Annotated in this window: 49 protein-coding genes and 4 tRNA genes (2 of these 53 cut by a window edge); 15 read left to right on the top strand and 38 right to left on the bottom strand. The window is 31.8% G+C overall.

Annotation, left to right across the window (positions count from 1 at the left end):
- From IM532_RS08545 to rfbB, 6 genes are all read right to left on the bottom strand, one after another.
- Positions 1-53: the 5' portion of a PglD-related sugar-binding protein gene (locus IM532_RS08545; RefSeq protein WP_194183038.1), read on the bottom strand. It extends 577 nt beyond the left edge of the window; the window shows 53 of its 630 coding nt (coding positions 1-53); the start codon lies at positions 51-53; its stop codon lies off the left edge, out of view.
- Position 54: 1 nt separating this feature from the next.
- Positions 55-1,137, bottom strand: coding sequence for a DegT/DnrJ/EryC1/StrS family aminotransferase (locus tag IM532_RS08550; protein ID WP_194183039.1), 1,083 nt, complete (start codon positions 1,135-1,137; stop codon positions 55-57).
- Positions 1,138-1,141: 4 nt separating this feature from the next.
- Complete coding sequence (locus tag IM532_RS08555) at positions 1,142-2,326, bottom strand: ABC transporter ATP-binding protein (RefSeq protein ID WP_194183040.1); 1,185 nt, start codon at positions 2,324-2,326, stop codon at positions 1,142-1,144.
- 2 nt (positions 2,327-2,328) lie between these two features.
- Entirely contained in the window at positions 2,329-3,174 is an 846-nt protein-coding gene (locus IM532_RS08560) for an ABC transporter permease (protein WP_194183041.1), read from the bottom strand.
- Between the two features lies 1 nt (position 3,175).
- Positions 3,176-4,036, bottom strand: coding sequence for a glucose-1-phosphate thymidylyltransferase RfbA (gene rfbA, locus IM532_RS08565; protein WP_194183042.1), 861 nt, complete (start codon positions 4,034-4,036; stop codon positions 3,176-3,178).
- A gap of 69 nt (positions 4,037-4,105) precedes the next feature.
- Positions 4,106-5,152 carry a dTDP-glucose 4,6-dehydratase gene (rfbB, locus tag IM532_RS08570; protein WP_194183043.1) on the bottom strand — a complete coding sequence of 349 codons (1,047 nt, stop codon included), beginning with the start codon at positions 5,150-5,152 and terminating at the stop codon, positions 4,106-4,108.
- 407 nt (positions 5,153-5,559) lie between these two features.
- Here rfbB and panB point away from each other — a divergent pair, with 407 nt between their 5' ends.
- From panB to IM532_RS08620, 10 genes are all read left to right on the top strand, one after another.
- Complete coding sequence (panB, locus tag IM532_RS08575) at positions 5,560-6,375, top strand: 3-methyl-2-oxobutanoate hydroxymethyltransferase (protein WP_194183044.1); 816 nt, start codon at positions 5,560-5,562, stop codon at positions 6,373-6,375.
- Positions 6,376-6,492: 117 nt separating this feature from the next.
- Positions 6,493-7,176: an RluA family pseudouridine synthase gene (locus IM532_RS08580; RefSeq protein ID WP_194183045.1), complete on the top strand. Its 684-nt coding sequence runs from the start codon at positions 6,493-6,495 to the stop codon at positions 7,174-7,176.
- Positions 7,177-7,198: 22 nt separating this feature from the next.
- Complete coding sequence (locus IM532_RS08585) at positions 7,199-8,071, top strand: lysophospholipid acyltransferase family protein (protein ID WP_194183046.1); 873 nt, start codon at positions 7,199-7,201, stop codon at positions 8,069-8,071.
- A complete protein-coding gene (locus IM532_RS08590; RefSeq protein WP_194183047.1) occupies positions 8,068-9,060 on the top strand; it encodes a glycosyltransferase family 2 protein in 993 nt (330 codons plus the stop codon). Before IM532_RS08585 ends, IM532_RS08590 begins: the two co-directional genes overlap by 4 nt.
- A 69-nt stretch (positions 9,061-9,129) precedes the next feature.
- The gene (locus IM532_RS08595) at positions 9,130-9,894 is read left to right on the top strand and encodes a GLPGLI family protein (RefSeq protein ID WP_194183048.1); all 765 of its coding nucleotides are present in this window, start codon (positions 9,130-9,132) and stop codon (positions 9,892-9,894) included.
- A gap of 73 nt (positions 9,895-9,967) precedes the next feature.
- On the top strand, positions 9,968-10,756 hold the full coding sequence (locus tag IM532_RS08600) for a GLPGLI family protein (protein ID WP_194183049.1): 789 nt from the start codon (positions 9,968-9,970) through the stop codon (positions 10,754-10,756).
- A gap of 118 nt (positions 10,757-10,874) precedes the next feature.
- Complete coding sequence (gene pncA, locus IM532_RS08605; RefSeq protein WP_194183050.1) at positions 10,875-11,477, top strand: bifunctional nicotinamidase/pyrazinamidase; 603 nt, start codon at positions 10,875-10,877, stop codon at positions 11,475-11,477.
- 44 nt (positions 11,478-11,521) lie between these two features.
- A complete protein-coding gene (locus IM532_RS08610) occupies positions 11,522-12,295 on the top strand; it encodes a GLPGLI family protein (protein WP_194183051.1) in 774 nt (257 codons plus the stop codon).
- Positions 12,296-12,322: 27 nt separating this feature from the next.
- Entirely contained in the window at positions 12,323-15,043 is a 2,721-nt protein-coding gene (locus IM532_RS08615) for an outer membrane beta-barrel protein (protein ID WP_194183052.1), read from the top strand.
- Positions 15,044-15,118: 75 nt separating this feature from the next.
- Positions 15,119-15,526, top strand: a complete 408-nt coding sequence (locus tag IM532_RS08620; protein ID WP_194183053.1) for a hypothetical protein — start codon at positions 15,119-15,121, stop codon at positions 15,524-15,526.
- Positions 15,527-15,579: 53 nt separating this feature from the next.
- On the opposite strand, the gene mltG is transcribed toward IM532_RS08620, so the two are convergent.
- Both mltG and dapF read right to left on the bottom strand, forming a co-directional pair.
- A complete protein-coding gene (gene mltG / locus IM532_RS08625; RefSeq protein ID WP_194183054.1) occupies positions 15,580-16,599 on the bottom strand; it encodes an endolytic transglycosylase MltG in 1,020 nt (339 codons plus the stop codon).
- 2 nt (positions 16,600-16,601) lie between these two features.
- Positions 16,602-17,372: a diaminopimelate epimerase gene (dapF, locus tag IM532_RS08630; RefSeq protein ID WP_317173003.1), complete on the bottom strand. Its 771-nt coding sequence runs from the start codon at positions 17,370-17,372 to the stop codon at positions 16,602-16,604.
- Between the two features lie 177 nt (positions 17,373-17,549).
- Between dapF and IM532_RS08635 the strand changes: the two genes are divergently transcribed.
- Together IM532_RS08635 and IM532_RS08640 are read left to right on the top strand one after the other, a co-directional pair.
- On the top strand, positions 17,550-19,049 hold the full coding sequence (locus IM532_RS08635; protein WP_194183056.1) for a Do family serine endopeptidase: 1,500 nt from the start codon (positions 17,550-17,552) through the stop codon (positions 19,047-19,049).
- A gap of 125 nt (positions 19,050-19,174) precedes the next feature.
- Positions 19,175-19,657 (top strand): hypothetical protein, encoded by a 483-nt coding sequence (locus IM532_RS08640; RefSeq protein ID WP_194183057.1) that lies wholly within the window; start codon positions 19,175-19,177, stop codon positions 19,655-19,657.
- Here IM532_RS08640 and IM532_RS08645 read toward each other — a convergent pair.
- The 22 genes from IM532_RS08645 to pruA form a co-directional block, all read right to left on the bottom strand.
- On the bottom strand, positions 19,641-20,144 hold the full coding sequence (locus tag IM532_RS08645; protein ID WP_194183058.1) for a hypothetical protein: 504 nt from the start codon (positions 20,142-20,144) through the stop codon (positions 19,641-19,643). The two genes, IM532_RS08640 and IM532_RS08645, sit on opposite strands and share 17 nt — an antisense overlap.
- Before the next feature lie 81 nt (positions 20,145-20,225).
- Entirely contained in the window at positions 20,226-21,539 is a 1,314-nt protein-coding gene (locus IM532_RS08650; RefSeq protein WP_194183059.1) for a dihydrolipoamide acetyltransferase family protein, read from the bottom strand.
- Between the two features lie 234 nt (positions 21,540-21,773).
- Positions 21,774-22,064: a DUF3467 domain-containing protein gene (locus IM532_RS08655; protein WP_194183060.1), complete on the bottom strand. Its 291-nt coding sequence runs from the start codon at positions 22,062-22,064 to the stop codon at positions 21,774-21,776.
- Positions 22,064-26,341 (bottom strand): DNA-directed RNA polymerase subunit beta', encoded by a 4,278-nt coding sequence (rpoC, locus tag IM532_RS08660; RefSeq protein ID WP_194183061.1) that lies wholly within the window; start codon positions 26,339-26,341, stop codon positions 22,064-22,066. Before rpoC ends, IM532_RS08655 begins: the two co-directional genes overlap by 1 nt.
- Positions 26,342-26,402: 61 nt before the next feature.
- Positions 26,403-30,245: a DNA-directed RNA polymerase subunit beta gene (gene rpoB, locus IM532_RS08665; RefSeq protein WP_194183062.1), complete on the bottom strand. Its 3,843-nt coding sequence runs from the start codon at positions 30,243-30,245 to the stop codon at positions 26,403-26,405.
- Positions 30,246-30,346: 101 nt separating this feature from the next.
- On the bottom strand, positions 30,347-30,712 hold the full coding sequence (gene rplL / locus IM532_RS08670; protein WP_194183063.1) for a 50S ribosomal protein L7/L12: 366 nt from the start codon (positions 30,710-30,712) through the stop codon (positions 30,347-30,349).
- Positions 30,713-30,759: 47 nt separating this feature from the next.
- Entirely contained in the window at positions 30,760-31,287 is a 528-nt protein-coding gene (rplJ, locus tag IM532_RS08675; protein ID WP_194183192.1) for a 50S ribosomal protein L10, read from the bottom strand.
- Positions 31,288-31,305: 18 nt separating this feature from the next.
- Positions 31,306-32,001, bottom strand: a complete 696-nt coding sequence (rplA, locus tag IM532_RS08680; RefSeq protein WP_194183064.1) for a 50S ribosomal protein L1 — start codon at positions 31,999-32,001, stop codon at positions 31,306-31,308.
- Positions 32,002-32,017: 16 nt separating this feature from the next.
- A complete protein-coding gene (gene rplK, locus IM532_RS08685; protein ID WP_194183065.1) occupies positions 32,018-32,458 on the bottom strand; it encodes a 50S ribosomal protein L11 in 441 nt (146 codons plus the stop codon).
- A 79-nt stretch (positions 32,459-32,537) separates the two neighbouring features.
- Complete coding sequence (gene nusG, locus IM532_RS08690) at positions 32,538-33,083, bottom strand: transcription termination/antitermination protein NusG (protein ID WP_194183066.1); 546 nt, start codon at positions 33,081-33,083, stop codon at positions 32,538-32,540.
- 38 nt (positions 33,084-33,121) lie between these two features.
- Positions 33,122-33,310: a preprotein translocase subunit SecE gene (gene secE / locus IM532_RS08695; RefSeq protein ID WP_194183067.1), complete on the bottom strand. Its 189-nt coding sequence runs from the start codon at positions 33,308-33,310 to the stop codon at positions 33,122-33,124.
- 16 nt (positions 33,311-33,326) lie between these two features.
- Positions 33,327-33,397, bottom strand: a tRNA-Trp gene (locus IM532_RS08700).
- A 65-nt stretch (positions 33,398-33,462) separates the two neighbouring features.
- The gene (gene tuf, locus IM532_RS08705; protein WP_194183068.1) at positions 33,463-34,650 is read right to left on the bottom strand and encodes an elongation factor Tu; all 1,188 of its coding nucleotides are present in this window, start codon (positions 34,648-34,650) and stop codon (positions 33,463-33,465) included.
- A 157-nt stretch (positions 34,651-34,807) separates the two neighbouring features.
- A tRNA-Gly gene (locus IM532_RS08710) sits at positions 34,808-34,880 on the bottom strand.
- Positions 34,881-34,963: 83 nt separating this feature from the next.
- Positions 34,964-35,045, bottom strand: a tRNA-Tyr gene (locus IM532_RS08715).
- Between the two features lie 31 nt (positions 35,046-35,076).
- Positions 35,077-35,150: transfer RNA gene (locus tag IM532_RS08720), tRNA-Thr, on the bottom strand.
- Positions 35,151-35,301: 151 nt separating this feature from the next.
- Complete coding sequence (hpf, locus tag IM532_RS08725) at positions 35,302-35,595, bottom strand: ribosome hibernation-promoting factor, HPF/YfiA family (protein ID WP_194183069.1); 294 nt, start codon at positions 35,593-35,595, stop codon at positions 35,302-35,304.
- Between the two features lie 2 nt (positions 35,596-35,597).
- Complete coding sequence (locus IM532_RS08730; RefSeq protein WP_194183070.1) at positions 35,598-36,497, bottom strand: tyrosine-type recombinase/integrase; 900 nt, start codon at positions 36,495-36,497, stop codon at positions 35,598-35,600.
- Positions 36,498-36,582: 85 nt separating this feature from the next.
- Positions 36,583-36,777 carry a 30S ribosomal protein S21 gene (gene rpsU / locus IM532_RS08735; protein ID WP_194183071.1) on the bottom strand — a complete coding sequence of 65 codons (195 nt, stop codon included), beginning with the start codon at positions 36,775-36,777 and terminating at the stop codon, positions 36,583-36,585.
- Positions 36,778-36,845: 68 nt separating this feature from the next.
- Positions 36,846-37,988 (bottom strand): acyl-CoA dehydrogenase family protein, encoded by a 1,143-nt coding sequence (locus tag IM532_RS08740; RefSeq protein WP_194183072.1) that lies wholly within the window; start codon positions 37,986-37,988, stop codon positions 36,846-36,848.
- A gap of 330 nt (positions 37,989-38,318) precedes the next feature.
- Positions 38,319-39,242 carry a cation diffusion facilitator family transporter gene (locus tag IM532_RS08745; protein ID WP_194183073.1) on the bottom strand — a complete coding sequence of 308 codons (924 nt, stop codon included), beginning with the start codon at positions 39,240-39,242 and terminating at the stop codon, positions 38,319-38,321.
- Positions 39,243-39,289: 47 nt separating this feature from the next.
- Positions 39,290-40,915 (bottom strand): L-glutamate gamma-semialdehyde dehydrogenase, encoded by a 1,626-nt coding sequence (pruA, locus tag IM532_RS08750; protein WP_194183074.1) that lies wholly within the window; start codon positions 40,913-40,915, stop codon positions 39,290-39,292.
- Between the two features lie 111 nt (positions 40,916-41,026).
- Here pruA and IM532_RS08755 point away from each other — a divergent pair, with 111 nt between their 5' ends.
- Positions 41,027-41,461, top strand: a complete 435-nt coding sequence (locus tag IM532_RS08755) for a hypothetical protein (protein ID WP_194183075.1) — start codon at positions 41,027-41,029, stop codon at positions 41,459-41,461.
- 33 nt (positions 41,462-41,494) lie between these two features.
- On the opposite strand, the gene IM532_RS08760 is transcribed toward IM532_RS08755, so the two are convergent.
- The 4 genes from IM532_RS08760 to IM532_RS08775 form a co-directional block, all read right to left on the bottom strand.
- Complete coding sequence (locus IM532_RS08760; protein ID WP_194183076.1) at positions 41,495-44,029, bottom strand: hypothetical protein; 2,535 nt, start codon at positions 44,027-44,029, stop codon at positions 41,495-41,497.
- A 1-nt stretch (position 44,030) separates the two neighbouring features.
- Positions 44,031-45,017 (bottom strand): hypothetical protein, encoded by a 987-nt coding sequence (locus IM532_RS08765; RefSeq protein ID WP_194183077.1) that lies wholly within the window; start codon positions 45,015-45,017, stop codon positions 44,031-44,033.
- A gap of 69 nt (positions 45,018-45,086) precedes the next feature.
- Positions 45,087-46,352, bottom strand: a complete 1,266-nt coding sequence (locus IM532_RS08770; RefSeq protein WP_228063695.1) for a type IX secretion system plug protein — start codon at positions 46,350-46,352, stop codon at positions 45,087-45,089.
- 86 nt (positions 46,353-46,438) lie between these two features.
- Entirely contained in the window at positions 46,439-48,856 is a 2,418-nt protein-coding gene (locus IM532_RS08775) for an alpha-ketoacid dehydrogenase subunit alpha/beta (RefSeq protein ID WP_194183078.1), read from the bottom strand.
- A gap of 118 nt (positions 48,857-48,974) precedes the next feature.
- Between IM532_RS08775 and IM532_RS08780 the strand changes: the two genes are divergently transcribed.
- Together IM532_RS08780 and IM532_RS08785 are read left to right on the top strand one after the other, a co-directional pair.
- A complete protein-coding gene (locus IM532_RS08780) occupies positions 48,975-51,716 on the top strand; it encodes a M16 family metallopeptidase (protein ID WP_194183079.1) in 2,742 nt (913 codons plus the stop codon).
- A 115-nt stretch (positions 51,717-51,831) separates the two neighbouring features.
- On the top strand, positions 51,832-52,785 hold the full coding sequence (locus tag IM532_RS08785; RefSeq protein WP_194183080.1) for a hypothetical protein: 954 nt from the start codon (positions 51,832-51,834) through the stop codon (positions 52,783-52,785).
- Positions 52,786-52,867: 82 nt separating this feature from the next.
- Here the strand turns inward: IM532_RS08785 and IM532_RS08790 are convergent, their stop codons facing one another.
- The 4 genes from IM532_RS08790 to IM532_RS08805 all read right to left on the bottom strand — a co-directional run.
- Positions 52,868-54,463, bottom strand: a complete 1,596-nt coding sequence (locus tag IM532_RS08790) for a class I SAM-dependent methyltransferase (protein WP_194183081.1) — start codon at positions 54,461-54,463, stop codon at positions 52,868-52,870.
- A 172-nt stretch (positions 54,464-54,635) separates the two neighbouring features.
- Positions 54,636-55,148, bottom strand: coding sequence for a PepSY-like domain-containing protein (locus IM532_RS08795; protein WP_194183082.1), 513 nt, complete (start codon positions 55,146-55,148; stop codon positions 54,636-54,638).
- A gap of 92 nt (positions 55,149-55,240) precedes the next feature.
- On the bottom strand, positions 55,241-56,623 hold the full coding sequence (locus IM532_RS08800; RefSeq protein ID WP_194183083.1) for an alpha-amylase family glycosyl hydrolase: 1,383 nt from the start codon (positions 56,621-56,623) through the stop codon (positions 55,241-55,243).
- A 20-nt stretch (positions 56,624-56,643) separates the two neighbouring features.
- Positions 56,644-57,671: the 3' portion of an alpha-amylase family glycosyl hydrolase gene (locus tag IM532_RS08805; protein WP_194183084.1), read on the bottom strand. Its footprint extends 628 nt past the window's final position; only the last 1,028 of its 1,656 coding nucleotides appear in the window; its start codon lies beyond the right edge, outside the window; its stop codon occupies positions 56,644-56,646.

Consider the following 57,671-nt stretch of genomic DNA (forward strand, 5'->3'; position numbering starts at 1 on the left):
ACTCCTGTATTATGACCTATTCCAACTATATATATTTCTTTGTCGTTATTCATACTAATTATTCTGAACTCTTAAAATTAAACGACAAATTAAATTCACTTCTTCAAATGATAAGGAATAATACATTGGTAAACATAATACACGCTTTGATATATCATCCGTGATCGGCATAGCCACAGGATCTAAATAAGGTAATGCTGTTGCTAAACTTGGATAAAAATAACGACGCGTTCCAATCTCTGCTAACTGCAATTTTTCTTTGCATTTTAACATCAATTCTTCTGATTCGAAAACGATTGGGAAGTACGCTCCGTTATTTTCAGATTCCTGATGCCATAATGGGCGAATCGCTTTTAAGTTTTTAAGCTTTTCTTCATAATGTTGCGTTAGTGCAATACGTTTAGCTTTGATTTCATCTATATACTTTAGATTAGCAATTCCCATAGCCGCATGGTATTCTGAATTCTTACCATTGATTCCTAATGTAGAAAAAGAATCATGCCCTGAAATACCAAAATTTCTGATACTTGCTAATTTTTTTAAAACATCTGGATTCTTCGTCATAACTAAACCACCTTCTACACTATGATACAATTTTGTAGCATGTAAACTACAAGTAGAAATATCACCATACTCAAAAATTGATTTGCCATTTATCTCAACTCCAAAAGCATGGGCCGCATCATAAATAACCTTAAGATTATGCTTCTTAGCGATTTTGTCTATCTTTTCTACATCACATGGATTTCCATAGACATGAGTAGCTAATATGGCTGATGTATTTGGCGTAATGGCTGCTTCAATTTTAGCAGAATCTATATTCAACGAATCTTTATCAATATCCACAAATACAGGAGTACAACCTTCCCATACAATACTACTTGTTGTGGCAACAAAAGAAAATGGTGTAGTAATAATTTCTCCTTTCAAATCCAATGCTTTAATGGCCATTTGTAAAGCCACTGTTCCATTGGTTACATATAGTAAATGTTTTACTTTGAGATATGACTTTAACTCCATTTCCAATTGACTAGCTAATGGACCCATATTGGTTAACCATTCACGTTGCCATATGCCTTCAAGTAAATGATTGTATTCTTGAATTGGAGGTAAAAAAGGTTTAGTTACTGGTATCATCTTATTAATTTTGGTGTAGTTCTAATTCTGATTCTAATTCAAAAGGTACCCATTGTTGCCTATCTCCCACACAAACTATGCTAAAAATATTATTTTGACGAAACATAGGTTCTTTTGTTAATGGATTAGATAAACTTAAATCCATTACATAATTACCCAAAGTTAATAATGAGTTTTTAACGTTTATTTTATAAGTTAAATTATTACCTTTTAACTCTTTATTAATTTCGCATATTATTCCAGCTACTGGTCGCAAATCTTTATCCTTTAATTCAAAATATACTTTAGGAATAAAGTTTAGCTCCTTTTTTAATTTAATTTGAAGTGTAATAAGATAATCCTGATGGCGATGAAGGGTATTGTCTTTTAAATTATGATTGCAAGAAATTATTTCGACAGAACCATCATCAAAAACTGTATTAGATTCATTATTACTAAACTTGTTATAATATAATTCTATTCCTTTTGAAATATTATTCCCTTGGTATTCTACTTTTCCATGATCCATTAAAATAATTTGATTACATATTCTGGCTACCATAGGCATTGTATGTGAAACAAAAATAATGGCGGTATTAGGTAAAATTTGATCAATTTTTTTAAAACATTTTAAAACAAATCCTAAATCTCCAACAGCTAAAACCTCATCAACAATTAAAATATCTGGATCTAGATGAGATGCAATTGCAAAACCAAGACGGACACGCATACCTGATGAATAGTTCTTAACTGGCATGTCTAAAAAGTCTTCAATCTCAGAAAACTCTATGATTGATTGCATTTTTTCATCCACTTCTTGTTTAGAAAAACCTAAGATTGATGCATTATTATAAATATTTTCTCTACCTGTTAAAATAGGATTAAACCCGGCACCTAATTCAATTAAAGCACCAACTTTTCCTTTCATTGTTATCTTACCTTTATCAGGTGAATATAAACCATTTAACACTTTTAGTAAAGAACTTTTACCTGCACCATTATGACCAATAAGACCAATGCACTCTCCTCGTTTTAATTCGAAACTTACATCTTGAACTGCCCAAAATTCATTTTTTCTCAATTCTTTTGAGGTTTGTTTACCAAATAAACTTTTAATTATATCTGAAAAACCATATTTTAATGAATCTTTTAAGTCAGTAGTAAATTTTTTAGATACATTTTCTACCTTAACTAATACTTCTTTTTCCATTTTTAAGAGATTTTTTCAATTAAAATGTTTATTGATTTACGTAAAAAAACTAAACCAAATAAAAATATAAGTATACTAAAAAATCCTATTGAACCACTTAGTAACAAATAATTTATCTCCATACCTACTAAAGTATTACGTGTATCTGTAATTAAATATGTAAGTGGATTTAATTCAAACAGTAATTTACTCCAACCACTTTCTGGCACCATATATACAACAGGAGTTACATACATTAAGAATTGGCTACCCATTGTAATCATTCTACTAATATCTGTATATAATAATCCAATTGGAGCTAATATTATTCCAATAGCAGATCCAAAAGCCATCATTATAATGAGATATAGGGGTAAATAGACTAAAGAAGCATTTGGGCTTACTTGAAAAATAATTAAGAAAGCTATGATAACAATTATTTTCAATATTAGATTGAAAAAGAATTTATAATATCCACTTATTAATAAAGCTTCTTTGGGAAAATTAATTTTTGAAATGATACTTTTTCCCCCATTAATACTATTTATTGGCATTTGTAAAGACTCTATAAAAATAGTCCAAATTGTAGTACCAATAATTACGTATAAAGGATAAGGTATTCCACTTGGAGCATTTACATTAATTGCTCCTGAAGAATTTAAAAATATCCAAACTAAAGAATTAACAATAATTGGTAAAAAAGCCCAAACTAATCCCAAATACGATTGTCTGTATTGAGCTTGCAGATCTCTCTTAGCCATTTGCGTAGCTAAGAAATTAGAACTTTTTATATCTTTAAAAATTTCATTTAATTCCTTAAAAATATTTGTTTTCTTATCCGAAGTATAAACAACCGTTTTCATTCCCATATTATTCGACAATTGACTTTAAATAAGTTCCATACCCACTTTTTCCGTATTTTTCAGCTGCAACTAAAAGTTGTTCTTTATTGATAAACCCTTTGTTGTAAGCAATTTCCTCAATACATGAAATACTTACACCTTGACGTTTTTCAATCACACGTACAAATTCTGAAGCTTCGTGTAAAGATTCAAATGTTCCAGTATCTAACCAAGCTGTTCCACGATCCATAATACCAACTTCTAATTCACCTTTTTCTAAGTAAATTTTATTAATATCTGTAATTTCTAATTCACCTCGTGGAGATGGTTCTAAATTCTTTGCCATTTCTACAACCTGATTGTCGTAAAAATATAAACCAGGAACTGCATAATTTGATTTTGGGTCTGTTGGTTTTTCTTCAATAGAAAGAGCTTTGTAATTTTCATCAAATTCAACCACTCCATAACGTTCAGGATCGCTTACTTGATAAGCAAATACGCAACCACCTTGTACATTTGTTTTACTCTCTAATAACTGTTCTAATCCCGTTCCATAAAAAATATTATCGCCTAAAACTAAGGCTACAGAGTCATCACCAATAAATTCTTCTCCGATAATAAATGCTTGAGCTAATCCATCAGGACTTGCTTGCACAGCATATTGGATATTACAACCTATTTGCGATCCGTCTCCTAATAAACGTTGAAAAGGTTCAGAATCATGAGGAGTTGTAATAATTAAAATATCTTTTATACCTGCCAACAATAATGTTGATAACGGATAATAAATCATCGGTTTATCATACACTGGCATTAATTGTTTACTTACGGCAATAGTTAATGGATAAAGACGTGTCCCTGATCCTCCTGCAAGTATTATTCCTTTCATAAATTTAAGTTGTAGTCTTAAAAATAAGCTTTGTTAATTAACCAAAGCTTATTTTTTAAAAATTATATTTTAATTATATTGTTTATCGTAATATTTTTGATAGTCTCCAGAAGTTACATTATCTAACCACTCTTCATTTGCTAAAAACCAATCAATTGTTTTAGATAATCCTTCCTCAAATGTTACTGATGGTTTCCAACCTAATTCTTGATTAATTTTTGTCGCATCAATAGCGTAGCGTAAATCGTGTCCTGGTCGATCTTTTACAAATGTAATAAGTTGTTCTGCTGTACCCGCCTCACGTCCTAATTTTTCATCCATTTGTTTACAAAGCTCTTTTACCAAATCAATATTCTTCCATTCATTGAATCCTCCTACATTATAAGATGCTCCATTTTTACCTTCATGGAAAACTAAATCAATCGCTTTTGCATGATCGATTACAAATAACCAATCGCGTGTATATTTTCCATCACCGTAAATTGGTAAAGGTTTCCCGTTTAAAATATTATGGATACATAACGGTATTAACTTTTCAGGAAAATGATTTGGACCATAGTTGTTAGAACAATTTGTTAACACTATCGGTAAACCATATGTATCATGATATGCTCTTACAAAATGATCTGAAGAAGCTTTTGAAGCTGAATAAGGTGAATGCGGATCGTATGAAGTTTCTTCTGTAAAAAACCCAGTATCTCCTAAAGCGCCGAAAACTTCATCTGTTGAAACATGATGAAATCTTTTTCCTTCAAAATTCGATCCCCAGATATGCTTAGCTGCATTTAATAAGTTTACTGTTCCTATTACATTCGTCATGACAAATTCTAAAGGGTTAGTAATCGAACGATCCACATGAGATTCTGCTGCTAAATGGATTATTCCATCAGGTTGATAAGTTTCGAAAACTTCTAGAATTTGTTTTGCATCTACAATATCCGCTTTTACAAATTTATAATTCGGGCGATCCTCGATATCTTTTAAATTTTCTAAATTCCCTGCGTACGTTAAAGCGTCTAAGTTAATTATTTTTGTATCTGTGTATTTCAATACAAATTCTCTTACAACGTGTGAACCGATAAAACCAGCACCACCTGTAATTAAAATAGTTTTCATAGAAATTAAATAGTTTTTACGAATTAATTTTCGTTCTTGATTTTTTTTAAATCCTTTTATCTCAATATATCTTATTCAAAGATAATCTTATTCTTTAGTTTTTTTAAAGTTAACCCATTTAATAAAAGGCAAAAACATTAGTTATTATTTTATAACTACTTATTAAACAATTAGTTTTATTATCCTTTAAGATAAATAAATTATTTATTGAAATTTTAGAATAGATACACAAATTTATAATTTTTAAGTGATTTATAGATTATATGATTTTAATATTACTAAGATTTGTAAATTCTTAAAAAAAACTCTTGATTCTTATGAATTTAAAAAATGACCAAATATTTAATTCATCTAAAATTAGTCAGCCCATAATTTTAAATTAAATTAGCGGAAACAATTAAATAATAATGTCTGTAAATAAAGAAATAAAACGAATTACTACTGAAACTTTACGTAAAATGAAGTTTGATGGTGATAAAATATCAATGCTAACAGCCTATGATTTTACAATGGCTACAATTGTAGATCATGCTGGGACAGAAGTAATTTTAGTTGGAGATTCTGCAGCAAATGTAATGGCTGGGCACGAAACAACTTTACCAATTACACTAGATCAAATGATTTATCATGCGCAATGTGTAGTTCGTGGTGCTAAACGTGCATTAGTTGTTGTTGATTTACCTTTTGGTACTTACCAATCAGATCCTCAGAAAGCATTAGAATCTTCAGTACGTATTATGAAAGAATCAGGTGCTCATGCTATAAAATTAGAAGGTGGTAAAGAGATTGAGGAATCTATTCGCCGCATTGTAAACGCTGGTATACCTGTAATGGGACATTTAGGTTTAACACCACAATCTATTTATCAATTTGGTTCTTATAAAGTAAGAGCAAAAGATGATGCTGAAGCTGAAAAATTACTTAGTGATGCAAAACTATTAGAAGAGTTAGGATGTTTTTCATTAGTAATGGAAAAAATTCCAGCTGGATTAGCTACTAAAGTTACAGAATCAATTTCAATCCCTACAATTGGAATCGGTGCAGGGAATGGTACAGACGGGCAAGTTTTAGTAGTACATGATATGTTAGGTTTAAATAACGAATTTAAACCAAAATTTGTACGCAAATATTTAAATTTAGAAGATCAAATCGTAAATGCAATTGGTCAATATGTACAAGATGTAAAATCTACAGATTTCCCAAATAGCAACGAACAATACTAATTTCGTTTTAAGCAGTATATTTTAGGTTTTTAATATTCTCTAATTTTCTTCATACTTTTGTATAAGAATTAGGTTTATTCAAAACCTAAATTTTTTTTTATAGCACAGCTTAATACAATGAATCCAGAAATTCTTTTCGAAGACAATCACTTACTAATTATCAATAAACGAGCAGGCGAACTTGCCCAAGGTGATGAGACAGGTGATGTTCCTTTAATTGATAGTTTAAAAGACTTCATCAAAAAACGTGATCAAAAACCAGGTAATGTATTTTTAGGCTTAGTGCATCGTTTAGATCGCCCAACTTCGGGTGTCATTATTTTTGCGAAAACTTCAAAAGCTTTAACTCGTATGAACGAGATGTTTCAAAAACGTGACATTGATAAGGTATACCGTGCAATTGTACAAAGCAAACCTCCGAAAGATTTTGAACGTTTAGAACATTACTTACGCAAAAATCCAAAGAACAATAAAACAACTGTCTTTAATAAACCGACGGGTGATGCTAAAAAAGCGATTCTGGAATATACGTATTTAGGTGCATTGGATTCTTTTCACTGTGTCGAAGTTAAATTATTTACAGGTCGTTCGCATCAAATTCGTTCACAATTAGCTGCCGTTGGGTGTCCAATCAAAGGCGATTTAAAATACGGAGCTAAACGTTCTAATCCAGACGGAAGTATTTGTTTACACGCGTACCGCATCACGTTTGAACATCCAGTTAAAAAAGAAGAAATGACTGTGATTGCTCCAGTTCCGAAGGATAAAATTTGGCAAGCAACCAATAAATTTAATGCGTAATTTTACGCCTTAATTCATTGCAATGAATACAGTATTTTATTTTATCATTTATCAGCTATCAAGATTACCTTTATCGGTACTTTATTGGTTTGCTGATTTCTTATATTTCTTGTTATACACCGTAATTGGGTACAGAAGAAATGTTATTAAAAATAATCTGCGCAATTGTTTTCCTGAAAAATCAGAACAAGAAATCAATCAGATTTACAAAGACTTTTATCGCTATTTCACAGATTACTTAGTAGAAACCTTAAAAGCATTTTCGATTACTCAAGAAGAATTGGACCAACGTCATACCTTTTCGAATATGGAAGCTTTTGCAGAAATTAAAGCAGAAGGTCGAAATGCCATGATGATGAATGGTCATGTTTTCAATTGGGAATGGTACATCAATTTAGGAAAATATATGCCGATTGATAACACTTGTGCAGTTTATCACAAAGTTAAAAATCCATTTTGGAACGAAAAGATCAATCTAATTCGTGAACGTTTTGGAACAATTACCATTGATATGAAGGATGTGCTTCGTTTTATGATGAAAGCACCCAACAATGGAAGTCACGTTTTCTTATTCGTAGCCGATCAAAGTCCAAAGAAAAGTGCTGTTCATTTCTGGACAAAATTCTTTAATCAAGATACACCTGCTTTTAATGGCTTTGAAAAAATTGCGATTCGAAAAAACATCGGTGTTGTTTATTGTAAGACCGAAAAAATAAAAAGAGGATATTATCATACGACTTTCGAACGTATGTATCCTGCAGATGGTGTTCAATTCAAAGAGAATGAAATCGTTGAACAATTTTTCACCAAATTAGAAAATCACATCAAAGAAGATCCAGCAAACTGGTTATGGAGCCATAAGCGTTGGAAGTATAAAAAAGAAGATTTCCAATGAAATTAGCCGTCGTTATATTAAACTGGAATGGTCGAAAACTCTTAGAAGAATTTCTACCATCAGTCGTTGCGCATACAAACAATGCTGAATTATATGTGATTGATAATGCCTCTACGGATAATTCAATTTCATTTTTAAATACACATTATCCTCAGATTAAAATTGTACAAAATCAAGGAAACTATGGTTTTGCTAAAGGTTATAATGAAGGATTAAAACATATTGATGCCGATATTTATTGTCTTTTAAATTCGGATGTTGAGGTCACAGCCAACTGGACAGAACCTATTTTAGAATTATTTAAAAAAGATGCATCCATTGCTGCCATTCAACCGAAGATTTTAGATTATAAAAATAAATCAAAATTCGAGTATGCAGGTGCTGGAGGTGGTTTTATCGATGAATTTGGTTATCCATTTTGTCGTGGACGTGTCTTTTTTGATTTAGAAGAAGACCAAGGGCAATACAACGATACAATCGAATGTTTTTGGGCAACAGGTGCCAGTTTATTTATTCGTCAAGAAGATTTCGTTCGTCAAAAAGGTTTCGATGAAGACTTTTTTGCCCATATGGAGGAAATTGATTTGTGTTGGCGTTTAAAAAATGATAATCGAAAGATTTACTATTGTGGACAATCTACCGTATACCATTTAGGTGGTGGAACCTTACAAAAAAACAATCCGAAAAAAACATATTTAAATTTCAGAAACTGTTTAAATATGTATCTGAAGAATTTACCAAAAGATCAGTTGTTTCCGATTATCTTCTCCCGATTATCCTTGGATGGTGTTTCAGCAATTGTATTCTTGTTCCAAAACGGATTCGGACATCTTTGGTCGATATTTATGTCACACATGCATTTTTACAGAGACTTCTCTAAAATGTATAAAAAACGTGGACCTCATCAGATTAGAAATTACGGATCGAAAAAATTAATTCCGGTTCAGTATTTCATTCAGAAAAGAAAAAAATACCAAGATTTAGAATAATTCTCAATACTCTGATTCAATGAATTAGAGTATTTTTTTGTTTAAATTTGAATAAACTATACAACTAATATGAAAAAGTTATTTGCAGCTACTCTCCTATTTTTTAGTGCATTCATTTTTGCACAAGATAAATTTGAAGTGACCTATATTACACGTATTATACTTCCAGCTGATTTCGAATTTCAAGCATCTGGCGGCAGAACTATGTCAAAAGATATGCAAGACGATTTTAAAAAAGCCTTGCAAGAACCACAAGAAAATACGTTAACCGTATTTGGTCAACAATCATTTTATAAAGCCGTAGAAAAAATCAGTAACGATCAAGAAGCTTCGATGGGACGTTCGCATATGAAATTTATGCGTTTCGGCGGAGATAATATCTATCAAGATTTGGCCAATGGAATCTATTATAAGGATCTAATGATTTCGGCAAAAGATTATACCATTAAAGATCAATTGAAACCATTTGATTGGAAATTAACGCGTGAGACAAAAACCATTTTAGGAAACGAAGCGCGCAAAGCCACATTAATGCAAAATGATCAAGAATTAACGGTTTGGTATGCCACTAAAATTCCGAATAAAACAGGACCAGAAAATTATTGGGGGTTACCAGGTTTAATTTTAGAAATTGAATCGCCCTTAGATCAAGGTTGGATTAAAGGGAAACGTATCATTACAATTGGAGATATTAAGCCAATAAATAACACCAAACCGATTGAAGCTCCAAAAGTAAAAACAACGATTACAGAAGTGGAATTCGAAAAATTAAAAGAAGAGCAACGTTTACGTGCTGAACAAATGAGAAATCAAGGTGTTGAAACCAAAAATTAAATACAAATTCTATACTCCGATTAAACTTATCGGAGTTTTTTTTGTCTTATTAATATAAAAATAATAAAGATAAATGAAAAAAATATTATTCCTTTCAGCTATAGTAATCTCGAGTTTAACATTTGCTCAACAAGAAAAAATTGAGGTGACTTATACTTCACGTTTAATTTTACCTGAAGACTTTACGTTTCAACCTCCAGGAGGTGGAAATGGCCGTCAGATGCCAAAAGAAATGATGGAACAAATGATGAAACGTATCCAAGAACCACAAGAATCTACGTTAACTATTTTTGGAGATCAATCCAATTATAAAGCGATTGAAAAAATCAGCAACGACCAACAAAATGGTGGCGGTCCAGGTGGACGTGGCGGAATGCGCATGATGCGTTTTGGTGGAAGCGATAATGTCTTTAAAAATATTTCTACAAAATCATACATGAAAGAAGTGAATATGATGTCAAAAACGTATACGGTAAAAGATGATTTACCAAATTTTGATTGGAAATTAACCCGAGAAACTCGTACTATTTTAGGAAACGAAGCACGTAAAGCGACAGCTGAAAAAGATGGTAAAGTGATTACGGCTTGGTATTCAACTAAAATTCCAGCAAAAAATGGACCTGAAAATTATTGGGGATTACCTGGTTTAATTTTGGAAGTTGAATCTGAAATTGAACAAGGTCCGATTAAAGGTAAAAAAATCATTGTAATATCTGATATCAAAACTTCTAATGATAAAAAAGCGATTGAAATGCCAAAAGCGAAAACAACGATTACAGAAGCAGAATATGAAAAATTACAAAAAGAACAACGCGAACGTTTTGAACAAATGCGTGATCAAGGAGTAAATCGTAGAGATTAATCCATTCTACTGTAAAAAATCTTCGTAATTTATTATATTTAACTTAAGTTCAATCTGATAAGACCTAAATTGGACTTTAATTTGATTATTCCTTATTGTAACTTAAAATACAACGACTATGAAAGCACTTATTATTGTTGATATGCAAAATGATTTTATGCCGGGTGGTGCACTTGCGGTACCTGAAGGAGATTTAATTATTGAACGCATCAATGAATTACAAAATAAATTTGAGTTAATCGTCGCAACTCAAGATTGGCATCCTGCGAATCATAAAAGTTTTGCGTCTCAACACGAAGGAAAAAATCCATTTGATGTAATTGAATTAAATGGATTACAGCAAACATTATGGCCTAATCACTGTATACAGGGCACAAAGGGAGCTGATTTCCATAAAGATTTAAATACAATCAAAGTAGAAGCTATTTTCAGAAAAGGCATGAATAGAGATATTGATTCTTACAGTGGTTTCTTTGATAATGGTCGAAAAAAATCTACAGGTTTAAATGGTTTTTTGAAAGAGCGAAATGTAACCTCGCTTTTTATATGCGGATTAGCATCAGATTATTGTGTGTATTATACTGCAATGGATGCACTTTCGTTAGGCTACCCTACTACAATTCTTGAAGGATCAACTAAACCAATCGATCCTATAAAGCTTGTTGATTTAAAAGAAAACTTTAAGCTAAAAGGAGGAAATGTTTCTACTTATATTTTGTAACGTTTCAATTAAAAATGTTACTAACTAATAAAAATACTATAATCATGAAAAAATTATTATTCACATTTGCATTAGGGTTAATATCAACTTCGTTCACTATTGCTCAAGATAATAAATCACAAAACATTGAAGCGACTTATATTAATGAAATAAAGTTGGATTATGAAGCTACAATGAAAACTATTCCGCAACAATTACGTTCGCAAGTTGGGGATTTATTAAAAGCTGAAATTGATGCAGGAATTTTTATGACTTATCATTTAAAATCAAATGGTAAAAATTCTTCTTTCAAATTAGAAGAAAAAATAAATAATTCTCAGAATTCAACTGGATTTATCGCACAACAAATGGCAGCAATGGACAAGCATCCATATTATAAAGATCTTTCTACAACACCATCTACTTATTATAAAGAAGTGGATGCTGGAGTTAAACAATATTTAATTAAAGAAGCACCTAACTTTAATTGGAAAACAACAAGAGAAAAAGCTGAAATCGCTGGTTATAAAGTGAATAAAGCAGAAGGTGTAATGATGGACTCTATTAAAGTAACAGCTTGGTATGCACCAGAAATTACTGTAAAAGATGGTCCACAAACTCTTTCTGGTTTACCTGGATTAATCATTAAAGCAGAATATGAATCGAGCAATGCTAAAATGATCTTTACGTTAAAAGAATTAAAAATATCTGATAAAGAACTTAAAGTAAACTTACCAACAAAAGGAACTCTAGTTTCTGAAAAAGAATTTATGGAAGAAATGCTTAAACTACAAGCACAATTTAAAGAAATGATGGGTGGTGGCGTAGATACCAACTAAAAATATAAACTCAATTAACCAATATAAATGAACAAACTACTCTACTTAATTTTATTTCAATTTTCATTTGTGACGATTTATGCACAGGACTGTAAATTGAAAGGAACTGTACTGAATGAAATTGGAATACCTATAAGCGATGCTTCTGTTTCAGTTTTTGATTCAAAAAATGAAGGGAAAGGTTTTGTATTCACCAATTCTGTTGGTGAGTTTGAGCTTACCTTACCATGTGACCAATCCTACGAAATCGAAATTGAACAGCCTGGATATGAAACTTTAATCAAAAAGGTGGAATTGAACGGTAACAAAAATGAAAAAATAAAATTAGTTAAAGGAACTGAATCTATTTCTTTACAAGAAACTATTATCAAAGCACAACAAGCCATAAAAATTAAAGGTGATACAGTTGAGTACGATGCAGATTCTTTTAAAGTTGGTAACGAAGAAGTTTTAGAAGACATCTTGAAAAAGCTTCCCGGGATAGAAGTTGAAAATGGAAAAGTTTATCACAAAGGAAAAGAAATTACAACCATTACTGTTGGTGGACGTGAAGTTCTTGGAGGAAACACTAAACTTCTTAATAAAAATTTACCTTCTGATGCAGTTTCTAAAATTCAATTAAATACAAAATTTAAATCTAATCCTTTTGCATCTTCCTTACAAGAGGACGAACAAGCTTCTTTGAATATTGAATTAAAAGATAATATGAAGCAATTGGTTTTTGGTAATGCAACTCTTGGTGGAGATGCTGATGAGCATGCCGATGCGCAGCTAAAAACATTCTATTTTTCTGAAAAAATGGACGCAACGGTAATTACCGATTTCAATACGTATGGAAAAGAAGTTTTTGACCGCGAAGATTACTTTAGCTTTTTTGGAGGCTTCTCTGAATTTAGTGCAGAGGGAAGTATTTATTCTTTAAGAGGCGGAAATTCAGCTTTAAACTTTGGTTCTAATACTAACGCGGCTGAGATGAACACTTTTAATGGTGCAGCTCACTTTGGATATGAGCCTAATAAAAAAGTAAAAGTTTCTGGATTTGGCTTAATTAATACTAACAATATCCGTTATAAATCTATTGCTGAACGTAAGTACAATGATGGATTTACTGAAAAAGATGAGTCTGAAAATAAAAATAATTTATTATCAGCTATGGGAAGATTACGTATTGATTGGAATCCTAACGATAAAGGTCAAGTTAAATATCGTTTAAATTTTAACTACACTGGTAACGATGATGAGCAAGGTGTAAACAGATTTAGAAACGATGAATTTGTAGGATTTAATAAAAATATTACTGATCGTAAAAATTACAGCATTAGCCAAACCTTATCTTATGTAAGAAAAGTAAAGAGAGATCATAACATCGGTTTCTATCTACGTCATCAATATCAGCAAGAAACTCCAAATCTTTTCATGGATTCTGAAGAGAAAATTTTTAATATTTTCAACAGTTCTCCATCCAATTCAGGACGATATTTAATCAATCAAGACCAAGAATATACAACTAATACATTCCAGTTGTATATGGTTTATAATCATTTAATCAATAATACAACTAACTTAAAATTAAAAGTTGGAACTAATTTCTCTATGCAAGATTTTAATAACAAAATCTATGATCAAGATATTTTAGTTATGCAAAGTTTGAATGGTACTAATATGGTTTCTAAAACAGATTTTGATTACAACGAAACTTTTGCTGATGCTACTTTAACAAAGAAAATAGGAAAATTTCAAGCAGATTTAGGAGCTGGAATATCATATTTTAATGAAAAAGCTAATTTTGTTGATGGTAAAAGTATAAACTTTGATGAAACTAAAGTCTTACCACATGCTAACCTGAAATACAACTTTAATAATGCAACAAGTATTTTTGCTAATTATAATCAAGCTTATAGCTATCCACATGCAAAAGACTTAACAGATTCTTATGTTTTACAAAATTATCGTTCTGTATTTAGAGGAAATAACGATCTAAGACAAGCGCTTACACATACAACATCGTTAAATTTTAGTCACTTTAATTCCTTTACTTTTTTCAATGTTTTTGCAAACCTAAGTTATACTCAACGCGAAAGAAGTATACAAACAGTTTCGCGTATGGATAAATTATTTTTAGATCCTACGGATGAATCTAAGTTTACCATTACACAAGAAAATAACTTGATTAACTCTGATTATGAAGAAAACTCATACAATGCTTCTTTAAATATTGGTAAACGTTTTTTCAAATGGTATAACATAAGATTTAATGCTAATGCATCATGGTCTGATTATTATACGTACACGAAAGGTTTAAATGATACTGATTTTGTACAAATCAATAATAAAAGCTTTAATCAAAATTATACATTGACAAATACTTTCACATTTAAGAAAAAAGTAGAACTAAAAGCAGGTTTAAATGCTTCTTTTAACAAATTTCAATCTCGTGTAGAACAAGAGTTTGCTAACTGGAGACCTTTTGGCGATATCGCATGGTCAGTAACTGACAAACTGTTGTTACAATCAGATTTTTCTTATAGATTACAATACCGTGATGGTGATCGTATTAATGAAGGAAAAGAATGGAATGCATCTATCCGATACAATGCCTTTAAGAAGACTTACATTACATTAGTTGGAGGTAATTTATTAGGTAATAATGTAATTGTTAATAACTCGTTTAATGACAATTATATTCAAACTACAACAACTGATGTTTTAGGACGCTATTTCTTGGTAAATTTAAGGTATAAGTTCTAAATTAAATATTATAATAAAGAAGAGGCTGTACTAGCCTCTTTTTTTATTCGTACCTTTAGAAAAATAGTTCCTTTTATGAAATTGACCTTAATTAAATTTTCTCTCTTTGTTTTTTCTCTAATCTTTATCAAAAAAATTGTATTCCCTGAATGGGAATTTAAAAAAGTAGATTTTAACTCTATCGAATTATTACTGTTAATTTTTACCTTAGGATTTTTATTTTATTATTGGATAAAAGTTGCGAAGAATAAAACTTTGGTTAAACGTATTTCTGTGCTATCATCATTACTAATTTGTACAATAATTCTTTGTCAAAATTTCACAATTTCACCTGATATTATCCGTAGAATTGTAGTAAATGATGAAGAGGAAATCCATATCCGTCCAAAAGACCCTTCTTATTGCTTGGGAGATTTAGACTATTGCATGGATTCTATTAAAGTTACGAAATATAAAATTTTCCAGAAAAAAGAAATAATGTAAACTTTCTAAATATAGAAAATAAAAAAGCCACTCCCTAAAGTGGCTTTTTTATTTTATTTAATATTATTTTTCTTGACCCATTGACGGTATTTATCTGCATTTTTTTTATGTTCTTCAAAAGTTTTTGCAAAACTATGGTATCCTGGTCGATCGGGATCCGCTGCAAAATAGATAAAGTCATGATCCGCAGGATTCAAGACTGCATCAATCATTTGTAAATTTGGTAAACATATTGGTGCCGGTGGTAATCCTTTATTTCTATAAGTGTTATATGCATTAGATGTCCACGTTAATTTTTTATAAACACGTTGTACTTTTTGATCAAAACCATTTTCTAATTTATATGCATATATAGAAGTTGGATCAGCTTCTAATCGCATATCAATAGCCAAACGATTTAAATAAGCCTTTGCTACTGCTTTTTGATCTTCCTCATGGTCTGAAGATTCTAACTGAACAATAGAAGCTAACGTAGTTACTTCTAATAGGGTCATGTTCATTGCTTTTGCTTTAGCTAAACGATCTTTGTTCCAAACTTTATTATATTGAGATTCTAAACGTTCAATTAATTTTTCTGGAGGTAATGACCAGTATACAAAATACGTTTCTGGAATAAAATATTGTTTTACTGTTTCTTCATTTAAAGTGGAATCTTTTTCTTTTGCCCAATCCATAATAGAATTAGCAAAAGCTGTAGAATCAATATTTAACTGTCTAGAAACAGATCCTACCATATGGTATAATGTTGGCTCGTTCTTAATGCGTAATTTTACTTCTTCTTGCTCGCCACCTTGTAAACGATCTATAATAGAAGCACTACTTTCATTTGCTAAAATTTTATACTTCCCAGGTTTTATGGTAGAAGGATAATCTGCCGATTCAGCATATTTTTTAAAATCTTCCACATTATTTAAGTAAGGTTTTATTGAATCTAAAACTTGTTCAAATTCTGCTCCACGAGGTATAAATACAAAACCATCTTTTGTAGCATTTCCTTTAAAACCTTTCACAAAATCACAACCTGTCAACGTAAAAATTGATATAATTGTGAATATTACTAACTTTTTAGTCATTGTTATATTTCAATTTCTCCTTCGAAAACACGAACTGCTGGCCCGTTAAGCCATACATTTTCAAAGGTATTATTTTTTTCCTCAAAATTCACAGATAATTTACCTCCTAATGCTTCTACATAAATGTTATTATTTTTAACAAATCCTCTTATATAAGAAGCAATTGCAGCAGCTGTAATACCAGTTCCACATGCCAAAGTTTCGTTCTCTACACCTCGCTCATATGTCCTAATTTTAAGCGATTGATTAGGCAAAATTTCTACAAAATTTACGTTACTACCTTCCTCGTAATAAGGAGAACCATTTCGTATTTTTTTACCCAAATTATAAACATCAACATCCTTTACGCTCTTAGTAAATTGCACATGATGAGGTGAACCTGTATTCATAAATAAATAACGATCATGATCTTCTACTTCTTTTACATCTATCATTTGTAAACGAATAGTATCTCCGTCTACCACAGCATGATGTAAACCATCAATTGCATTGAAAGTCATATTTTCATCTGTAACTTGTAAATCATGCGCAAAACGAACGATGCATCTTCCTCCATTCCCACACATTGTACTTTCATTCCCATCCGAATTGAAATAGACCATTCTAAAATTTGACGCTTGGTCATTTTCTAATAGGATTAATCCATCTCCACCTACACCAAAGTTTCGATTGCAAATTTTTTCAATTATATTTTTATCAATAGGAAAATCTTTTGTTCTATTATCGATCATCACAAAATCATTTCCAGCTCCTTGATATTTATAGAATTTAATTTTCACTGTGTTTAAATTTTATACAAAATAAACGAATTTTTACCACATTAAGTATTATTTATCATTTTTGACAAAATTGTTAAAAATGAGTTAAACCATTTGTAAATGTTAAAGTTTTGGTCTTAAATTTGAAATAGACAAATAATAAAAACTCAATTAATTTACTAATTAACAATAATGAAAAAATATACAAATTACATGTTAGTAGGACTGATGAGTTCTATGACAACATTAGGAGGATTTTACTTATTACAAGATAAAATTTCTAATGGACCATTAGTAACTAACGCCCAAGAAAAAAATGGAGATTTTGAATTTGTAGATTATAAAGGAAATTATAACTATAACGCTCCTAACTTTGTTGATGCTGCTAACAAAACTGTAAATACTGTAGTCGCAATCAACAATTTTCAAAACCAAACTCAAAAGCAAAGACAAATGGACCCTTTTGAATTTTTCTTTGGTTTTCCTGAGCAAAGACAACAACAGAAACAACAAGAAAATCAGCCTGTAGGTTCTGGTTCTGGTGTAATTGTATCTGCAGATGGTTACATCGTTACTAACAATCACGTTATAAAAGGTGCCAACAAAATTGAAGTAAAGTTAAATAATCAAAAAACATATACAGCAGATTTAATTGGTACAGATCCTAGTACAGATATAGCTTTATTAAAAATTGAAGATAAAGGTTTACCTTATATTAAATTTATTGATTCTGATATTATAAATGTTGGTGACTGGGTATTAGCTGTAGGGAATCCATTTGGTTTAAACTCTACTGTAACTGCCGGAATTGTTTCTGCCAAAGGAAGAAGTATTAATTTATTACGACAAAACTCTGATACGCCTATTGAGTCATTTATCCAAACGGATGCTGCCATTAATCCAGGAAACTCTGGAGGAGCTTTGGTTAATGCAAATGGAGATTTAATCGGTATTAATACAGCGATATCTTCTCCGACAGGTACATATGCAGGATATGGTTTTGCTGTTCCAGCTAATCTAGTTAAGAAAGTGATAGAAGATATCAAAAAATTTGGATTAGTACAAAGAGGATATTTAGGTGTACAAGGTTTTGATTTATCTGATGACCAAGCTGTAAAAGCTTTCAACTCTCAGGAAAAGAAAAATGTAAAATCAGGAAAAGGGGTTTATGTTACAAATGTAACTTCTAAAGGTTCTGCAATAGATGCGGGAATTAAAGAAGGTGACATTATTACCGCTGTAGATGGAAAAACAATTTCTACTTTCTCTAATTTATCATTTATAATTGGTAGTAAACGACCTGGAGATAAAGTCCAAGTAAAAGTGCTAAGAGATGGTAAGGAAAAGGATTTTACATTAGTATTAAAAGATGCGAAAGGGAATACTTCTACTCGAAGTAAAGCTGAATTATCACCAACAGAAATTTTAGGAGCAGATTTTGAGCCATTGACTGAAAAACAAAAAGATAATTTTGGAATAAACTATGGTGTAATGATCAAGAATTTACAACCATCAGGCAAATTAGCTGGAGCTGGTGTGCAAGAAGATTTTGTATTATTATCTATTAACGATAAAGAAATAAAATCTGAAGATGATGTTGAAAAAACACTTAAAAATCATAAAGGTAGAGTCTCAATAAAATTCGTTGACTATTACGGACGCGTATATACGAAAGGATTTACAATGGAATAATTTCATTTTATTTATCTATTCAAATTAAAATAAGGACAATTGAATACTCAATTGTCCTTATTTTTTTAAGTTACTTAAATTTATACTTATTAATTTTTTAATGTTTTAAATTGTAATTTTACATCATGAAAAAAATAATAGCATTATTTATATTTTTATGCGCTTTTAATTTACAAGCACAACAGAAAACAACACCATATTTTGTACTAAATGCAGGATATGAATATTGGAACGGGAATTACGGTAAACTAGGTACAGATTTATATCTTGTCCAAAGAAATGATAATATTATTTCTATGAATGCAAATGTAAATTTAGGATATATGAGAAATGAATTCAGAGCTATTCCAGAAATTGGTATTGGATATTTATTCAATTTCAGAAATAATTTGGGAAATCCATACTCAAGCAATATGAATTCAGCCTTTTATGTCGCTAGAGCTGATATATCGCCATGGACAATAACTCCGAAAATAGGAATTACTGTTTTAGGATTACTCGAATTTAATGCAGGTTATGCTTTTGAATTCAGAGAATATAAAAACTTTAAAGATATGAATGGTTTTAGAACTGGGTTTACCGTACACTTACCTACTCAACTTTTTTAGATTTTTTGTAAATCTTTTTAAGAGTTTTTAAATGAGAATATAGTTCGGATGTAGAAGCATTTTCATCAATAGCATTAAAGAAAAACATTCCCTTCTCTACATAAAATAGCATAGATTTTTCATGATCTACTATTTTAAAAGCATTAGTTATACCATTAATTTTATTTTCTACCCAAGAAATTTTACAATTATCAAAACTAAAAGTGTGTGTTTCGTTTCCTAACACATCTTCAAAATGCAATTCATTTTCTTCAACATATAGAATACCACTTCCCTGAAAAGTTTTCATTTTTAAAAATCTACCTTGTGGCTTACCTATATTATATCTTACAACCCATTTATTATCAATAGATGATGGTAGGGATTTAAATATTTCTAATGCACTTTTTTCTCTCACTTTTGCATCAGATATAGCAACCATAAAGAAAATTCCACAGAACAAAATAAAAATCACGAAAATTAAAAGTAATGAGATAAAAGCGGCCATAGTATAATATTTATTTTGTGAATTAAAGGTATAAAAAAACCTTTGATAATAATCAAAGGTTTTTTTAAATTTTATGCGATATTATATACTTGTATTAATATCAAAAGCTTCTAAATATTCTGCTACGCGTTTTACAAACATTCCTCCTAAAGCACCATCCACAACTCTATGATCATAAGCATGTGATAAGTACATTTTATGGCGAATACCAATTACATCACCAGTTGGAGTTTCAATTACCGCAGGTTTCTTTACAATTGCTCCTACAGCTAAAATTGCAACTTGTGGTTGAGGTATAATTGGTGTTCCTAAAACATTTCCAAATGTCCCGATATTAGTTATAGTATAAGTACCTCCTTGGATATCTGTTGGTTTTAATTTATTATTACGAGAACGCACAGCTAAATCATTAACTTGCTTTGCTAACCCTGCTAAATTAAATTGATCAGCATTTTTAATTACAGGAACTATTAAATTACCTGATGGTAAAGCCGCCGCCATACCTATATTAATATTTTTCTTCTTGATGATTTTATCTCCGTCAACTGAAACATTAATCATTGGGAAATCTTGTATAGCTCTAGTAACAGCATCAATGAAAATTGGCATATAAGTTATTTTATCCCCATGCTTTTTTTCGAAATCCTTTTTATTTTTTTCTCTCCAAAGTACAATATTAGTAACATCGACTTCAACAAACGAAGTAACGTGCGGAGCAACTTGTTTAGCAGAGACCATATTTTGCGCAATTAATTTACGCATACGATCCATCTCTATGATTTCATCTTCTCCACTGCTAATTGTAGTAGGTTTAGATACAATTGTAGAAGGCTCAATATTCTGTTTTTGTTCTACCGCTATTTTTTCTGAAGTTAGTACAGGTTTAGAAGATCTATTATCTTTATATTTTAATATATCTTCCTTAGTTACTCTACCCATAGCTCCACTACCAATAAGATTATCTAACTCAGCATCAGAAATACCTTCTTCTTTTGCAATAGACCTAACTAAAGGCGAATAAAATTTTTCTGATTTAAAATTATCATCAGATGATAAAGATTCTTTAACGGTATCTATTTCTTTCTGAATTTCTTTTACGGCCTCCAAATCTTCCTCTGGCTGTATATTTGCTGATATTTCGTTAGTTGCAATACCATCAACAGATAATATAGCTATCGCCTCTCCAACTTTTGCAATCCCATCTATTGGTACTAAAATTTCTTTCAAAATTCCTGCGACTGGAGATGGAACATCAGAATCTACTTTATCAGTTGCAATTTCTACAACTGACTCATCTTCTGAGATTGAATCACCAATATTTTTTAACCAATTGGTTACTGTAGCTTCCATGACACCTTCACCCATCGAAGGTAAAATTAATTTATAGTCAGACATATAGAGTTTTTTGCTTGATATACAAATCTAATCAATTTTTTAAATTGTCAAACATATCATTAAAAATAAATTAGACTCTAAATTATGGATATAATAATTTTAACAATTGTATAATCACTATTTTATAAATATTTATTATAAATATCCGTGATAATTATCAATCTCATAATATGATAATAAGAAAAAGCCGTTGGATATAATCCAACGGCTTTTATTTGTAAGAAACTTAATTAATTAAGCTTCGTAGTTTGCTGTTCCGTTTTGTTGAGGTTGTTTAATCTCACCAAAAGTTTTTTCGAATGTAGCTACGTTTTCTGCTAATGAACCAGCTAATTGCTTAGCTTGTAAAGGAGATAAGATAATACGTGATTTTACGCTTGGTCTTGCACCTGGCATAAATTGTACGAAATCTACAACGAACTCAGATGCTGAGTGGTTGATGATTGCTCCTGTTGCATAAACACCTTGAGCTACTAATTCGTTTAACTCAATGTTTAATCCTTCGTTTTGTTGATTTTCTGACATTATAATTCTTGTTTTGCGTTTATTAATTCTTCGTATTCTCGGTTGGATCCTACGATGATATCTTGGTATTCTTGAAGACCTGTTCCAGCTGGAATTAGGTGACCAACAATTACATTTTCTTTTAATCCTTTTAAGTGATCTACTTTACCAGCAACTGCAGCTTCGTTTAAGACTTTAGTTGTTTCCTGGAATGATGCCGCAGACATAAATGATTTAGTTTGTAACGATGCTCTTGTAATACCTTGTAAAACTGCTTCTGCAGTTGCAGGCATTGCTTCGCGTGCTATAACTAAAGTTTTATCTTCACGTTTTAACTTAGAGTTTTCATCACGTAATTCTCTTGCTGAAATGATTTGTCCTGGTTTCAATGTATCAGATTCACCTGAATCTTCAACTACTTTCATACCAAATAAACGGTCGTTTTCTGCCATGAAATCGTCTTTATGCTCTAAGCTATCTTCTAAGAAACGAGTATCTCCAGAATCAACAATTCTTACTTTACGTAACATCTGACGAACAATAATTTCAAAGTGTTTGTCATCAATTTTTACCCCTTGTAAACGGTATACATCTTGAATTTCATTTACTAAGTACTCTTGAACCGCTGTAGGTCCTAAGATTTTTAAGATATCTTCTGGTGTTGTTGCACCATCTGATAACGGTTCACCTGCACGAATAAAGTCATTTTCTTGAACTAAAATTTGTGCTGATAATTTTACTAAGTAACGACGAATTTCACCGTTTTTAGATTCAATAATGATCTCACGGTTACCACGTTTAATTTTACCAAAAGATACAACTCCATCCATCTCACAAACTACTGCTGGATTTGATGGGTTACGTGCTTCTAATAATTCTGTAATACGTGGTAAACCTCCTGTAATATCTCCAGATTTTGCAGATTTACGAGGGATTTTAACTAAAACTTTACCAGCTTTAATTTTATCACCATCATTAACCATTAAATGGGCACCCACAGGTAAGTTATATGTTTTCTCTTCTCCATCCGAAGTGATTACACGTAAACCTGGAACTAACTTCTTGTTACGAGAATCAGAGATAACTTTCTCTTGGAATCCAGTTTGCTCATCAATCTCAATTTGGAAAGTAACCCCTTGTTCTAGTTGTTCGTATTCGATTCTACCTGTAGATTCAGCAACTATTACACCATTATAAGGATCCCAGTTTCCAATTTCTTGACCTTTTTCAACTTTAGTTCCGTTATCAACTAATAAAATTGTACCGTAAGCGATATTTGTTGTTTGACGAACATTACCTAACTCATCAATCAATTTCATCTCAGTTGAACGAGAGACTACAATATCAACAACATTACCTTCTGCATCTTCCGATTGAACAGTACGTAAATCATCAAATTCTAAGAAACCATCTGCTTTAGCTAATAAAGAGTTTTGCTCAGAAACGTTTCCGGCAGTACCCCCTACGTGGAAAGTACGTAATGTTAACTGTGTACCTGGCTCACCAATAGATTGTGCAGCAACTACACCTACAGATTCACCTTTTTGTACTCCATGACCTGTTGCCAAGTTACGACCATAACATTTAGCACAAATTCCTGTTTTAGCTTCACATGTTAAAGGAGAACGAACTTCTACAACCTCGATTCCAGAATCTTCGATTGCATCCGCAATTTCTTCAACGATAATTTCACCCGCAGAAACAATTAATTCGTTTGTATCAGGATTTACTACATCTACTAAAGAAGTACGTCCTAAAACGCGAGAAGATAAACTTTCAATAGTTTCCTCTTTTTTCTTAAGTGCAGTAACTTCTAAACCTCTTAAAGTTCCACAATCTTTGTGCATTACGATAACGTCTTGCGCAACATCAACTAAACGACGAGTTAAGTAACCAGCATCGGCAGTTTTTAGGGCAGTATCGGCAAGACCTTTACGTGCACCGTGCGAAGAAATAAAGTATTCTAAGATCGTTAATCCTTCACGGAAGTTAGACATAATTGGGTTTTCAATGATATCCCCTCCTGAAGAACCTGCCTTCTGAGGTTTTGCCATTAAACCACGCATACCAGATAACTGACGAATTTGCTCTTTAGATCCACGTGCTCCAGAATCAAGCATCATAAATACTGAGTTAAATCCTTGTTGATCTTCTGTCATACGTTTCATTACAATTTCCGTTAAAGTTGCATTGGTAGTTGTCCAAACATCAATTACTTGGTTGTAACGTTCGTTATTTGTAATAAGACCCATGTTATAGTTCATCTTAATATTCTCTACTTGAGAAATTGCGTTAGCTATAAGGTCTTTTTTCTGTTCTGGGATAAGGATATCACCTAAAGAGAATGATAAACCACCTTCAAAGGCATTACGGTATCCTAACTCTTTCATGTCGTCAAGGAACGCAGCCGTTGTAGGGAAATCAGTAATCTTGATGATTTTGTTGATAATAGTACGTAACGATTTTTTCGTTAATACTTCATTGATGAAACCTACTTGTTTAGGAACGATTTGGTTAAATAACACACGTCCAACAGAAGTTTCGATCATTTGATTTTCAACTAATTCTTCTCCAACACGGATAGTACCTTTTACACGAATTGGCGCATTTAAATCAACTGCTTTTTCGTTGTAAGCGATTTGTACTTCTTCGTCAGAATAGAATGTTAATCCTTCACCTTTTACTGTAAATTGGTGGTCAGTACGACGAATTTTCGTCATGTAGTACAGACCTAAAACCATATCCTGAGATGGTACAGTAATCGGAGATCCATTTGCTGGATTTAAGATATTTTGAGAAGCTAACATTAATAATTGTGCTTCTAAAACAGCTTCTGGTCCTAATGGTAAGTGAACGGCCATCTGGTCACCATCGAAATCGGCATTAAAGGCAGTACACACTAATGGGTGTAAACGAATCGCTTTACCTTCAATTAATTTCGGTTGGAATGCTTGGATACCTAAACGGTGTAACGTTGGGGCACGGTTTAATAAAACTGGGTGACCTTTAATTACATTTTCTAAAATATCCCAAACAACTGGCTCTTTTCTATCGATAATTTTCTTAGCCGATTTAACTGTCTTAACAATTCCACGCTCGATTAATTTACGAACAACGAATGGTTTATACAATTCAGCAGCCATATCTTTAGGTAAACCACATTCATGTAATTTTAAAGTCGGGCCAACAACAATTACAGAACGAGCAGAATAATCCACACGTTTCCCTAATAAGTTTTGACGGAAACGACCTTGTTTACCTTTTAATGAGTCAGATAATGATTTTAACGGACGGTTACCATCAGCTTTAACAGCAGATGCTTTACGTGTATTATCGAATAATGAATCAACTGCCTCTTGTAACATACGTTTCTCATTACGTAAGATTACCTCTGGCGCTTTGATTTCCATTAATCGTTTTAAACGATTGTTACGGATAATTACACGACGGTATAAATCATTTAAATCTGAAGTTGCAAAACGACCTCCATCTAATGGAACTAATGGACGTAATTCTGGTGGAATAACCGGAATAACGCGCATTACCATCCATTCTGGGCGGTTTACGTGATGCATATTTGATTCACGTAACGACTCAACAACTTGTAAACGCTTTAACGCTTCGGTACGACGTTGTTTTGAAGTTTCGTGGTGTGCTTTATGTCTAAGCTCATAAGATAACTCATCTAAATTAACTCTAGATAATAAATCTTCTAAAGCTTCAGCTCCCATTTTCGCAACGAATTTGTTAGGATCTGTATCTTCTAAATATTGATTTTCAATCGGAAGAGTTTCTAAGATATCTAGGTACTCTTCTTCTGATAAGAAATCTAATTTATTTAATTCTTCCCCTTCTAAACCTTTTGCAATACCTGGTTGAATCACTACGTATCTTTCGTAGTAAATTACCATATCTAATTTCTTAGAAGGTAATCCTAAGATGTAACCAATTTTATTAGGAAGTGAACGGAAATACCAAATGTGTGCAATTGGCACAACTAAGTTGATGTGTCCAATACGCTCACGACGAACTTTCTTTTCTGTAACTTCAACCCCACAACGGTCACAAACGATACCTTTATAACGGATTCTTTTATATTTTCCGCAGGCACATTCGTAATCTTTTACAGGTCCAAAGATACGCTCACAGAATAACCCGTCACGCTCTGGTTTGTGCGTTCTATAGTTAATCGTTTCAGGTTTTAAAACTTCACCTTTAGATTCTTGAAGAATCGATTCTGGAGAAGCTAACCCGATACGAATTTTTGAGAATTGACTTGTTTTATTTTTTGTTGACATATAGAAATGTATCTAACAATTATATTATAGTAACGAAAAAGGAGAATAATAGGTTGCCCTATTATTCTTCTAAGTTTATGTCTAATCCAAGACCTTGTAACTCATGTAACAATACGTTAAATGATTCTGGAATACCAGGTTCTGGCATTGGCTCTCCTTTTACGATTGCTTCGTAAGTTTTAGCACGTCCGATTACGTCATCCGATTTTACAGTTAAGATTTCACGAAGGATATTAGCAGCACCAAATGCTTCTAATGCCCATACCTCCATCTCTCCAAAACGCTGACCTCCGAATTGTGCCTTACCTCCTAATGGTTGTTGAGTAATTAATGAGTATGGTCCGATAGAACGCGCGTGCATTTTATCATCTACCATGTGTCCTAATTTCAACATGTAAATTACACCAACAGTTGCTTTTTGAGCAAAACGCTCTCCTGTGTTACCGTCATATAAGTACGTAGTACCAAAACGTGGTAATCCAGCTTCTTCTGTTAATTCATCAATTTGTTCAGCTGATGCACCATCGAAGATTGGAGTAGCGAATTTACGTCCTAATTTCATACCTGCCCATCCTAATACTGTCTCATAAATCTGACCAATATTCATACGAGAAGGTACCCCTAATGGGTTAAGTACGATATTTACTGGTGTTCCGTCTTCTAAGAAAGGCATATCTTCATCACGAACGATACGAGCAACAATACCTTTGTTACCGTGACGTCCAGCCATTTTATCCCCAACTTTTAATTTACGTTTCTTAGCGATGTAAATTTTCGCTAATTTAACAATACCTGCAGGTAATTCATCCCCTACAGAAATTGTGAAACGTTCACGGTTTAATGCACCTTGTAAGTCGTTGTACTTAATTTTATAGTTGTGTAATAACTCTTTTACTAATTCGTTCTTATCATCATCAGTTGTCCATAATGTTTCATGGCCTGTTAAGTTTAAGAATTCATCAACGCTAGATAATATTTTTTGTGTGTATTTAACTCCTTTCTTGATTACTTCCTCATTTAAGTCATTGTATACACCTTGAGAAGTTTTTCCGTTTAATAAAACGTATAATTTCTCTAGTAAAATATCTCTTAATTCATTGAATTTAACATCAAATTCTGCTTCGATGCTATCAACAATTGCTTTATCTTGAGAGCGTTTACGTTTATCTTTAATACTACGCGAGAATAATTTTTTCTCGATAACAACACCACGTAATGATGGAGACGCTTTTAATGAAGCATCTTTTACATCACCAGCCTTGTCACCAAAGATCGCACGTAATAATTTTTCTTCTGGAGTTGGATCAGATTCTCCTTTTGGAGTAATTTTACCAATTAAGATATCACCAGGTTTAACTTCTGCTCCAATACGGATCATACCGTTTTCATCTAAGTCTTTAGTAGCCTCTTCAGAAACGTTAGGAATATCAGAAGTTAATTCTTCCATACCTAATTTAGTATCACGTACATCTAATGAATATTCATCGATGTGGATAGATGTAAACCAATCTTCACGTACTGCTTTTTCAGAAATTACAATGGCATCCTCAAAGTTGTACCCTTGCCATGGCATGAAGGCAACAACCATGTTACGACCAATTGCTAATTCCCCTCCTTCAGTTGCGTATCCTTCAGTTAAAACTTGACCTTTCTCTACACGTTCTCCAACCTTAACGATTGGTTTTAATGTAATAGTTGTACCTTGATTCGTTTTACGGAATTTAGTTAAATTATAAGTTTTTTCAGCAATATCAAAACTTACTAATTCTTCGTCTTCTGAACGATCATATTTTACAACAATTTTATTTGCATCTACGTAAGTTACTACACCTTCGCGTTCAGCATTGTTTAAAATACGAGAATCTTTTGCAACTTGTTTTTCTAATCCTGTACCTACGATAGGTGCCTGTGGTTGTAATAATGGAACTGCTTGACGCATCATGTTAGATCCCATTAATGCACGGTTGGCATCATCATGTTCTAAGAAAGGAATTAACGAAGCTGAAATTGATGCAATCTGATTTGGAGCTACATCCATTAAATCTACTTCAGATGGAGCTACAACTGGATAATCACTATCTTCACGTGCTGTAACACGCTCAGTTAAAATTTGACCATTTTCAGCAATATCAACGTTTGCTTGTGCAATAACTTTTTCTTCTTCCTCTTCAGCAGATAAATAAATTGGAGCTGAATCTAAATCAACTACACCATTTTCTACTTTGTGGTAAGGAGTTTCAATGAAACCTAAGTTATTAACTTTTGCAAATACACATAATGAAGATATCAAACCAATGTTTGGTCCCTCAGGAGTTTCAATAGGACATAGACGACCATAGTGAGTATGGTGAACGTCACGTACTTCGAAACCAGCTCTCTCACGAGATAAACCTCCAGGTCCTAAGGCTGATAAACGACGTTTGTGTGTAATCTCAGATAATGGATTCGTTTGGTCCATGAACTGAGATAATTGGTTCGTACCAAAGAAAGAGTTGATAACAGATGATAATGTTTTTGCATTGATCAAATCAATTGGCGTAAACACCTCATTGTCACGAACATTCATTCTTTCGCGGATGGTTCTAGCCATACGAGCTAAACCTACTCCAAATTGAGAAGCCATTTGCTCACCAACTGTACGAACACGACGGTTTGATAAGTGGTCGATATCATCCACCTCTGCTTTAGAGTTGATTAATTCGATCAAGTATTTAATGATAGAGATAATATCTTCTTTCGTTAAAACTTGAATTTCGTCCGCTATATTTAAACCTAGTTTTTTATTTAATCTGTAACGACCTACTTCACCTAATGAATAACGTTGATCAGAGAAAAATAATTTATCAATGATTCCACGTGCTGTTTCCTCATCTGGTGGCTCAGCATTACGTAATTGTCTATAGATATACTCTACTGCTTCTTTTTCAGTATTAGTAGGGTCTTTTTGTAAAGTATTATGAATAATACTATAATCGGCAGAATTAATATCTTCCTTGTGTAATAAGATTGTTTTAACCCCAGAATCTACGATTTGATCAATGTGATCTTTCTCGATAATAGTCTCACGATCTAAAATAATCTCATTACGCTCAATTGATACTACCTCACCTGTATCTTCATCCACGAAATCTTCATGCCATGTGTTTAAAACACGCGCAGCTAACTTACGTCCAATAGTTTTCTTTAAGTTGGCTTTATTAACTTTCACTTCTTCAGCTAAGTCAAAGATCTCTAAAATGTCTTTATCTCTTTCGTAACCAATTGCACGTAATAAAGTCGTAAGAGGTAATTTTTTCTTACGATCAATATAAGCGTACATTACGCTATTGATATCAGTAGCAAATTCAATCCATGATCCTTTGAAAGGAATAATACGAGATGAATATAATTTCGTACCATTTGCGTGGAAAGATTGACCGAAGAAAACACCAGGAGAACGGTGTAATTGAGAAACGATAACACGTTCAGCACCATTGATGATAAACGATCCTGAAGGAGACATATAAGGTATAGTACCTAAATATACATCTTGTACCACAGTTTCGAAATCCTCATGTTCTTCGTCTGTACAGTATAGTTTTAGACGTGCTTTTAATGGCACGCTGTAAGTTAACCCTCTTTCAATACACTCATCAATCGTGTAGCGAGGTGGATCTACGAAGTAGTCCAAAAATTCTAAAACAAACTGATTGCGAGTATCCGTAATAGGGAAATTCTCAGCAAATGTTCTATATAGACCCTCGTTCCCACGTTGGTCAGGTCTTGTTTCCAACTGGAAAAAATCCTCAAAGGATTTAATCTGTATGTCAAGGAAATCAGGGAACTGAGCTACTGCTTTTGCAGATGAAAAACTCAATCTTTGCTTGTTCTCAGTCGAGTTGTTTGTTGTTGCTTTAGTGGCCAATTTCGAATGAATTTTGGTTTATAAAATGACTTTATGCGTAAAAAGGTTTAGACCTTTCACTAGCTGTGAAGGCCCAAACCTATATCTTGTTGTAAGTAAAATTACTTTAATTCAACTACTGCACCAGCTTCTTCAAGCTGTTTCTTTAAAGCTTCAGCTTCGTCTTTAGAAACTGCTTCTTTAACAACTGCTGGAGTAGAATCAACTAAATCCTTAGCTTCTTTTAATCCTTTACCAGTTAATTCTTTAACTAATTTAACTACTCCTAATTTAGAAGCACCAGCTTCTTTTAAGATAACGTCGAATTCAGTTTGCTCTTCAGCAGCTTCAGCAGCTCCTCCAGCAACGATAACTGCAGCAGCTGCAGGCTCGATTCCGTATTCGTCTTTTAAGATTGTAGATAATTCGTTAACTTCTAAAACTGTTAAGTTTACTAACTCTTCAGCTAATTTTTTTAAATCTGCCATTGTTTTGATTTTTTTTGTTTTACAACTATTTATTATATGAGTGCTTATTATTCAGCTGCTGGAGTTTCCTCAGTTACTTCTTCAGCAGTAGACGCATTGTCTTTGTTCTCTAATTGAGAAACTAAAGTCTTGATTGGAGACTGAAGTAACATTACGATATCTGCGATTAATTCTTCGCGAGATTTTAATGCTACTAATTGAGGTAATTTATCATCACCTACGTATACATTATCTTCAATCCATGCACCTTTTAATACAGGTTTTTCAGCTTTCTTTCTGAAAAGTTCGATTACTTTAGCAGGAGCATTTCCTACTTCAGCAGTCATGATTGCAGTGTTACCTTTTAAAGATCCGTAAAGCTCTTCGAAGTTTTTATCTTCGATACGCTCCATAGCTTTCTTTAATAAAGTGTTTTTTACTACGCGTAATGAAACATTACTTTTGTAGCAAGCTCTTCTTAATTCAGTAGAATTAACAGCGCTTAAACCTTCGATATCTGCTAAATAAATGATTTTTGAAGAATTTAATACAACTTGTAAATCTTCGATCATTGCTGCCTTATCTTGTTTTGTCATTGCCATAGTCTACTAATATTAAGCGTTTGAACTTTTTGGATCTACTGGAACACCTACTGATTGAGTTGTAGAAAGCGTGATGCTTTTTACGTAAGTACCTTTTGCAGCAGTTGGTTTTAATTTAATTAAAGTTTGAACTAATTCGTTCGCATTTTCTTTAATTTTATCAGCATCGAATGATACTTTACCAATACCAGCATGGATAATTCCGTAACGGTCTACTTTAAAATCAATTTTACCTGCTTTTACTTCAGCAACTGCTTTACCAACTTCTAAAGTAACTGTACCAGATTTAGGGTTAGGCATTAAACCACGTGGTCCTAAGATACGTCCTAATGGTCCTAATTTACCCATTACAGCTGGCATAGTAACGATAACGTCAACATCTGTCCAACCTTCTTTGATTTTTTGTAAGTACTCGTCTAATCCAACATAATCAGCACCTGCAGCTTTTGCTTCTGCTTCTTTATCTGGAGTAACTAAAGCTAATACTTTAATGTCTTTACCAGTTCCGTGAGGTAATGAAACTACACCACGAACCATTTGATTTGCTTTCTTAGGATCTACTCCTAAACGAACAGCGATATCTACTGATGCGTCAAACTTTGCGTAATTAACTTCTTTCACTAAAGCAGATGCTTCTTCAATAGTGTAAAGTTTGTTTTTATCTACTTTAGCTTGAGCCTCTTTTTGTTTTTTTGTCAACTTTGCCATGTCTAAATGTTTTTAATTATTCTGGAGCTTGACCACCTTTTACAGTTATACCCATAGAACGAGCAGTTCCAGCAATCATTTTCATTGCAGACTCAACAGTAAAACAGTTCATGTCCGCCAATTTGTCTTCAGCAATAGTTCTTACTTGATCCCAAGTAACTGCACCAACTTTTTGACGGTTAGGAACACCAGATGCTTTTTTTAATTTCGCAGCTTCCATTAACTGTACGGCAGCTGGTGGAGTTTTAATTACGAAATCAAATGATTTGTCTTGAAACACAGTGATTACAACAGGTAATACTTGACCTTGTTTATCTTGTGTACGTCCGTTAAATTGTTTACAAAACTCCATGATGTTAACACCTGCAGCCCCTAAAGCTGGTCCTACTGGTGGCGAAGGATTTGCTTGTCCTCCTTTAACTTGAAGTTTTACAACTTTTTCAATTTTTTTTGCCATTTTTTTTATCTTAAAATTAAGCGTTATGTGGAAGCAGCCTAAATTTATTCTACTTTAAGTTTATTGAAACAGATTTGTATTAAACCTTTTCAACTTGGTTGAAGTTCAACTCTAAAGGGGTCTTTCTTCCGAAGATTAAAACCATTACCTCTAATTTACGTTTGTCTTCAATATTCTTTTCAACAGTTCCATTGAATCCGTTGAAAGGACCATCAATTACCTTAACAGTTTCACCAATTACATACTGAGTCATGTAAGAATTATCTACATTAACAGCTAATTCGTCAGCAATACCTAACATTCGGTTTACTTCTGATTGTCTCATTGGTACAGGATCACCACCTTTAGTTGCACTTAAGAAACTAATAACTCCTGAGATATTTTTAATAACGTGAGGAACTTCACCTTGTAGTGCAGCCTCAATCATCACATATCCAGGAAAGTGTACTTTCTCCTTTTGATATTTTTTACCGTTTCTAGTTTGAATCACTTTTTCCATAGGAACTACGATTTGCCCTATATAATCATTCAAATTTTGGTATTGAATTTCTCTTTCAATATAATCTTTAACCTTAAGCTCTTGACCAGCCACAGTTTTAATTACATACCATTTTTTATCACTCATGATTCTTGTATTACTGAACGGGAAATAGGTTTAAATAACTAAAATGCGCTATAGATTACATTAAGCAATGATGCAAAAATAGAATCTACCGCATACAAAAATATAGCTAACAAAACTGTAGCTATTGCAACAATTATAGTATCTTGTTGTAGCTTAGAAAATGTTGGCCATGTAACATTATCTTTAAACTCTAAATAAGATCCTTTAATGTATTGTACGATTTTCATATCGTTGTGAAATTAGCACGGGCACAAGGATTCGAACCCTGATCAACGGTTTTGGAGACCGCTATTCTACCATTGAACTATGCCCGTAGAATAAAAGAGTGGTAGCCTTTTGAAGACTACCACATCTTCCTATATTATTTATTGACTATTAATTAGTCTAAGATTTCAGTTACTTGACCTGCACCTACTGTACGTCCACCTTCGCGGATAGCGAAACGTAAACCTTCGTTTAATGCGATTGGTTGTAATAATTCAACTGAAATAGTTAAGTTATCTCCTGGTAAAACCATCTCTACTCCTTCTGGTAAGTGGATTTCTCCTGTTACGTCAGTTGTACGTACATAGAACTGTGGACGGTAACGGTTGTGGAATGGAGTGTGACGACCACCTTCTTCTTTAGTTAAGATATAAACCTCAGCTTTGAATTTTTTGTGTGGAGTTACAGATCCAGCTTTAGCGATTACCATACCTCTACGGATATCAGCTTTATCAATACCACGTAATAAGATACCAACGTTATCACCAGCTTCACCACGATCTAAGATCTTACGGAACATCTCAACCCCAGTTACAGTAGAAGTTAATTTCTCTTCTCCCATACCTACGATATCAACACCATCTCCTGTATTAATAACCCCAGCTTCGATACGTCCTGTAGCTACAGTACCACGACCTGTGATAGAGAATACATCCTCGATTGGCATTAAGAATGGTTTTTCAGAGTCACGTACTGGCTCTTCAATCCACTCATCAACTGAAGCCATTAAGCTTAATACAGTTTCAACCCATTGAGGCTCACCGTTTAATGCACCTAAAGCAGATCCTTGGATTACCGGAGTGTTATCTCCGTCGTAATCGTAAGAAGATAATAAATCTCTTACCTCCATATCAACTAACTCTAATAACTCAGCATCGTCAACCATATCAACTTTGTTTAAGAAAACAACGATACGAGGAACGTTTACTTGGCGACATAATAAGATGTGCTCACGAGTTTGAGGCATTGGACCATCAGTAGCAGCAACTACTAAGATACCACCATCCATTTGAGCAGCTCCTGTAACCATGTTCTTTACGTAATCCGCGTGACCTGGACAGTCAACGTGTGCATAGTGACGGTTAGCAGTTTCATACTCTACGTGAGATGTATTAATTGTAATACCACGCTCTTTCTCCTCTGGAGCATTATCGATTTGATCGAAAGCTTTTGCTTCTGAATAACCAGCATCAGCTAATACTTTTGTAATCGCTGCAGTCAAAGTTGTTTTACCGTGGTCAACGTGACCAATAGTACCAATATTTAAGTGCGGCTTGTTACGGTTAAAAGTTTCCTTTGCCATTTTACTTTTTATTAATTTCTATTGTTATACTTAAACTAAATATTCATATTTAACTCAGTTACATTTCTGCATCTGAAGCTTTATATAAAGTATTTTCACTTTGAAGAGCTCTTGATAAAACTAATTACCTGCAACGCTCAACTTCGTTCTAAAGTTGAGCGGGAAACGAGACTCGAACTCGCAACATTCAGCTTGGAAGGCTGACGCTCTACCAATTGAGCTATTCCCGCGTATTATTTCTTTAATAAAGCTTTGCAAATTTAATCATTAATTTAAATCTACAAAACGTTTTAAGATTAAAATTTAGTTAATGTGGGGAGAGCAGGATTCGAACCTGCGAAGGTGAAACCAACGGATTTACAGTCCGTCCTCGTTGGCCGCTTGAGTATCTCCCCTCAATTTAATAACTAAATTATATTTTACTTGAGCCGATAGAGGGATTCGAACCCACGACCTGCTGATTACAAATCAGCTGCTCTGGCCAACTGAGCTACATCGGCATAAAATTTAATTTCTCAATTTCAAAAGAACAGTCCGTTAATAAAGATGCTTGTATTTCTTTGTTTAACGGACTGCAAATTTACGCTGTTTTTTGAATAATCCAAATTTTCGTAAAATTATTTTTATTTTTTTTTGCGTTAGGTTTTATCACTACCCTACCTTTTCTTTCATTCTTATAATTAATTTTTTTAGTGTATCTATCGACAAATCAATACATTCCTCAAAAGATTGTCCACATTTTTTTACTACAATATCATCTCCAGGTACTTCCAAAATAATATCTACACATTTATCATTTTTATCTGATGTATTCTCAACTCTAAGGTTTACTTGTGCCGAAATAATCTTATCTGTTAACGTATCCAGTTTTGATAATTTTTTTTCTAAATACTCTTCTAAACCTGGTTTAGTGCTAAAGTTTAATGCTTGTACTTTAATTGTCATATTTACTCTTTTTTTTGCTCACGTGGATGAGCTTGATTAAACACTTTTTTCAAATTCTCTATACTCCCATGGGTATAAACTTGTGTTGATGACAAACTTGAATGCCCTAAAAGGTCTTTAACTGCATTCAGATCTGCTCCTGAGTCTAACATATGGGTAGCAAAAGAGTGCCTCAACATATGAGGGCTTTTCTTTTGTTTTACACTTATTAAACTAAGGTAATATTTTACTTTTGAATAAACAAGCGTATCATACAGCTGTTTTCCCTTTGTAGTTACGAATAAATATGGTATATTATGCAGTCCAGCTATTTTCTTTGCTTCCTTATATATATCAATTTCTTGTAGGAGATATTTTGATATTGGTATCAATCTTTCTTTATTTCTTTTTCCGAGAACTTTTATTGATAATTCAATTTCATCTATATCAGATTCTTTTAAATTTATTAATTCCGCTCTTCTTACACCTGTTTGATAAAGAATATCTATCATTAAGCGATCTCTAATTCCATCAAAATCTTTTGTAAAAAAGTCTTCATTATCCAATAAATCACTTATTTCTGTTTCGGTAAATGGCACCATTACTTCTTTCTTTCTTTTCAAAGAATGAACTTGTTCTATCGGGTTTATAGTAAGTATTTGTTCTTTGACGAGGTATTTATAAAAACTTCGAAGAGTGCTTAATTTCCTATTAATTGTTTTCTCTGATTTATTTAATTGAGAGAGATACATTACAAATGAACGTATATGAGTTTTACGTGCAAGTTGTATTTGTTCATCATTTTCTTCTTGCTGATAAAACATTTTAAAATCCTCTAAATCTTTTTGATAACTTGTAATAGTGAGTGAAGAATAGTTTTTTTCGAGCGCTAAATAATCTAAAAATCGTTGAGTATAATCCATAAAAAAAACCTATTTATCAAAGATAGTACTTTAACAAATAGGTTTACAGAAAACCGAAAGATTTCCTTTATTTTTTTGAAAACAATTAAGCTTCTTCTTGCGCTACTAAAGATTGTTTGTAGATTGCTCTACTGTTCTTTTGTCTTTTGATAACTGAAGGCTTAATAAACTCTTTACGTGCTCTTAATTGACGAACAACACCTGTTTTATCAAATTTTCTTTTGTATTTCTTTAGAGCTCTTTCAATTGACTCTCCGTCTTTTACTGGTATAATCAACATAATTTTATCTATTTCTTTTTAAGATTGCAAATATACAACTCTTTAATTATTAAACAAATCCTTTTTAATTAATCTTTCAAAATATTTCTACCGATAACTAATTTTTGGATCTCTGTAGTTCCTTCACCAATTGTGCAAAGTTTAGAATCTCTATAGAATTTCTCTACTGGGAAATCTTTTGTATATCCATAACCTCCAAACACTTGTACAGCATCGTTTGCAATTTTAACACAAGCTTCTGAAGCGTAATATTTAGCCATTGCACCCTCTGTTGCCATTGGTAAATGATTATTTTTTAAATATGATGCTTTTCGAATTAATAATTCTGAAGCCTCAATTTCGGTTGCCATTTCAGCCAATTTAAAATTTACAGCTTGAAAATTTGCAATTGCTTGTCCAAATTGGTGGCGTTCTTGTGCATATTTTAACGCTGCCTTGTAAGCGCCTTTTGCTATTCCTAAAGAAAGAGCGGCAATAGAGATACGACCTCCATCTAATATCTTTAAAGCTTGTTTAAATCCTTCCCCTACTTCTCCTAAACGGTTTGCATCTGATAAACGTACATTATCAAAAATTAACTCTGCTGTTTCAGAGGCGCGCATTCCTAATTTATTTTCCTTTTTTCCTGATGTAAATCCTAGTGTTCCTTTTTCTATCACAAATGCTGTTGCATTATTTTTTTCACCTTTCTCTCCTGTACGAGTCATTACAACCGCTATATCGCCAGAAATTGCATGAGTAATAAAGTTCTTAGCTCCGTTGATAATCCATTCATCTCCGTCTTTTACAGCTGTAGTAGACATACCTCCAGCATCAGAACCTGTATTATGTTCAGTTAATCCCCACGCTCCTATCCATTCTGCTGTAGCTAATTTAGGTAACCATTTTTTCTTTTGCTCTTCATTACCAAAAGTCAAAATATGATTCGTACATAATGAGTTATGAGCTGCTACTGATAATCCAATTGATGGATCCACTTGCGAAATTTCATCCACGATAGTAACGTATTCATCATAAGATAAACCACTTCCTCCGTATTCTTCAGGAACCACTATTCCCATGAATCCCATTTTTCCTAGTTCTTTAAAACACTCTACAGGAAATGTTTGAGCTTCATCCCACTCCATTATGTTTGGACGAATATATTGTTCAGCAAAATCTTTTGCTGATTGTGCTATTAATTTTAAATTTTCGTTTTCTAAATAATTCATTTTTTTGTCTTTGGTAATTCAAATTTAATAAAATATAATCGATATCAAAATTTCACAAAATATCTTACCTCAGATACATACATTATATTTAATATAATTATGCAAAATGTAAATAATACCTTTTAAAAGTAGGACGAGATAATTAGTGGGTGATTTGAGTAAAACTTTTGTAAATACTTATCAAACTATAAAAGATTAATGGTTTATATAAGATTATAATAGATATTCTAAGTGAATATATTCTTTTCTATAATTTATTAGATCTGAATTGGAACTAATTTAGATATAACAAGAAAGAGAACTATATATAGTTCTCTTTCTTGTTATATTTTATATTTTATTTTTTATTTTTTTAAAATTTTTATGATATTCTTCAATAGATACAAAATCTGGCTCTATATGGACCAATACATCCCCTACTTGAGGCATAATTTCTCGCACTCTATCTTTTATTAAATGACTAATTGCATGTCCTTCAGCTACAGATAAACTACCACTAACTACTGCATGCATATCTACAAAATAAAGCATTCCTGATTTTCTAATGATACACTTTTCAACTGCTAATACACCAGGAACCTTACGTGCAATAATTTTTATTTTTTCATTTTCATAACCATATAAATCTTCATCCATAATTTCTCCTAATGCAGGACGAAGAATTTTATACGCATTGTAAATAATAAATCCTGAGGCGATAAGTGCTGTAATATCATCTGCAATTTCCCATCCATCACCCATTACTAGAGAAATAGTAATCCCAATAAAAGCCATTAGTGAAGTAATTGCATCAGACCTATGATGCCAAGCATCTGCTTTTAAGGATGAACTATTTGTCTCTCTACTTTTTTTCAAAACATATTGATAAGACATTTCCTTAAAAATTATTATACCTCCTAGTATTATAAGTGTAAATGGTTTAGGACTTTCATGAGGTGTTATAATATTTTGAATACTTTCATATCCAATAATTACTGCAGCAACTATTAAAGATAATACAACTAAAAAAGTAATTAATGCCTCTGCTTTTCCATGACCGTAAGGATGATTATCATCTGCTGGTCTAGAAGAATACTTTAAACCTAGAAAAACTAATATTGATGAAAATACATCTGTAGTAGATTCTATAGCATCTGCAATTAACGCATAAGAATTTCCAAAATATCCACCTAAAAATTTTATGATGGCTAAACTGGTATTTCCTATGATACTAAATACTGATGCTTTTACAGCAGTTTCGGAATTGTTACTCATTATCAAAAAAATAGCCCTGCAAATGCAGGGCTACAAAGTTACAATTTTTATATTTCTAAAAATGGATATCTATAATCTTTTGCAGGAACTAATGTTTCTTTCACAGTTCTAACAGAAGTCCAACGTAGCAAGTTCATCGCAGAACCAGCTTTATCATTTGTACCAGATGCACGGGCACCACCAAATGGCTGTTGTCCTACAACTGCTCCTGTAGGTTTATCATTAATGTAGAAATTACCTGCAGCGTTTTCTAAAGCTTTATATGCAATCTCAACTGCTGAACGTTCTCCAGCAAAAATAGAACCTGTTAATGCATATGCTGAAGTTTCGTCTACTAATTTTAAAGTTTCTTCATATTTATTTTCGTCGTACACATAAACAGATAAAACAGGTCCAAATATTTCATCTACCATAGATTCATATTTCGGATTAGTAGTTACAATAACAGTTGGATCTATAAAATATCCTACTGAATCATCATATCCACCACCAATTACTTCAACTTCAGCAGAAGCCTTAGCACGATCTATGAAACCAGTGATTTTTTTGAATGAATATGAGTCAATTACTGCAGTCATAAAGTTTGAAAAATCTTCAGGGCTACCAACTTTTATAGTTGCTAACATTTCTTTCACCTGTTTTTCTACTTCTGGCCATAAATTAGAAGGGATGTATGCTCGAGACGCAGCTGAACATTTTTGACCTTGATACTCAAAAGCACCACGAACTAAACCTACTGCTACTTCTGTAGGACAAGCTGATTTATGAGCAACTACAAAATCCTTACCTCCTGTTTCTCCAACTACACGTGGATATGTTTTATGAATATCTACATTATTACCGATTTGTTTCCATAAATGTTTAAAAACATGTGTAGAACCTGTAAAATGTAAACCTGCAAAATCTGGATGAGAAATACATGTGGTAGCTGTTTCTGCTGGATCAGCTAAGATCATATTAATTACTCCATCTGGTAAACCTGCTTTCTTGAAAATTTCCATTGTAATTTTAGCCGCATACAATTGCTTATCAGACGGTTTCCAAACTACAACGTTCCCCATTAAAGCCATACATGATGGTAAATTCCCAGCAATCGCTGTAAAATTAAAAGGTGTAATTGCAAAAGTAAATCCTTCTAATGGACGATATTCAACTTTATTCCAAACCCCTGTCGAAGATACAGGTTGATCTGCATAAATTTCTGTCATAAATTTTACGTTGAAACGTAAAAAATCAATTAGCTCACATGCCGCATCAATTTCTGCTTGCATTGCATTCTTAGATTGACCAATCATCGTTGCAGCATTAAGAATAGCACGGTAAGGGCCAGCAATTAAATCTGCTGCTCTTAGAAATATAGCCGCACGATCTTCCCATGCCATAGCCGCCCAAGAAGCTTTTGCTGCCAAAGCAGTTTCTATCGCCTTTTTAACATCAGCTTGAGTTCCTTCGTGGTAATAACCAACTACTTTTTGGTGATCGTGTGGAGGACGAATTTCTTTCTTATTTCCACTAAAAATTTCTTCAGAACCTATATACTGAGGAACCTCGATTACTTCATTATACATTTTTTTATATGTATCTAATAATTGAGCTCTCTCTGGAGATCCTAAAGCGTATGCTTTTACTTCCTCGTTGATAACAGCAGGAATTTGCGCAAATGAATTAGCCATTTTGTATTCTTTTGTTTGTTATGGTTTAACTTCTCAAAATTATGAAAAATAAATCAAATCATTTGATACATTTGTATATTATGAATAGAGAATCATAATTTGTAATTCCAAATGAAATACCTACTTAGCATATTATTTACTGTACTTTTTTTTTCTTGCAAAATAAACAACAAGACTCATCAGTTAGAGCTTGAATCAATCAAAAAAAATAAGAGTGGATATAACCTTATTGTATCTACACAAATTGACCTTAACGAGATTAAATTAAATCATAATTTTTCTGACCAAAGATTTATCGGACATCTGAAAAATAAGGAAATAAATGATTATAGTATTATTATTACTGGAAATTTTGATACAGCTTTGCAGCTTAAGAAAGGAAATAAATATTATTATACTATAAATGTAACTATTGAGGAAAAGGAAAGAAAGTTAGCACATAATGATACTATCATCGCTTACTTACAATTATCTTACAAAGAGGGTAGAACTTATCCTACCAAGAGTATAGAAATTCCGGCCAACAGTTTTATTTCATTAAAATAGAAAAGGTTCTCTAATTAGAGAACCTTTTCTATTTTATAAATTAATATATGTATTAAAATAAACACAATTCGTATTAATCTCTTTATAAGCTTTTGTTTTAGACAAAGACTTTAGTTGATTAAAATAATTTCTATTATTCTTGATTTTATAACTAAGCATCTCTGGAGTAGCATAATCAATATACCATCTATCACTTGTCAAATTATTAGACGCATATTCATAGAATTTTCCCTGATCTGCTTTTGCAGCTGTAAATAAGATTTGGGCTTTTAATTCTGCATCGGCTACATTCTTTAATGCAGCATTCGCATATTCTAAACTTGAATCGAAATTATTGATGTATTGAGAATTCATCCAGAAATTTTTATAATAATTAGTGAAAATTTTATTTCCATTTTCATATTCATTTTTCTTCTCTATAAAATCATGAAATTTAGGGCCATTACTATTATTTCTATCAAAAGATAACAATTCACGGTAATAACCTAGTGATGTTGTATTGTAATAAAAATTTGCCAATAAATAATTCGCTTTTACAGCTTGTTCATTATTCTTCTTTCCTAATTCTACCAATTGGATTAGAGCATCTGTTAATTGAAGTTTATTTAATATTGTAGGAATAAATTTAAATTCATTGATATAAGGTTTTGCCATAACCTGGCTCTCAGGACAATTAAAACATTCTATTTTATTATACCCAAATATTCCATTAGATATATTACCATACCAGTTGTATGAATTAGGTTTCCCTTCATCGTAATAGCTTGTTTCCTCTATCTTAAAGTCTTGAGGCATTTTTTTGAATTCGGTTTTAGCTAAACTAAATTTTTTCTCTTTTAAATATAATGTCCCTTTATAATTGGCAATAAAATCGGCTAACTTAAATTTTGATTTCGTTGTTGTAGATTCATAGGTATTAGGATCATATTTATAATAAGTAATATTAGACACTAAAAAAGTCTCAAACGAATTCTTATTCTGTTTTTTATCTAATGCATCAATCTCATTAAGTAATGGCCATTGCACATTATTCGCTAAGTCATATATTGAATTATGAATAAGAAATGCTTTTGCTTTATCACCTTGTAAAAAGTAACGGTTAGCCAAAATATCCTTCGCTATTTCTTTGAAGGTATTTTTCATTAATTCTTCATCCGTAAAAATTTTCTCACCATATGTGTATTCTTTTGGGTAAACTAATTCAAAATTCAGAATATCGCCATATTTCTGCATAATAGTTTGTTCATATGCAGAAGTAATCTTGTCTTGTTGATTAAGATCTTTCAACATTTCAATCATTTTTTTATGCAATTTAAAATCTGATTGATGACTATTTACTTTAGCTAAAAAAGTTTTAGCTTCTCCAAAATCTCGACTAATAGTAGATAGATAAGCTACAGATAAATTCCAAAAATCTTTTTCATTTGTTTTATTTGCTTGTTCCTTTCCTAATGAAAGAACTTCGTTCAAGAAATTTTTAGGTAATTCTGTATTATACTGACTAACTAACTGAGCAGGTAATTTTATTGGCTTACTTTCTATCTCAGACCATACACTTCCATTTGCATATTGTGGTAAATAGTTACGCTCTATAAGGTTAATAGCGCGTGCGTATAATATTTTAGCTTGTTCTGCATTAGGATTAATTTTAAGAATCTGACGCATTGCTGCTAACGGATTACTAAAATCTTTGTATCCAATTAAAAGATACAAATCTATTTTTTCTTCATTCGTTTTAGCTCTTTTCAGCATTTGTTCATAATCCAAATCTTGTGTAACTTTCATCGAATTAAAAGCACTTTCTTTTCGATTTTTAGTATGAGAAAATACTTCAAAAAAATCATAATTCGCTTGGATATAATTCCCAACTGCACGTTCTGCACCCGCCTTTTGGTCAAGTGTGTAATAATACATTATAGATTTTCTATTTAACGGTACAACATATTTGTTGAATAACTTAATAGCTTCATTGTACTGATTTGTATAATGTGCAAAACGAACCATTTGATATGCATATCGCATTTTTAAATCAACATCAGATTCTGCATTATAACTTTTAGTTAAAACACTCATAACCTTCTGGTCATCTAATTGCGTTGCATTTTTATCGCTGCGTTCTACATAACTCCAAGATTCGCCCGTATCTATATAATTATGATTCATATACGGCTCAAGATATTTGGCATACGAAAGATATAAAAGTGCTTGTTTATTTTTTCGAATGAATTCTGAGTTTGCAAATTTTAACTTAGAATCTGTTGTTTTTCCAGTTTTAGTTAATTCATCAATAGATTTTTTTGTTGATTTGTATACTAAATAGTAGGCATCTTCATAAGTGATTTTTAAATATTCTGACCAATCTTGAATTTTTTCGTCCACAACTATAACACCATTCGTATCATAAAATGGACTATCCATCGTCATTAAAAAAGGTTGATATTGTGGCGAGTTCACAAGACTTTGATTAAAAAGGTTATAATAATCATAATCTTCGCTAGAGTCAGCACATGCTAATACCGGAATTGATAATCCCAATACGAGCGATAATCCTAGAAATATTCTTTTCATTTTATTGTTGATATTTAAGGTTGTGGTTTTGTGTGAATTTTTCATCTAAATGATAATATACGATGCGATAATTATCCTTCAATTTTTTGTCCAAAAATGAATTTGTATTTTCTAAAAGTGATTCAGATATAGTTTCGACTTTTATTTTGAATCCTTTACTTAGATAAAATTTTTCCAAGAAAAAATCATCTGTCACTTCGTATATTCCGTTTCCTTTATTGATAATTGGCTTTCCTTTCAGATCATCTTCAGAAAAAGAATTAATTAATTTTACTTTTCCTAAATGATTAGTAACAATTGCCCAAGAATAAATTGGTAATGCAACATCTAGTTTTATGGGATACTTATCTAAATTTTGTAAATAATCTTTGGCTAAATCTAAATCTAAAATCGAATTTTTTTCTTCTACTTCATTTGGATTTTCAGTTGCATAACACATTAAAACCATTTTATCTAAAGGTGGAATTCCTTCTCGATCTTTAAATTTAACTTGATGCATACGTAAGGTTGCCGATAAATTCTTTTTTGAAATTGATTTTAATTCTTCTAAGAATAAAAAATAATTAGATTTTGTAGAAAGCGTCCAATCACAATCTATTTGAATTTCTGAATAGTGATCTAATTGACTTGATAAGGCAATTTCTATGATTAAATTATTTACATTCTTCGCTAATTCTTTTACGTTATCTTGACTTAATCCTACAAAAGTTCGGTTAGTAATAAAGATTGTAGGAATATAATTAACTGGCAAAAAAGATGAATTAAAATTCTTTATTACACCAATAGGCATAGGTTCAATCGTTTTTTTGTCTACATCGAAGAAGCGAACATAAATATTTTCAACTGCTAAATCTGATACTACTTTTTTCTCGGCATCATTTATATTATAATTAGAGCGCCAATAATAAAAGTCTATTGGATGATTATTTTTTTGCTTACATCCAACACAAAATAATATGAAACAAATAAAATAGATAAAGTTTTTCATCATATAAAGGTAAGATGAATCTTAAAATTAAAGCAAAAAAAATCCAAGTTTACAACTTGGATTAACATATTAATTTCTTGTATTTACTTCTCCATATCCCATTAATATATCATATCTACCACCCCAAGGACGGTAATAAAATAGGCCTTGATATAAATTCTCTGTTTGCCAGAAACTTCCACTAACATAACTTGGTTCTACCCTTTTATTCTTTGTATTTACCACAACATATTGATAATTGTAATAACCTTGTTTCAGAAAATATTCGTTTTCCCAAAGTTTAGAAACTGGATTATATTTCAATTTAGATTGTGGTGATATTTCCCAATTATTAAAAGCTCCAACTACATACGGCTCATATAATCCGTTTTGATCTTCAAAAGCATCTAATGCAAAATACACCCAAGAATAATCAGCTTCCGAAGCGGCTAAATATTCATTCCCAAAGCGGTTATTTCTAATATAAAAATTCCCATTTACATCACCATAATCATCATAAGGTAAATTATACTTCGGAAAATCTACACGTAAAACGGTATGATAAACAGAATCTTTTCTGAAATTTCGTTCTGTAGTTAGTCCAGGTACATCTAAATTTTTTGTATCAAACCAATTATATTCTCCTCCCCCCTCAAAAGTCCATTCAACATTATTATAAGTTAATTGATTAGAACGAGTAAAATCTGGATTGATATCAGCAATATGTTCATTCCAATTATTATTCTTCATGATAAATAATTTTCCACCATCAGGAGTTTCTGTTAAATTTTGAGATCCGCTAGATATTACAGTTTGTATTCTTTGGTTGATATCTTTATAAGTAGGATTAATATATCGTGACGATTTCATCCCTACATCTACATTACCCTGATATACTGCAAATCTTTTAGTAAAAATTGGTTGGTCTTCATTAGTTGTATAAACTTTTAAAAGATAATTTCCTCCCAATTTCACATTCATATCTTTATTCGGAAATTGAATCTGATAGTTTGTGAACTTTTTATATGTATTAAAGGAATTTTTATACGTTCTAACGTAATCATTATTTAAACCCACTACATATTCAGATTCAAAAATATTGGACTCTGACCAATCTGCATTTCTATGTTCAATTTTATAATTGTATCTTTTATATCCTGCCTCTAAATCATCAAATAAAAATAATAAATATTCATTTGATCCTAATCGAATAATTGCAGTATTATCATTTTTCTGTGGATTAAACACTTGTACAGTAGTTATATTTTTGGGCGGTAATATTTCTAATGTTTGTCCAATGACAAATGTGGAAAAAAGACACAGAATAGTTATATAAACAATGTTAAATAATCTCATAGGGATATTTTTTTACTAAAATACAATAATAAAAAAAGTGTTCAACCAAAAGATTGAACACTTTACTATTTCAAATTAATTTTTATTTAAAAAATTGAAGGATATTTTACTGGATTTGTCTCATGCATCAGTGCATAAACACGTTCCACAATATCATCTACAGACGGTTTTGAGAAATAATCACCATCAGTTGCATAAGGAGGACGATGCGCTTTTGCAGTGATTGTAATAGGCTGACTATCTAAACTAAAATAAGCAGATTGTTTCTCTATAATTTCTTGTAATAAGTATGCAGTAGCTCCACCTGGAACATCTTCATCAATAATCACTAAACGATTAGTTTTTACTAATGATTTAGCCACATCGTGATTAATATCGAATGGTAATAAAGACTGTGCATCAATAACTTCTACAGATATTCCTAGTTGTTCTAGTTCTTTAGCAGAATCCATTACAATTCTCCAAGTTGATCCGTATGTAAGCAAAGTTACATCAGTACCTTCTTTAGTTACTTCTACGACTCCAATTGGTGTTGTAAATTCTCCTATGTTCGAAGGTTTTTGCTCTTTCAAACGGTAACCATTCAAGCTTTCTACTACAATAGCAGGTTCATCACATTGTAATAATGTATTGTAAAAACCAGCTGCTTTTGTTAGGTTACGAGGCGTTAATACATTTACTCCACGTACTAGGTTTAAAATTCCTCCCATTGGAGAACCAGAATGCCAAACACCTTCTAAACGGTGTCCTCGTGTACGAATAATCAAAGGAGCTTTTTGCCCACCTTTTGTACGATATAGGACAGTTGCTAAGTCATCTGAAATCCCTTGTAAACAATAAAGCACATAATCCAAGTATTGAATTTCTGCAATCGGTCTTAAACCTCTCATTGCCATCCCAATTCCTTGTCCTAAGATAGTAGCTTCACGGATACCAGTATCCATAATTCTTTCAATACCATATTTTATTTGTAAACCTTCTAAACCTTGGTTTACATCTCCAATATTTCCCGCATCCTCTCCAAAAATTAAAGTATTTGGATATTTTTCGAAAATTTTATCAAAGTTATCACGGACGATTACTCGTCCATCTTCATAAATTTCTTCACCTTCAAATTTCATTTCTTGTTGCGGAACGTTAACCGCTGTACCAGAAACTAATAAAGAGGAATAGATTTCTTCTTGAATATCTAATTGATTTTGTAACCAATCTTTTAATTCAACTTTAGATGACAAACTTTCCTCACGCACTATTCGTAAAACTTTTCTAATTGCAGAAAATATATCACGTTTAAAAGGAGATGATTTAGCTTTAAGTTGATCAATTTCAATTGTTACAAATGTTCCATTAATACTTTCTTTGGCCACATTTTCTAACAATAGAACAGCTTTATCTTTTAACTCAATAATTGGATTAAGATAATTTTCCCAAGTTTTTTTCTGAGCGTCACGCACTTCCTTTTTAACTTGATTTTCCAATTCAATTAATTCATCTCTTGAAATAATTGATTCTGAAGCTGTTTCTCCAAATTTTATAATCCATTCTCTGAATTTAGCAATTCCATCGAATTCTTTTTCCCAAGATAAACGTTCTTCAGATTTATATCTTTCATGAGATCCTGATGTAGAATGCCCTTGCGGTTGTGTACATTCAGAAACATGTACAATACAAGGAATATGATGCTCTCTTGCATACATTTCAGCTTTTGTATAAGCGTCTATTAATGCAGGATAATCCCATGCTTTTACAGAGATAATTTCGTAACCACGTTCCTCTTCCGTACGTTGAAATCCAGATAATAATTCTGATAAATTAGATTTAGTACGTTGGAATTGAGCTGGCACAGAAATTCCATATCCATCGTCCCAAATAGAAATTATCATTGGTACTTGCAATACTCCTCCCGCATTTACGGTTTCCCAAAAATGTCCTTCTGATGTACTTGCATCTCCAATAGTCCCAAAAGCAATTTCATTTCCATTTCTAGAAAATTTTTGATTTGGATCTGCATTTTGTAATTGACGATAAACTTTTGAGGCTTGTGCTAATCCTAGAAGCCTCGGCATTTGTCCTGCTGTAGGAGAAATGTCTGAACTAGAATTTTTTTGATCAGCTAAATTTTTCCAGCTTCCATCTTGATTTAATGAACGTGTAGCAAAGTGAGAAGTCATTTGACGACCACCTGATGCAGGTTCATGTTCAAGGTCAGTTAAAGAATATAATTGTGCGAAAAAGTTTTCTACAGTTAATTCATTTATCGCAAACATAAAAGTTTGATCTCGGTAATATCCCGATCTAAAATCTCCGTTTTTAAAAACGCGAGCCATAGCGATTTGAGGCAATTCTTTTCCGTCTCCAAAAATTCCAAATTTTGCTTTTCCTGTTAAAACTTCTCTACGACCAAGTAGACTAACTTCACGAGATAGGAAAGCAACACGATAATCACTTATAATTTGATTTCTGAATTCTTCGAAAGTAATTTTATTCACTTCTAGTGTTTCCATTTCATTTGTTTGTTGCAAAACAAATTTAATAAAAGAATTGTAACTTAATCATAATATTTACAACTTATTGGATCTTATATTTTACTTAAAGATAATCAACATACTAGTATATAAAATAATGAAAAAAACAATTTACAGTCTTGTTTTAGCTTTTGTTTTAGGAACTGCTCCTTATGCAATAGCTCAAAAAAACGCCGTTTCATCGAGTCAATTTGTAGGACAAGTTGAAGGAATTAAAGAATTTAAACTGAATAATGGATTACAGATTTTACTTATTTCAGATCAATCCCAAAGTAATGTTGTCGTAAATATAACTTACCATGTAGGGTCTAAACATGAAGGTTATGGCGAAAAAGGAATGGCTCATCTATTAGAACATATGCTTTTTAAAAGCACTAAAAATTTAGGTGATATAAAAAAAATGTTGTCTGATAAAGGTGGAGATGCCAATGGAACTACTTGGTATGACCGTACCAATTATTATGAAATATTTCCATATTCTGAAGATAATCTAAGATGGGGAATAGAGATGGAAGCGGACCGAATGATAAATGCGACTTTGTTACAAAGTGATTTAGATAAAGAATTTTCCGTCGTAAGAAATGAATTTGAAATCGGAGAGAATAACCCAACACGTATTTTAATGGAACGAGTAATTAATGCTGGATATTTATGGCATAATTACGGTAATTCTACAATAGGATCTCGTGAGGATATTGAACGTGTAAAAACTCCTCAATTAAGAAAATTCTATGAAAAATATTATCAACCTGATAATGCCGTACTAATTATTGCTGGAAAATTTGATGAAGCCAAAGCATTAGAATATGTAAATAAGTATTTTGGTGCAATTCCTAAACCTAATCGTGTATTAGAAGAAATACAAACAGTAGAACCTGCGCAAGATGGAGAAAAATTTGTTGAAGTAAAACGTGCAGCAGATAGCCAAGCAGTGGGTATTATGTATCACACCGCTGCTTTTGCGGATAAAGATTACGCTGCATTAGCCGTTTTAGATCAAATTTTAACTTCTAACCCATCAGGTTATTTATACAAATCTTTAGTAGATTCTCACAAAATATCTAGTATTTGGTCATTCTTACCGCAGCTAAGAGATGCAGGTTTCTTATTTATTGGGGCAGAAGTTAGTAAAGAAAAAGACATTAAAAAGATAAGAGATGAAGTTAGAACTCAATTAAATAAAATTCCAACAAATAATTATTCAGAAGCTGATGTAAAACGTGCTCAATCTGCCTTAATCAAACAATTAGAAAATGTAAATAATAACACCATTTACCAAGCTATAGAATTAACTGAAATTATCGGTTCTGGTGATTATAGGCTAAACTTTATTTACAGAGATAATGTAGAAAAAGTAACATTAGCAGATGTAAAACGCGTAGCTGAAAAATACTTCAGAGAAAACAATAGAACGGTAGGTGTTTTTATCCCTACGAAAGATGAAATTCGTGTAAAACCAACAGAAGTAACAACACAAGAAATAAAAAATCTTGTCTCTAATTATAAAGGTAGAGAAGCAGAAAAAGAAGCAAAAGAATTTGAAGCTTCTATAAAGAATTTAAAAGCAAATTTTACAGAAGGTAAAATCTCAAACGGCTTAAAATTCGGTATTATTGATAAAGAAATTAAAGGTGAAAAGGTAAATATTTCTATGAGCCTTCCTGTTTCTAATGAAAAAGAATTAGCTTATAAACAAGAAATTGGAGATTTAACAGCACAATTATTTTTATCTGGAACAAAATCTATGACTAAAGAAGATATAAAAGATAAACTTGATGAATTAAAATCTTCAGTATATTTTAACTTCTCTGGCCAAACTTTAAACGTTAATATCAGTGCTTATAAAAAATCATTAGATGAAACAATGAAAATTGTTAAATTATTGATTACTGAATCAACTTTTCCAGAAGCTGAATTAGAAAAAACAAAAATAGAGAACATTACATATTTAGAAGGAAATATGAATGATCCACAATCGTTAGCCTTTACAGAAATACAAAGAAGAACATCTAATTATCCAAAGTCATCCCTGTTTTATACACCTTCTTTTCAGGAACAAATTGATGGATATAAAAAAGTAAAACGAACAGATATTATTGATTTTCATAAAAATATTTTAGGAGCTAATAACGGAGCAGCTTCTATAGTTGGAACAAATGATAAAACTAAAGTTCAAAGTTTATTAGAAGATACTTTTGGTAAATGGAATAGCGCATCTACTTATCAAAAAGCATATCCAACGTTACAAACTTCATCTAAAAAAGATGATATTATAAATATCGCAGATAAAGAAAATGCCGCTGCTGTAGGGCAAGTTAATTTCAAAATGAATCGTAATCATCCAGATTATCCGGCGCTTGTTATCGCAAACGAAATGTTAGGAAGCGGTGGATTTTTAGCTGCAAGAATACCTATGCGTTTACGAGAAAAAGAGGGAATTAGTTATGGAGCAGGATCATTTTTATCGGTTTCATCTGATCCAAAAAATGAAAGCTCATCTTGGGGATATTTTGCATTTTTAAATCCAACAAAGCGAGATCTTGTAGAAAAAGCTGTAAAGGAAGAAATAACAAAAGCAATAACTGAAGGCTTTACAGCAGAAGAATTAAAAACAAATATATCTAGCTGGAAAACAAGTAGAGCAACTTCGCTAGGCTCTGATGGAACATTGCTAAGCTTATCAAATGGTTATTTATTAAATAATATTTCATTTGATGAATTTTCGTCTTTAGAACAACGAATTGAGAAATTAGACGTACAAAAAGTGAATGAAGTAATTAAAAAATACATCGATTTAAATAAATTAACTTCTATTTACACCGGAACGTTTAATAAATAATTAACTAATAAACAATGAATTAAGCAGTTTTTATCAAACTGCTTAATTTTTGGAATTGAATTTGCTATTTTCCATACCATATTATAAATAAATTACTACAAATAATACAAACAAGATGGAGCAAGATTCGAACAAAAAAAACAATAATTCTACACTACCAATTGCATTAGGAGTTGGACTTTTATTAAGTTTAGGTTTTAACGTATATCAATTTGTTGATAATAAACAAAGTATTGAAACTTTAAATAATTCTGTAAAAGAATTATCTACAGTATCTTCTGAAAAATCTCAATTAGAGTTTGATTATAAGAATTTACAAGATGAATTTGAACAATTAAAAAGTTCAATTGTAGATAACGACGGTTTATTATCAAATAAAGAGCATAATATTTCTATCCAACAACAAGAAATTGATAAAATATTAAATGACGCAAATGCATCTAAAGCTGATTTAGCAAAAGCTGAATCGATGATTAAATCATTAAAATCTGAAATTGCTACTTATAAAAGTGAAATTATTCGTTTAGAAAAAGAGAATGCCATTTTAGTAAAAAATAATACTTTACTTACAACAGAAAGAGATAGTATACAAACTAATCTTAACACTGAACGTACAGAAAGAATTGCAGAAAGAGAAATTGCGACAAAGAAAGAAGAAGAACTAAGCACAACTCTATCTATTTCAAACCATAAAATTCAGCCGTTAAAAGTAAGAAATAATGGAAAAGAAGTAACTAAAGATAGAGCGAAGAAAGTAGATAAAATTCGTGTATCTTTTGATATAGATCGTAACTCGAGAGCGCAAAGCGGACAAAAAGAAATTTATGTTTCTATCCGTAAACCAAATGGACAAATCGGAAAATTTGGAGGTGCTGACTCTGGTTTATTAAAATTACATTCTGGAGATGAGGTTGCTTACTCTGATAAAGTTAATGTAAATTACCAAAATGGAGCGGGACAAACTGTAACATTTGATTGGGAAGATGCAGCTTTTGAACCAGGAACATACAAGATTGACATTTACCAAAATGGGTTTAAAATTAGTCAAGCTGACGTAGTGTTAAGATAACCTACGGCTAATTGATGTTTTAAACAAACCTACCTAAGTTTATATTTAAAAAGCGAGTCTATTAAGACTCGCTTTTATATTTTTATGCTTTTAAATAATTAATACTTACAGTTGCTAATTCATTATCCGGAAATTTTCTAAATAACTTTTCATCAGGTTTTAATCCAGCTTCAACACAAATTTTATGAAATACATCTACTTCTAAAATATATTGATCTGAAAATCCATGTGTAGCATCATAAGCTGTCGCGGCAGTATTTCCTAAATTTTTAGCTGTTAAGTCCGGCGACAATGTATGCAATTCTATTAACAATAATCCGAATTGACCTACATAAGGAGTCCATTTCTCTAAATGAAGTTTTAAATTATTTTCCACATCCGCATTAGATAATCTTTCACCTCTAAATGCATATGCACCTGTAGATGATGAAATTTTATCACTTGTAGGCACAGTTTCCCAAATACGATTATGATCTAAAAAAGTCCTAATATTCAGTAACTCATTTAATGAAATATTATAGTCATCTTGTAAATCATTAGATAGTTTTTTAGGATTACCAATATCACCCCAAATTACTTTAGCCCAAATATCGTTCTTAATTAAATTTGCACGAGTTACTTTTAAAGCGGCTTGATTATAATCTGCACCTACTAAAAATAATGGATATTCATCTAGGTGTTTTCCTCGAAGAGTATACCTCTCGACAACTTCATATAAATGCTGAAGAAGCGCACCATTACCACATCCCATATCCAAAATACCTTTAGGTTGTTCATCTAATGGCTGGTTAAAAATATCTATAATGAACTCATCGATTACTTTAAAATAAGTTGCATGAGCACCTCCACTACCCCAAACATTCATTTCACGATCTACATGGATCTCATCTTCGCCATCTTTAATTTCTCTAATTTTTGAGGCTGATCCATATAATAAATCTTCAATTTTGGAAAACATTGGTAAATACGATACTGTTACACCATAAGCAGCAGCTCTACGTGCAAAGAATAATCCCGTTTCTGAGAATTGATAGTTTTTACATTTTTTTATAAACCATCCTAACTTAACTAATCGAGTTAAAATTTTTTCAAAAAATTGGGGATTTTTATGAAATTCATCTGCACTAAAAGAAGCTTCCATAAAATATTTATGAAACAAACCGCTCATTCCCAATCGTACAATTAATGGCGCAACTAAAGTACCTTCGATATGTTTACAAATTTGGAAATGTAATGGTTTATCTAAAAATTCTGGGGTATTGCTTGATAATAAGTATGATTCATATTTATCAAAAAGATCAGCCCATTTTTTGCAAAATTCATCAGAAAAATCCTTGCGATTAACTACTTCATCGCTTTTTAAAAATTTGAATAAATCTTGATAAATATCCATATTCGTAAACGCGCGTTCAGAATATTTATTCACTTCAATTGCTACTTGATTATTTGAGGAATCAAGTTTATAATTAAGCATATTTTGTGATGCTAATACGCGCAAAGCAACATTTAAATATCCTTCATTAGTTTGAAATTGATTAGATAGTTGTTGAAGTGTAACTTTTTTATTTTCTACAATATATTGTAAAACACCTTTTTTGGCTAATGCTGATAAAACTGGTGCAGTAACTATACCATCAAGGTGTCTAAAAATTAATGATCTTAAAAATTTTTTATCCATAAAATAATGAAATTTTGTAGTGTAAATATAGCTAAATACAACCTAAACTCTAGCGAATTAGTATACTATTTTTATTCCACTTAATTTTTATAATGTTAAACTATTCATATATATCTATTTGAACAAAAAAAAATATTGCATAAAAAAAACCTCGCTTTAACGAGGTTTATATTTAGTCAATTCTTAAAAAATTACCATTAGTATCAAATTTCAAATCGATATTATTCAATAAATCAATATCAATGCCTTTTGTATCTCTTTCCACAGATTTGATACCTATATTAGGATAATTTTGAGTTAAATAATCACGAGTAACTTGAGGTAAAAATAATGCTCCAACAGATTGGTTAGCGACTTCAGCTTTTACATCTTTCCATTGTCCATTCGCATCAAATTCTAATTTTATTCCATTTCCTAGCTGTACCTTATATTCATCTCCAGAAATATTTGCCTCTTTAAGTACAGTTTGAATTGTTTCACTTCCAAAATTATTTTTAATAAAGTTTTGAGCTTCATTTGGTAAATCGGTATTCTGAACAATTGTTTCGTCGGTATCCACTGTTTCTACTTTTTGCTGTCCATTATCTTCTATTTCTGTATAAGTTTGTTTTGTTTCAGTTTTAGATTGACATGATAACATTGCAAAAGAAGAAAGTACAATTGCTGATAATAATATTTTTTTCATAACATTTAGATTTGTTATAATATGCTCAATCTTTATACCATAAAAAAAGCCGAATAGTTTCCTATTCGACTCAATTTTTTTTTATTGAAATATTATTTCTGAACTAAGATATAATATTGCCATGGTTGAAATTTAATTTTCGATTTTCCATCTAAAATTACTTCTTCCCCATTCATAAAGTTTTTAAACGTTCCTGTTACAGGAATTTCAACTTCTTTAGTAGCTTTTGTAAAGTTTCCTACAAAATAAGCTTCTGCATTATTTTTCTTACGTTTAAATGCCAAAATCGAAAGATCATCCGAAGTTTTAAGACGTTCATAAGTTGCAGCCTTTTTACCACCATTGAATGCTTCGTTTGTTACTTTTAATTCGCCTAATTTCTCATAAACTCCACGCATTTTTGCGTTTGGATTACGATCAATTGAATCTTTCACGAAAAATTTTAAGCGACGATTAAAATCTTCTTCTTGTCCGTTATAAATTAATGGAACCGATGGCAAAGCATACGTTAATGCTGCAAATGTTTCAACGGCATCTCCCATTCTTTCATATTCTGTTCCAGCCCAAGAATTCTCATCATGATTTGAAGTAAATAATAATTTAAAATCATCAGGTTGCCATTTTTTAGCAATGGAATCCATGTAAACATCAATTGATGAAACATTTTTCTTACCGTTTGCAATATCATTCATAATATGATGAAGTTCCCATCCATATGCAGCATCAAATGAATTTTTAGCTAATAAATCTGTATTTTCAGTTTCACCTAACATAAAAATTTCACGACCGTTTGCCAATTGTGGTTTTGCCCAATCCCAAAATTCTGTTGGTACTTCATGTGCCATATCGCAACGGAAACCATCAATTTTAAAATCATCCAACCAATATTTCATATCAGCTACCATTGCTTTACGCATTTCTTGGTTATCGTAGTTTAATGCAACAACATCTGTCCAATCGTAAGGTGAAATCATCTTACCATCTTTGTCCGTTTCGTACCAATCTGGATGTTGTTTTACCCATGGGTGGTCCCAAGCAGTATGGTTGGCAACCCAATCCATAATAACATACATTCCATTTTTATGCGCCTCTGCAATCAATGCTTTAAAATCTTCAGGTGTTCCAAATTCTGGATTAATCCCTCTGTAATCACTGATTGAATAATATGAACCTAAACCTTCTTTACGATTTTCAACTCCAATTGGATGAACTGGCATTAACCATAAAATTTTTACGCCTAATTTTTTGATGTTTGGAATTTCTTTTGTTACAGCAGCAAAAGTTCCTTCTGGCGAAAATTGACGTACATTAACTTCATATAAAACAGCCGTTTCAGCCATATCCGCTGTAAAAGGAGTAATTTCTTGTGTCGTTTGTTCTGTCTGTATTGCTTCAGTTGACTCTCCTTCTTTTTTACCACAACTTGTGATGAATAGCCCAGCGACTAAACTTAATGCTAAAAATTGTTTAATCATTTTGTTTATAGTTTTTCCTTTTATTTTATTTTCTCTAATAATACTATATCTGATGGAGTTGAAATTAAAATTTTTCCATCTTTTACCACTGATGTTAATCCTGAATAGGCATCACGTACTTTAGTGCCGTCTTTCCATAAACCAACAACTTCAATCATCTTATCTTCTCTAAAATAATCTAAGGCAATAATCACCTCATCTTCGTTGTATTTACGATGAATAATATAAGGTTCAGCTTTTAAAACCGTTTGTTTTCCTGCTCCAACTGCCGGATGATTATTACGGAATTGACCTAATTTTTGGTAATGATTTAATAAAGATAAGGTTTCTGAATTAGGTTGGATAGCTTCCCAATTCATGAACGAACGAAGATTCGCATCTCCTTCTGCTCCTTCAATCACTAAAGGACGAGCAGTTTCATCACCATAATAGATTTGAGCCATTCCTGGTGTCAATAATAATTTAGTTCCTGCATCCCAAGCATCTTTACGTTCTTTATCATAGGGCGAACCATCATCATGAGAAGTCATGTAATTCATTACCGTTTTTCCTTTCATTTCGTTGTGGATGATATTATCGTAACGATTGAATAACTTTTGGTAGGTTTCATTTTGTGATGAACGTAAATCAAAATTGATTAAAGCATCAAATCCATGTTCAAAATAGTTCACTTTCTTGTCTGGAAATGAAAAATTTTGACCTTCATTGATTGTATAATTGTACACTTCTCCTAACAAGAAAAATTCATTGTTGTCTAAAACTTGGTGTGGATTTTTGGCTTTGTACTCATTGAATGCATCTTTACAAATTTCTGCAAAAACTTTCCAAACCTCTTCTTCCGTATGCTTTACCGTATCGACACGATACGCATCAATACCATAATCACGAATATAGTCGGACAACCATTTAATAATATAGTATTTTGGTGCTTTAGGAAGATTATATTTCGCAAAGAATGTATTTAGTTCTTCGATTTCTTGTTTTAAACGTCCTTCTCTTTGCCACTTTTCTAACAATTGAGGCGGTAAAGCAACATTTTCTTCTTTGT

Source organism: Faecalibacter rhinopitheci (assembly GCF_015234135.1).
Lineage (GTDB): Bacteria > Bacteroidota > Bacteroidia > Flavobacteriales > Weeksellaceae > Empedobacter > Empedobacter rhinopitheci.

Coding starts and splice junctions, on each gene's coding strand:
- IM532_RS08645 (WP_194183058.1), bottom strand. CDS start 20,144: ATGGCCGCTTTTATCTCATTACTTTTAATTTTCGTGATTTTTATTTTG.
- IM532_RS08560 (WP_194183041.1), bottom strand. CDS start 3,174: ATGGGAATGAAAACGGTTGTTTATACTTCGGATAAGAAAACAAATATT.
- mltG (WP_194183054.1), bottom strand. CDS start 16,599: ATGACTAAAAAGTTAGTAATATTCACAATTATATCAATTTTTACGTTG.
- panB (WP_194183044.1), top strand. CDS start 5,560: ATGTCTGTAAATAAAGAAATAAAACGAATTACTACTGAAACTTTACGT.
- IM532_RS08650 (WP_194183059.1), bottom strand. CDS start 21,539: ATGTCTGACTATAAATTAATTTTACCTTCGATGGGTGAAGGTGTCATG.
- rplJ (WP_194183192.1), bottom strand. CDS start 31,287: ATGACAAAACAAGATAAGGCAGCAATGATCGAAGATTTACAAGTTGTA.
- IM532_RS08550 (WP_194183039.1), bottom strand. CDS start 1,137: ATGATACCAGTAACTAAACCTTTTTTACCTCCAATTCAAGAATACAAT.
- IM532_RS08765 (WP_194183077.1), bottom strand. CDS start 45,017: ATGAAAAACTTTATCTATTTTATTTGTTTCATATTATTTTGTGTTGGA.
- IM532_RS08780 (WP_194183079.1), top strand. CDS start 48,975: ATGAAAAAAACAATTTACAGTCTTGTTTTAGCTTTTGTTTTAGGAACT.
- IM532_RS08610 (WP_194183051.1), top strand. CDS start 11,522: ATGAAAAAATTATTATTCACATTTGCATTAGGGTTAATATCAACTTCG.
- IM532_RS08590 (WP_194183047.1), top strand. CDS start 8,068: ATGAAATTAGCCGTCGTTATATTAAACTGGAATGGTCGAAAACTCTTA.
- IM532_RS08580 (WP_194183045.1), top strand. CDS start 6,493: ATGAATCCAGAAATTCTTTTCGAAGACAATCACTTACTAATTATCAAT.
- IM532_RS08755 (WP_194183075.1), top strand. CDS start 41,027: ATGAAATACCTACTTAGCATATTATTTACTGTACTTTTTTTTTCTTGC.
- IM532_RS08730 (WP_194183070.1), bottom strand. CDS start 36,497: ATGGATTATACTCAACGATTTTTAGATTATTTAGCGCTCGAAAAAAAC.
- pruA (WP_194183074.1), bottom strand. CDS start 40,915: ATGGCTAATTCATTTGCGCAAATTCCTGCTGTTATCAACGAGGAAGTA.
- rfbA (WP_194183042.1), bottom strand. CDS start 4,036: ATGAAAGGAATAATACTTGCAGGAGGATCAGGGACACGTCTTTATCCA.
- IM532_RS08595 (WP_194183048.1), top strand. CDS start 9,130: ATGAAAAAGTTATTTGCAGCTACTCTCCTATTTTTTAGTGCATTCATT.
- IM532_RS08795 (WP_194183082.1), bottom strand. CDS start 55,148: ATGAAAAAAATATTATTATCAGCAATTGTACTTTCTTCTTTTGCAATG.
- nusG (WP_194183066.1), bottom strand. CDS start 33,083: ATGAGTGATAAAAAATGGTATGTAATTAAAACTGTGGCTGGTCAAGAG.
- IM532_RS08555 (WP_194183040.1), bottom strand. CDS start 2,326: ATGGAAAAAGAAGTATTAGTTAAGGTAGAAAATGTATCTAAAAAATTT.
- rplK (WP_194183065.1), bottom strand. CDS start 32,458: ATGGCAAAAAAAATTGAAAAAGTTGTAAAACTTCAAGTTAAAGGAGGA.
- IM532_RS08635 (WP_194183056.1), top strand. CDS start 17,550: ATGAAAAAATATACAAATTACATGTTAGTAGGACTGATGAGTTCTATG.
- pncA (WP_194183050.1), top strand. CDS start 10,875: ATGAAAGCACTTATTATTGTTGATATGCAAAATGATTTTATGCCGGGT.
- IM532_RS08585 (WP_194183046.1), top strand. CDS start 7,199: ATGAATACAGTATTTTATTTTATCATTTATCAGCTATCAAGATTACCT.
- IM532_RS08620 (WP_194183053.1), top strand. CDS start 15,119: ATGAAATTGACCTTAATTAAATTTTCTCTCTTTGTTTTTTCTCTAATC.
- rfbB (WP_194183043.1), bottom strand. CDS start 5,152: ATGAAAACTATTTTAATTACAGGTGGTGCTGGTTTTATCGGTTCACAC.
- IM532_RS08785 (WP_194183080.1), top strand. CDS start 51,832: ATGGAGCAAGATTCGAACAAAAAAAACAATAATTCTACACTACCAATT.
- IM532_RS08760 (WP_194183076.1), bottom strand. CDS start 44,029: ATGAAAAGAATATTTCTAGGATTATCGCTCGTATTGGGATTATCAATT.
- hpf (WP_194183069.1), bottom strand. CDS start 35,595: ATGACAATTAAAGTACAAGCATTAAACTTTAGCACTAAACCAGGTTTA.
- IM532_RS08790 (WP_194183081.1), bottom strand. CDS start 54,463: ATGGATAAAAAATTTTTAAGATCATTAATTTTTAGACACCTTGATGGT.
- tuf (WP_194183068.1), bottom strand. CDS start 34,650: ATGGCAAAGGAAACTTTTAACCGTAACAAGCCGCACTTAAATATTGGT.
- rplL (WP_194183063.1), bottom strand. CDS start 30,712: ATGGCAGATTTAAAAAAATTAGCTGAAGAGTTAGTAAACTTAACAGTT.
- IM532_RS08770 (WP_228063695.1), bottom strand. CDS start 46,352: ATGAGATTATTTAACATTGTTTATATAACTATTCTGTGTCTTTTTTCC.
- IM532_RS08615 (WP_194183052.1), top strand. CDS start 12,323: ATGAACAAACTACTCTACTTAATTTTATTTCAATTTTCATTTGTGACG.
- IM532_RS08655 (WP_194183060.1), bottom strand. CDS start 22,064: ATGTCAGAAAATCAACAAAACGAAGGATTAAACATTGAGTTAAACGAA.
- IM532_RS08640 (WP_194183057.1), top strand. CDS start 19,175: ATGAAAAAAATAATAGCATTATTTATATTTTTATGCGCTTTTAATTTA.
- IM532_RS08775 (WP_194183078.1), bottom strand. CDS start 48,856: ATGGAAACACTAGAAGTGAATAAAATTACTTTCGAAGAATTCAGAAAT.
- secE (WP_194183067.1), bottom strand. CDS start 33,310: ATGAAAATCGTACAATACATTAAAGGATCTTATTTAGAGTTTAAAGAT.
- IM532_RS08740 (WP_194183072.1), bottom strand. CDS start 37,988: ATGAATTATTTAGAAAACGAAAATTTAAAATTAATAGCACAATCAGCA.
- IM532_RS08745 (WP_194183073.1), bottom strand. CDS start 39,242: ATGAGTAACAATTCCGAAACTGCTGTAAAAGCATCAGTATTTAGTATC.
- IM532_RS08600 (WP_194183049.1), top strand. CDS start 9,968: ATGAAAAAAATATTATTCCTTTCAGCTATAGTAATCTCGAGTTTAACA.
- rpoC (WP_194183061.1), bottom strand. CDS start 26,341: ATGTCAACAAAAAATAAAACAAGTCAATTCTCAAAAATTCGTATCGGG.
- IM532_RS08800 (WP_194183083.1), bottom strand. CDS start 56,623: ATGATTAAACAATTTTTAGCATTAAGTTTAGTCGCTGGGCTATTCATC.
- rplA (WP_194183064.1), bottom strand. CDS start 32,001: ATGGCAAAGTTGACAAAAAAACAAAAAGAGGCTCAAGCTAAAGTAGAT.
- rpsU (WP_194183071.1), bottom strand. CDS start 36,777: ATGTTGATTATACCAGTAAAAGACGGAGAGTCAATTGAAAGAGCTCTA.